Origin of the sequence: Bacillus sp. GbtcB14 (genome assembly GCF_019091205.1) — a bacterium.
Classification (GTDB): domain Bacteria; phylum Bacillota; class Bacilli; order Bacillales; family Bacillaceae_G; genus Bacillus_A; species Bacillus_A cereus_AG.
This window is the reverse complement of the sequence record NZ_JAGXJT010000007.1, coordinates 173015-230685: the sequence shown is the minus strand read 5'-3', so window position 1 is coordinate 230685 and position 57671 is coordinate 173015. Positions and strand designations below refer to the sequence as shown.

Sequence of the window (57671 nt, the reverse complement as noted above, 5' to 3'; positions counted from 1 at the left end):
AATGCAAGAAGCATCTCAGCAGGCACAAGTTTCAAACAAAAAGGACAGTACTCAATCTTTACATGTTGAAGATTTACCGCATTAAGACGTATATACTACAACGAACAAATAGTAAATTTCAAGGGGAAAATCTTAAGATCGAGTGAACTTAATTTTTTCTCCTTTTCTATTGAAAGTCACTTTAATAGGAAATCTGTACACATCTTTGACACATCCACCATCGCAATCTCCTGAAAATTCGTGATAATATTAATTTGTCGAATACGCCAAATTTCGACATTGTACGACATGTATTATCTCCCTTAGTGAATCCCTGTCCCTCAGGGATTTCTCCTTTTATTCAATACTCTTCGCTTCACTAAATTTTCATCCTTAACAAAATTTAATTACTCCAATGAATAAACATGCGACAGTATCGTGTTTTGATAAAAACTATAAACAAACTTAACACTAATAGTAGAATTTTTCTTCTTCTCTTTTTATAAACATAAAAAGGAGCTCTATTTATATAGAGCTCCTTTTTAATTTTATAATTTACTAGACTGTAACCCCTGAATAAACGGTACTACTTCAGGATTCACAAGTGACGACAAATCACCTAATTCTTTTCCTAAATAAGCTGCTTTAATAACACGGCGCATTACTTTAGAATTACGTGTTTTCGGTAAATCTTCTACAACGTGAATATCTTTTGGACATAATGCTTTTCCGATATGAGAGTTTACTAAACTCATTAATTCTTTCTTTAACTCTCCTGTGAATGTTACATTGTCCCTTAATACTACAAAACAATGACAAACTTCACCTTTTACATCATCTGGTACACCAATTGCAGCGGCTTCGATTACATCGTTATGTTTCACAAGAATAGATTCATATTCAGCAGGTCCAATACGTTTTCCAGCAATGTTTAACGTATCATCTGAGCGTCCTGTAATAATATATTGCTCACCATCATAAATAACCCAGTCCCCATGAACCCATTTATTTTCAAATCGTGACCAATATGTGTTCACATAACGCTCATCGTCTTCCCAGAAACTTTTCGTCATACCAACCCAAGGCTTCTCTAAACATAATTCTCCAACTTCATCACGAATCGGATTACCTTGATCATCGAGCACAACCGCTGCCATTCCTGGTAAAGACGCGTTAAAGCTAATCGGTGCAATTGGTTTAATAAGGACGTTTCCGAAAATCCCACCAGAAATTTCAGTTCCGCCTGAATAGTTACAAATTGGTACATTACTTTTTCCCACCGTTTCAAATAGCCACATCCAAGGGTCTGGATTCCAAGGCTCACCTGTTGATGCGAATACTTCTAAACTCTTAAGCGAATGTTTATTTACATACTCATCACCTTTTGCCATTAACGCACGAATTAATGTTGGTGATATACCAAGATGTGTAATCTCATATTTATCAACTGTCTCCCATAAACGATCTGCTTCTGGGAAGTCTGGAACACCTTCGTACATAACCATCGTTGCTCCATTTATGAGAGAGCCGAATAGTAAAAATGGTCCCATCATCCATCCCATATCAGTTACCCATAATACTCGGTCACCTTGTTTTATATTCATTCCGAACCCTGCATCAAAAGCTGCTTTTAAAGGAAAACCAGCATGAGTGTGTACTGTTCCTTTTGGCTTTCCAGTTGTACCTGATGTATAAATGAGCATTAATGGATCATCACTATGCATTTCTTCAGCGTGTGTAAATGGTTTTTCTTTTTCCAGTGCACTCCATGAGAAATCATAATTATGCGGTGTAAAATCATTTCCTGCATGACGAACGATAACAACTTTTTCAACAGTTGGACAATGCACACAAGCTTTATCTACTTCATCTTTTAATGAAACAATCTTACCTCGGCGTGAAAAACCATCTGCAGTAATGATCATTTTAGATCCTGCTGCTTGCACACGTGTCATGACTGCATCAGAAGCAAATCCTGAGAATATTGGTGAAATAATTGCTCCGATTTTCATAACAGCTAGCATCGCAACAACTGTTTCCGGAATCATCGGCATATAAATCGTTACACGGTCACCTTTTTCAATACCCGCATGTTTCAAACCGTTTGCAACGCGACTTACCCAGCCGTCAAGTTCTTCATATGTAAATGATTTTGAAGCTCCATTTTCCCCTTCGTACTGAAGTGCTGGCTGTATTCTTGTCTCTTCATCCGCCAACCAGCGTGATAAAACTGATTCTACAACGTTACAGGTTCCGCCATTATACCACTGTGCAAACGGCGTACCATTTTCTAAATCTAACACTTCCGTATAAGGTTTCATCCATTGATAGCCAACCGCTTTCTCAGCTTCTCCCCAAAACCAAGCTGTTTCTTCAATAGATTTATTATAAAACGTTTCATAATCTTCATAGCCCAATGATTTCATCCAACCATATAAACGTGTTTTTTCTTTATACTCTTCTGTTGGAAACCAAACTGCTTGTTTCAATGTTTTCCCCTCCTTGACTTTTTGAGCAAGAAAGCCCTAAATAGGGCTTTTAAACTGGATAAACAGGATGTTTACGATCCGTAAATACTTGATATTTACTCATATACATTTCGAATCGTCCCTTTAACTCTTCTCTTAAATTGTTTGGGTGAACAATACCATCAATGACCATCTCTGATGCCAAATGGTAAATATCAATATCTTTCTTATACTCTTCGCGTTTTTCAGCAATGAAGCTATCACGCTCTTCTTCTGGTAAAGCTGCAATCTTATTTGCATATACAGCATTGACTGCCGCTTCTGGACCCATTACTGCAATAGAAGCTGTCGGTAATGCTAGGCAGCAATCTGGTTCGAAGGCTGGACCTGCCATTGCATATAAACCAGCACCATATGCTTTACGAACAACGATAGAAATTTTCGGTACAGTTGCTTCACTCATTGCAGAAATCATTTTTGCACCGTGGCGAATAATACCAGCACGCTCTACTTTTGTACCAATCATAAATCCAGGTACATCTGCAAGGAATAATAATGGAATATGATATGCATCGCATAAATTAATAAATTTCGCTGCTTTATCAGCTGAATCGTGGAATAATACGCCGCCTTTCATACGCGGTTGATTTGCAATAATACCAATTGGCTTACCATCAATACGTGCTAAACCTGTAATTAGTTCTTGAGCAAATAGTTTTTTCACTTCATAGAAAGAACCTTCATCAATAATTCTGTTAATAAGGTCTTTCATATTGAAAGGAGCATTTTGATTTTCCGGAATGATTTGTTCTAACGTTTTTTCGAACTGTTTCGGTTCTTGAGGTGTAACCAATGGAGTCTTCTCTAAGTAGTTGTTTGGAAAATATGAAATGTATTGTCTTGCTTGTGTAATCGCATCTTCTTCTGTTTTACATAAAACATCTCCGCATCCTGATACAGAGCAATGCATACGAGCTCCGCCCATCTCTTCTAAAGTTACCTTTTCACCGATAACCATCTCAGCCATACGAGGAGACCCTAAATACATAGATGCATTTCCTTCTACCATCATTACAACGTCACAAAAGGCTGGAATATATGCGCCACCAGCTGCTGAAGGTCCAAATAATAAACATACTTGAGGAACTTTACCTGATAATTTCACTTGATTGTAGAAAATTCTTCCTGCACCGCGGCGCCCTGGAAACATTTCTACTTGATCTGTAATACGCGCTCCAGCAGAGTCAACTAAATAAAATAACGGAACACGTAATTTTTCTGCCGTTTCTTGAATACGTAAAATCTTTTCAACTGTACGCGCGCCCCATGATCCAGCCTTTACCGTTGAATCATTTGCCATTACGCATGCAGTACGACCATGTATTTTACCCGTTGCTGTTATAACACCATCAGCAGGTAATCCTGTTTGTTCACAATTTGCAAATAATGCATCTTCTACATATTCACCATTATCAAATAAAAGAGCTAAGCGATCTCGAACGAATAGTTTTCCTTTTGCTTTGTTTTGTTCATGATACTTTGGTGCGCCGCCTTGTTTAATCGTTTCAACTCGTTCTTCAAATGTATTCGATTGTTGTTTTTGGTCTAACATATTTACTCCCCCTTATACATTGGTGTGCGTTTTTCCTTGAATGCTTGTAATCCTTCTAATCTATCTTTCGTATGGATTACACCTTCATACGCTTGTTTTTCCATTTGTAATCCGGTATGTAAATCAACTTGAATACCGTTTGAAATTGCTTCTTTTGCTAATCGAACAGCAATAGGACCATTACTAGCAATTTTCTCTGCTATTTCAACCGCTTTCTCTTCAAGTAAATGAGCTGGTACAACAAATTCTACTAAACCATATTCTTTTGCTTCTTGCGCTGAAATGCGTCTGCCTGTATAAATTAATTCTTTCGCTCTACCAACACCAATTAATCTTGGTAAACGCTGCGTACCACCTGCTCCTGGTATAATTGCAAGTGTAGTTTCAGTAAGACCAAGACTTGCAGTATCAGAAGCAATTCTAAAATCACAAGCTAAACTTAATTCCGTGCCACCACCGAGTGCGATTCCATTTATAGCAGCAATAACTGGCTGTGGTAATTGTTCAACCATTTCCATAGTAGTGCGAATCATACTAACAGCATGGCGAACTTGTTCTTCATTCATACCAGCGCGTTCTTTTAAATCAGCACCAGCACAAAATGCTTTTTCACCAGCACCTGTTAGAATAACTACACGAGTATTTGACTCTTCGCTTATTTGAGTTAATATGTTTTGTAACTCTTCTAATAACGCTAAAGATAATGAGTTTGCTTGTCTTTCACGATATAACGAAATCTTTACTACGTGAGGTGTTACATAATCAACTGAAATGTTTTGTAATTGTAGCATCTTCTCACCTACTTATCGTTTTATGTTGAAGCGCTCTATACACATGACTTGGTAATTGGATGTTTAATTTACTTTGAATAAATTGACTCGCTCTCAATAACTTCTCTTCATCAATATTCGTTTGGACTCCTAACTTATGAAGCATATGAACTAAGTCATCAGTTGCAACATTGCCCGATGCTCCCGGTGCATATGGACAGCCCCCAAGACCACCACAAGAACTATCAAATGTTGTAATACCATATTCTAACGACTTAACTACATTGGCCAGAGCCATTCCGTACGTATTATGGAAGTGCATTGCAAACTGCGAAGCATCATATTTCTTTAATAAATGTTCTAATACTCGCTCTACTTGTAACGGATTCGCTACACCAATCGTGTCACCAAGAGAGATTTCATAAATGCCATATGAGAATAGTTGATTACATAATTCGTCAACTGCTTCGACACTTATGTCCCCTTCATAAGGGCAACCAAATACAGTAGAAACATAGCCCCTTACCTTTTTACCTTCGAACGTTGCCTGCTTTGTTATATCTTCAATGACAACTAATGCTTCTTTAATTGATTTATTAATATTACTTTTATTATGAGATTCACTTGCTGATAAAAAAACATTCACCTCATCTACATTTTGCAAAAAAGCTCGTTCCAAACCATTTTGATTTGGAACAAGCGCTGCATATGTAACATTTGGATCCCTTTTCAGCTCAGAAAACACATCATTTGCATCTGCTAATGCAGGGACCCATTTAGGGTGAACGAATGAGGAAACTTCAACGTACGATAATCCCGCCTCTGTAAGTAGTTGAATCCATTTTACTTTATCTTTTGTGCCAACAATCTTTTTTTCATTTTGTAAGCCATCGCGTGGCCCGACTTCTTTAATGACAGCAAAATTAGGTAGTTTCAATTCGCTTCCCCCTATATCTCCCTATTCAATTTCTAGTAATACATCTCCTTCATTTACAAAATCGCCTTCTTGCACATTAATTTTCATAACTGTGCCAGCTTCTTCTGAAATGATTGGAATTTCCATTTTCATAGATTCCAAAATGACGACATCCTGCTCTTCCTCTACTGTATCTCCTACTCCTACAACAATCTTCCATACATTTCCTGCCATCGATGCATATACTTTCGTCATCATTTTTTCCCCCTTAATATTGTTAAGTCTTATTTTTTAACAAGTTGTTTCGTTACAAAACCCGTTGTATAAATACCATTTTTGAACACATCATCTTCCAAAACTTGAAGTAGCATTGGCGTGTTCGTTTTAATACCTTCTACTTTTAATTCTTCCAAAGCATCATGTAATTTCGAAATTGCTTCTTCACGCGTTTCACCATGAGCAATGACTTTCGCAATCATTGGATCATAGAAAGGTGTAATCGTTACTTGATTCTCTAAAAAGTGATCAATACGTACATTTGTTGGAAGCGTTAAATCTGTAATTTTCCCAGGTGATGGGAAGAAAGTTTTCGGATCTTCTGCATAAATACGTGCCTCAATGGCATGACCACTACGTTTTACATCATCTTGTGTAAACGATAATTTCTCACCATATGCAACTAGAAGTTGTTGTTCTACAAGATCTAAACCAGTAATTTCTTCTGTAACTGGATGCTCTACTTGTAATCTCGTATTCATCTCTAAGAAATAGAAGTTCTTCTGATCATCTACTAGAAACTCAACTGTACCAGCATTTGTATATCCTAGAGCTTTTGCAGCTTGTACAGCAACTTCACCCATCGCTTTTCTTGTACCTTCATCTAAAAATGGTGAAGGGGCTTCTTCAATTACTTTCTGATTTCGACGCTGTACTGAACATTCACGCTCCCATAAATACACTGTGTTACCATGTGTATCTGCTAAAAGCTGAATTTCAATATGATGTGCATCTGCAATATAGCGCTCTAAATACATTTCCCCGTTACCGAAGAAGTTTTGTGCTCTTGTTTTATTACTTTCAAATGCTTTGGTGAGCGTTTGCTCAGTTTCCATCAACTGCATTCCAATGCCTCCGCCGCCTGCGGATGCCTTCAGCATTAATGGATAACCAATTTGTTTTGCAATTTCAATTGCTTCTTCAGCAGTTTCAATATTTGTAGTAATACCTGGAACTACTGGAACATCTGCAGCTTGCATTGCAATACGAGATTCGATTTTACTTCCCATCTTCGTAATGATTTCTTCTGATGGACCGATAAATACCATCCCTTCTTCTCTACAGCGAACCGGAAAAGACGGATTCTCTGATAATAATCCATATCCTGGATGGATTGCTTCAGCGTTTGTCTTCTTAGCTATTTCAATAATTTTTTCAAGGTTTAAATAGCTTTCTTGGACACGCGGCCCACCTACTAAGTAAGCTTCATTTGCCATTTTTACATGAAGGGCGTTTTCATCAGCCTCAGAATAAATAGCAACAGTGCGAATGCCAAGTTTTTGACAAGTTTTCATAATACGAACTGCGATTTCTCCGCGATTAGCAATTAATATTTTTTGAAACATAGTGATTCCTCCTTTTTATCTACATCCTAAATGTCTTGCAATTACGAGACGTTGAATTTCAGAAGTTCCTTCACCAATTTCTAATAGTTTTGCATCACGAATATGTCGTTCCACTTCATATTCACGCATATAGCCGTATCCACCGTGAATTTGTACTGCTTGATTTGCAATACGACTAGCAGCCTCAGATGCGAAAAGTTTTGCCATAGCTGCTTCTTTACCGAAAGGTTTATCGTTATCTTTTAACCAAGCTGCTTTATGTACTAAATTACGTGCTAGCTCTACTTCAGTCGCCATATCAGCTAATTTAAATTGAATCGCCTGGAAATTAGAGATTGACTTTCCAAATTGTTGACGTTCTTTCGCATATTGCAGTGCACGTTCAAATGCAGATTGCGCAATACCAACAGCTAATGCTGCGATTGAAATACGTCCTCCATCAAGTGTATATAAGAATTGTTTAAATCCTTTATTTACATCACCAAGAATATTTTCTTTCGGTACACGTACACCATCAAGTACGATTTCACATGTATTAGAAGCACGAACACCCATTTTATCGTAAGGGCTTGAGATCGTTAATCCTTCACTTGTAGTCGGTACGATAAATGCCGAAATACGTTTTCTTCCATTATCTTCAACACCATTGATAGCGGTTACAATAATTGTATTTGCATACTCTGCATTTGTAATCCAACACTTTTCGCCACTAATAACATACTCGTCTCCATCTAATACAGCTTTCGTTTGTGTGCCACCTGCATCAGATCCAGCGTTTGGCTCAGTTAATCCGAAAGCACCTAAAGTTTTACCTGATGCCATTGGAACTAAATATTTCTGTTTTTGTTCTTCTGTACCGAAATAATAAATTGGAGAAGCACCTAATGAAATTGTTGCAGCGTAACTTAATCCTGTTCCACCACAAGCACGACCAATTTCTTCAACTGCTAACGCGTACGATACAGTATCGCCACCTGAACCCCCATACTCTTCAGGGAATGGGATTCCTAATAATCCTAGTTCGCCCATTTTTTGAAATGTTTCATATGGAAATTCCGCAGTTTTGTCATAATATACAGCTTTCGGTGCGATTTCCTTTTCAGCAAAATCACGTACCATTTCTTTAATCATTTGTTTTTCGCGAGTTAGAGTAAATTCCATTCCGCTACACACCCCTTATCGAATATTGAGTTTCGACAGCGTGCGAGTTTCTACTACAAACATTACTACTTAAAGACAAGAATATTAGTTAGATAATTGTTATAATTCTGTCATAATTTAATTTTAAAACAGATTCTGTACTAATGCACAAAAAAATTCCTACATTGTTCTACAACAACACAGGAGTTTTCTTGTCGAATTATGTAATTTATTGTTTAATAATCTCTGCCTTTTCCCGAATCTGAAATCTCTACTAAAGCTTCAGGGTATGGTTCGAAATATGTTTGTCTTAATAAATACTTTTCATCAAATCGAAGAGCCCATGATTTTAAAATTGCAAGTAAACTACTAAGCGGAATTTTCTTTTCCATATACTTTTGTATTAAATTTAAAAAATGATCTTTTTCTTGTTTTTTCAGCTTTGTTTTAAAGTATCCAAAAATATGCTCACATACATTTACATTCGATGTATAGCGGGGTGTACGCATAAATAATTCATATAAAGTCTTCTCATAGTTTTCAAATACAACTTCAATCGTTTCATTTTTGTGATTTGCAATAATACGCCCTAATTCCTTTTGTTTCACCTGATTATATGCCATAAATAAATATTTATTGTCCGACTGAAACAATACGAGGTCTTTCATATTTTTATTATGTTTAATCACTTTGTAATATGCGATTGTAAATAACCTTGTAAAGAAATGTTCTCTAATAATAAAATTCGACAATCTTCCTTCTTCTTCAATTGGAAGATGCGAAAATTTTTTTATTATTGCTCCGCCAAATAAGCCAGCTCCCTTTCCTTTTGCTGGCGCTTTTTCAAAACCAGAATAAATTTTCACATCACGTGTACCACAACTTGGCGAACGATTCTTTAAAATAAAACCATCCACATCGGGTATCGTTTGTAAAAAGTCATTTGAAAACTGCTCCATTTTTTTAGTTACATCTTCACGCGTCGACGATTGCACAAGTCTATTTACGCCATTTTCTTCTACTATTCGTATCGTTTCGCGAGGAATGCCTAAACCAATTTCTACTTCTGGACAAACTGGGATAAATGTAACAAATGGCTGTAAATTTCGTATTGTTATATCTGGAATCATCTCTGCATTATAACGACAAGCATCAAATTCTAAACATTTACTTACAACAATTTTCGGTTTAGCAAATTTGCGCATCACATTACCTCCGTGGCGTTAATCCGTACAATATAAATTGAATCGTATTTTCAATTTCCACTTCATCATCCCATTTTTCTTCAGGCAATAATAAAAACCGTGTTAATAGTAATCCTAATACAGCTGATAAAGTAAGTCGTAATACAGAAGATGGGGGTATTTCAATAATCTCCCCTTCCTCTTGAAACTTTACAATTAACTTTTTAAAATGTGAAAGCAACTCTGTTTCTACTAAATGTTGTATTTCATTTTTCAGTTCTGGCTGAAATGGCACTTCTTGAATTAATATTTTTATCATTGGAAAATGCTTTTTTGCAAATTCAAAACGATTACGAATAACAACTCTTAGAAGCCCTTCATATGATTTATATTCCGATTTAAATATTTCCTTTGCGAAGGCTTGTACGAAAAATGGTGCAGCAAACTTTGTTAATGTCGGCATTACGACTGCTAACAATAAATCTTTTTTCGTTTTATAGTAGCGGAAGATTGTTCCTTCCGCTACACCAGCCCGCTTTGCAATTTCACTTGTTGAAGTTGAAGCGTAGCCTTTTTCGCCAAACATATCAACAGCCGCCTCTAATATACGCATTTGACGTTCATTTCGTTTATCCGTATTCGTTGCGGCAATTAATTCTTCCAGCCAATCCTTCTTCATCTACAATGCCCCTTTGTATCATCATTATATTTTTCGATGTTTCTTTAATGCAAATACATTCCCTACTGCAAATAATAGAGAAAAAAGTAGTAATACAGTTAAATCTAATGCAATCTCAGTAAACCCTTGATTTCGAATCATCACTTGTCTCATTGCGTCAGCGCCATATGTGAGCGGAAATAATTTTCCTAACATTTGGAGCCACTTATTCATAGATTCAATTGGAAATAACCCAGAAAAGAAAATTTGTGGCACAATGACAAGCGGTATAAACTGGATCATTTGAAATTCATTATTTGCGTATGCAGACAAAAACGTCCCTAAAGTTAAAGCAGTTAAAGAAAGCATACATGTAATAAGTAGCGTTAGCCATATGGAGCCAGCTACATATAGGTCTAAAATATAAACTGAAAAACTTACGATAATAATGGATTGTATAAATGCAAAGATCCCAAAACCAACAATATATCCTACAACTATTTCCCATCTTCTTATCGGAGTTGATAATAACCTTTCTAAAGTACCACTTAAACGTTCTCTTACAAAAGACACCCCAGATAAAATGAATACAAAGAAAAATGTAAAGAAACCGATTAATACAGGACCAAGCCCATCAAACATTGTAAAGTCTTTAGAGCCATGTAAATAATTCACTTCAGGTTTCATTATCGATACATCGTTCTTCTCTGTACTTTTTTGTAATATTTGGAGCACAGCACGATTTTTTGACGAATCACTACCTTCTAATACAATATTCATTTTTCCATTTTCTAAACGAATTACTGCATCTACCTTTTGATTTTCTAGCTCAGACATTGCCTTTTCTTTACTATATTCATAAATTGACGCTTCCTGATTTTTCATCACTTTTACTACCTGAGCTGGCATATCAACAACCGCGATATGCGGTACATAGTCTTTTTGTGTAAACACTAACGATAATAACCAAAGTAATAACATAGGTGCTCCAAACATCATGGCTAACGAACGCTTATCTCGAAAAAATTGGCGAATAATACGAATGATTACACCAGTAACTCTCATGATAGAGCCACCTCTTCCAACAAAAAGACATCTTCAATCCGTCCTGATGATACCCGCTGTTTCAATTCTTCAGGCGTTCCAGTCGCAACTAACTTTCCCTCTCTAATCAACCCTAGACGCTCACAAAATTCAGCTTCATCCATAATGTGCGTTGTTACAATAATGGTATTGCCTTTCTTTTTAAGATCATAAAATTTTTCCCAGATCGTTTTTCTAAGAAGCGGATCTATCCCCACTGTTGGCTCATCTAAAATTAATATTTCAGGTTCATGAATGAGTGCTATCGCTAATGATAAACGCTTCTTCATACCACCTGAAAAATGCTGTACTTGCTTTCTCATATGTTGTGATAATTGTACAAGGTCAAAAACCTCTTCAATTCTTTCTTTTTTATGCTTTCCCTTTAATCCATACATCGTTGCAATAAAATCTGCATTTTCATATGCTGATAGCTCTTCGTATAATGCATCAGCCTGAGCCATATAACCAATTCTTTTCATTTCATTTAAATTAGGCATGTTCGTATTGTAAACAAGTACTTCACCTTCTGTTGCCTCATTAATACCTGCAATCAATTTAATAAGAGTCGTTTTCCCTGAACCTGAAGGCCCAACTAAACCAAATATCTCTGCAGGTTCAACTTGCAACGAAAGATTGTGTAAAACTTCTTTTTTCCCAAAGCTTTTCGATACAGTGCGTAAAGTAATTGAAGGTTGCTGCACGTATTCTTCCCCCTTTTTTTAAATGAGTGAGTACTCACTTTTATTTTACTCTTGCGTAATTATATGTCAAACTTCATTGATTAGTATGTATTTTCCGTCAACAATATTAAACAATGAAACAGAGTCGACATTAGAATATCATTTCTTAAAGTCGACTCTGTTTCATTTAAATTATATATTTTACTTTACGTTTTTAAATTCATATATTTCCTAATTCTAGCAACATCTAAAGAATATTCGATAACTAATTGCTGTAACGGTAAAATCACTGTATCGGGATATAAATGTGCATATTGTAATGTTTCTGCATATTTTTCTAACCTTTTTTCTAAATACTTTATAATTTGATCAGGATGACTTACTAATAAACATTTACAATAATAATGTATTTGTTCCTCAATCGCCGTATACTCTTCAATTTCATATTCTTTATGCATGTGTACACCCCTTTAAGTTTTTATACAGATTCCTTATCACAATTTTCACTCGACAAATTTTAAGTTTTTTGATTATTTACACTATAACAAACTCTGCGGGTCAAATTTTGTTACTTTATGTAACGTAGAAAATTTTTAACAAAATTGTAATGTTAACTTGTATACATTACATATGGCCTATTTATTTTTCTATACAAAAAATCGTGCAGTTCAATTTAACTGCACGACTACAAGTTCGGGCCTATTGAAAATTCTTTGCGGAATGATACTATTGCCTAATCCTCTACTCACTACCATAGAAGTATTTTGTTTTTCATATAAACCGGCTGTATATTTAGGAAATATACCTTGATTCGGAGCAACTATCCCTCCGATAAATGGCAATCTAACTTGACCTCCATGAGCATGCCCCGATAACACTAAATCTATTTGCTCATCAGCATATTCTGTCAAAAATTCAGGCCTATGGGATAGTAATACATTATATGTAGGCTGCATTTCACTTTTCGCTTTTATAATTTCATCTTTTACAATATTTCTTTCATCACGTTTTCCAGTAACAAACTCTGGATCATCAATACCAAGCAAGTTTATTTGGTGTACACCCTTTTGGATGCTTACATGTTCATTTCTTAAAACATTGACATTGTTTTTCTTCAGTTCTTTTTCTAAACTGTTATATTCCCCTGACAATTTTTCATGATTTCCTGTTACAAAATATACCTGATACTTCTGTACAAGTTTTCGTATTACTTTCATACTAACTTCTGCATCGTATGAACTACTGTCAATTAGATCACCCGTAATAGCAATAATATCTGGTTCTATGCTTTTAACTTTTTGAACTAAAATTTCTTGATTATCGCCAAATTGTTTATTGTGCAAATCTGAAATTTGAAGTATTTTATATCCTTTAAAAGAGGTGGGAATTTTACTAGAGGTTATTTTAACTTCAGTTATACTTATTAAATTGTTCTGTAAATATAAAAAGATACTAAAACCTACTAATGTAGCAATAAGTAATATAATTCTTTTAGTCTTCTTCCTCATATATCCTCCTAAAACCTTGATTAGCACTACAATTTTCCGAATTAAGGGATTTAAGAACTTATATAATTCTGTCGAAGTAAACATGACCTGTTCTGATCTAATAGCAACTCTATCATATAACATCAAAGCCGAAATTCCTAAGTTAAGGAATTTCGGCTTTTTGAGTTCGTACGAATACATTAGCTTTCGTTCTATGTACCTTGCAGTCGTATATCTTATTACATACCAGCTGTCTATCTATATGTGGTGAAGTTTTTATCTTTTCCAATAATCAACCATGTATAAAATATTTAACTTAATTAACACCCTTAATGGATATCATGCTTTTTAAAGTTTCCGCCTTGTACTTCCGCAACATCATATACAGTGACAAAGGCATTTTCATCAATTTCATGAATAAGCTCCTTCATTTTATTCTCTTCTAAACGACTGATAACACAGCTAACTTCTTTATAGGCTTCTTTCGAAAATCCACCATACATTTCGTTATAGATTGCATTTCTCCCAAGACGTTCCCAGATTGTATCTATCATTAATTTAGGTTCTTTTGTAACAATTTTAAATGTTTTAGATCCACTTAATCCTACCTCAATAATATGAATTACTTTAGAAGCAATAAAATAAGCAATCGCTGATAAAATTCCACCCTGAAGACCGAATACTGTTGAAACAAAAATAAATACGAACATATTTAAAAACAAGATAAGATCACTTGTGCCAAACGGTAATCTCCTAGACAACAATACCGCTAGCATATCAATTCCATCTAACGCTCCGCCATTACGAAGTGCTAATCCCATACCGAAGCCGATAATCACACCACCGACAACAGTAACTAACAATGTATCTCCTTCAATAATTGTAGGCACATTATGCATAACCATAGTGCCTATTGCAAGTGATACAATACCAATAACTGAATAAATTGCAAATCCTCTACCGATTTGTTTATAACCTAGCCAAACAAATGGAATATTAATAATTCCAATTAAAAGACCTAATGGTAACCCAAATAGCTGAGAACTAACGATACTTATACCTGTTACACCACCATCTGAGACATTATTCGGAATAAGTACAGCCTCTAATCCATATGCGGTTATAAATGCTCCAATAACAATCAAAATTGCTTGTGAAATTCTTTTCAATTTATTAACATTTTTATTCCTTATACTTCCCATCTCAATTCCTCATTTCTCACATTTTTCTCTTTTTGTCATTTCATGATTACATTAGCTTCTTTAATCTTAGTGTCACACCTACTATGTAACTTCTCTCAAACTATAACTTCCTATACTTCATCCGAGGGGTATACGGTATATGTATGGATTCTTATAACTACTAATCATGCGTTACCCTATTAAATACGTTATCCACTTTCCCATTTAAACACCATGAAATTATTGTTAATAGACCGCACACAGAAACTACTGGCTGTTCCTCCTCCCAAGAGTTTAAATTATTTTCGTTCACTTACCTATCACACAATATCAAAACCATAGTTTATGAAATCAATTCCATAAACATAATGAGCGCTACTTTACAAGTTTCAAAATAACACTAACTGACCGATATACTCATTCAGTCAATTATAATATACCTAAAACTAAAGTGAAATTCCATTAGTTAATATTATTTCTTTCTATTAAAACAAAATACATAATGTAGGATTATTTAAGTTTTTTATAAAATAAGTAAGTTTTACAAACACCCTAGTTTTCATGATGTGAAACTATTTAAAATACGCTTAATCGAGGGTAATTTATTCGATATATTCCCTCTTTTCACTCTTGTATTTTATCTTCATTCGTGTATTATATAATGCACGAATCTTCACATTGAAGAAAATTTTTTTAGCAAGGTGTATCATATGGAGACAAAAATAACGTTACAATTGGTTCCTACGTACAATTTCCCTATCGTAATAACTCCACCTTAAAATTAACAGGTTGTGTAGTTAATATCTTACAAAATACGATTGTAGTTGATATTGCCGAAATTGCTGAAACACATGCTATTGAAGAAACTAGGCAAGTTGTAAAACATGGTTATTATAAAGTGAAACTGTAATCAGTGGGGGTTTTGTTCATCCCCCACTGATTATTAGCCCTCACCAATCGGGCTTTTACTTGCAGCCCGCCCCCCACCTAACTTCTTTGCTTTCGCTGAATTTTGAGGCGGGGGTCTTACTGCCTGTTAATGCGGAATCAAAAGATGAAATAAATCGATAACATATAAAAAAGACCCTAGTACACACTAGGATCTTTTTTTATAACGTTATTTTTATAGTATTTTAATTTACAACCATCATACTTTGTTTCTAAATTTTATAATTACGTAGGGTCCTTCCATTCAGAATTCAATATTGAATATTGATATTCATCAATCCACTCGCCTTTTAGCATGTAATTCTGCAATAAATGACCTTCTCTCCTCATCCCCACTCGTTCTAGTACTGAAATAGACTTATTATTTCGAACGTCCGAAAATGCAATCACTTTATGTTTCCGTAATGAATGAAATATGTAACTCAATAAGGCATAAACAGCTTCAGTTGCATAGCCTTTTCCCTGATATTCTGGAGAAAGAGTAAATCCGATTTCTACGATGCGAGGTTCATTTACAAGTGTGTGAAGTGCGCAATCTCCAATTATTTTGTTATTTTCAGCCAAAGCAATTGCGAACTGGAACCAAGTACCTGGTAGATTAGGATTATTTTTAACTTGTTCATTTACAAACGTTTTAGCCTCATGATATTGATAATTAACCCATGACTGAAATTTAGCCACTTCTGGATTAGAACGATAAAAATGAAAGTAGTTAGTGTCATCAATACTAAACCTTCTCAAAATAAGACAATCTGTTCTCCAAAAGACTTGATTGCCATTCTCCATAACTATTCACCCTCTTTTCTACATTAATTATATCTTTATATTACATATGTATAAATAGTTTACATGCTTATAAAAAAGCGATTCTTTTCACATTAAAAAGAATCGCTTTCCAAGTTCTTATTTTTCATTATTTTACATAAAGAATTGAGAGATTATTATCTAAGAGCCTTAACTATAACTTCAGTTGCCTCTGCAATGAGTTGATTATCATAGGTAGCCTCTTTCTCATCTTTACTAGATAAAATTGCGATGATAATTGGTGATCTATTTGGCGGCCAAACGATAGCAATATCATTTCTTGTCCCGTAACTGCCAGCACCCGATTTATCTCCAACTACCCAGTCAGTTGGTACGCCTGCACGAATAAGTTTGTCTCCTGTAGCATTTCCTTTCATCCACTCTGTAAGAATGTTACGTTTTTGAGCTGGAAGTGCATCTCCGACCATAAAAGCTTTAAGATTCGTAGCAATTGCTTTCGCTGTACTAGTGTCACGAATATCTCCTGGAATAGCTTCGTTTAATTCTGTTTCAAAGCGATCAGACATAGTAACCCGATCCCCCATCTTTCTAAGCGCGTTTTCATATCCTTTAGGTCCGCCTATTTTATGAAATAAAATGTTCCCTGCAGTATTATCACTTGAACGAACAGCAGCCTCAGCAATTTCTCCTAGTGTCATTCCCGTATCTACATGTTTCTCTGTAACAGGTGAATATTCCACTAAGTCTTCTTTCGTAAATTTGATAACTTCATTTAATGTATCAATTGAGTTTTGCTGTAGTAATACTCCTGCCGCTAAAGCCTTGTATGTTGATGCGAAGGCAAATCTTTCGTTTGGTCGATAAGAGATTGTTTGATTTGTACCAGTATCAATTGCATATACACCTAATCGAGCATCAAATTTTTTCTCAAGTTGAGAAAACTCTTTATGTGTCGCCTGATTTTTATGTTTCACTTGTCCAGTCTTTTCTTTCGCTTCAACTTGCAGTGACCCTCCTGTAAAAGCTTCTAGGCTTGTAAGACTTAAACCTAATATACCAACACATATTCCTATTTTTAGTATCCTCTTATTTTTCAAAATCATCATTCCTTCCAAATTTTCAGTACCTATTTATACGTACACATAATAGACAATCACCGAAACAAATTTGTTCCATAAACTTAAAAAATTTATAACTAGTATGAGAGTGATTAACAAAATAAGAGATAGTAGCTATGATCGCATTTATCTCTTATTTCACATATCATTTTTTTACTTATAGATGGTTTTCTTTATATAAACAGGGTCTCTTCCCTGAAAAAAATACTCTAATTTTGCTTAGAATTACCTGTATTAGTAGCTTCACCATGTATACGTTGCTGTTTTAAATCAAAGTATACATCTAAAACTTCCTTTCCAATTATAGAATTAATTCCATTTTTATCATCATGAAGCCACGGAACTACTACTGAGAATGCTACTTCTGGATTATCATATGGAGCATATCCAACTAACGTTAAGTTGTAACATTCCATACGTTCTCCTTTTGCATTTCTACCAATTGGATCATCTCCACCATATACAGTTTGAGCTGTCCCTGTCTTTCCTGCTGGTTTATATGGCGCATTTTTAAAATGCTTCACGCCAGTTCCATCACCTTCTTGGAATACCCATCTAAACCCTTCTTTTATTCGATCAATATGTTCTGTCTTCATATCAATACGATTTAATACGACCGGCTCTATGGAGCGTATAACTTTGCCAACCTCTTCTTTTATTGATTGCTCTCGTATTTCTTGTACAATTTGAGGTTGCATTCTATAGCCACCATTAGCAATTGTTGAAATATATTGTGCTAATTGCAACGGCGTATACGTATCATACTGACCGATAGAAAAGTCTAGTAAAAAGCCAGGTTGACTATCGACTTTTCTCGTTTGTCCAATTATTTCATTCGGTAAATCAATTCCTGTTGGCACACCTAAGCCAAATTGCTTGAAATAATAGCGCATCGTATCAAATGCTCCTTGTTTAATATCCAATGAGCCATTTGGTACGTAATTAACTCCTGCAATTTTTAAAGCTGTCTGGAACATGTATACATTCGAAGATACTTGTAAAGCTCGTAAATCATTAATATTACCAAATCCGGATACATTCCATGATTTCTTGGCTTGTGTACCTTTAAATTTCATCGGTGCATCATAAAATTGATCTCCTGGCTGTATTGCTCCTGTCTCGTAGCCAGTTAATAAAGTAGCACCTTTTACAGCTGATCCTAACTCATACGAAGTTGTCATGTTACCTAATGCTAAATCCTCAATCTCTGTTTTCCCTTCTTTTTCTACAATCTTTTTTCCTGCCATAGATAGAATCTGTCCGTTATTTGGATTCGTCATGACGACAAAAGCTCGATCGAGCAGCGGCTCTGAACTCTTAAAAGCTCTCAAATTTTTCTCTATACTTTCTTCCACTTTCTTTTGTAATTCCATATCAATCGTTAATGTTAAACTATTCCCACTTTTCCCTTTAGAAATTACTTCTGTGTTTATAATGTTTCCTGCTTTATCAGTAATGTTTTTCACTTCTTCTTTTGTACCGTGTAATACGTCTTCATATCGTTGTTCAATATAACTTTTTCCTACACGATCATTACGGTTATATCCACGTACCAAATAAGAATCTAAGTTTTCTTTAGGCAGACCTTCTTCACTACTCGTAATATTTCCTAATACAGAACGAAATAAATTACCATTTACATAATTACGTTCCCAATCAACCGTCGCATCTACTCCTGGAAAATTCGCAAGGTTTTCACTTATACGCGCATACTCTTCATCTGTTACATCTTTTTTAATAATTTGTGGTGTTAGTTGATAACCTGAACTCATTTTACTTTTAATAGCTAACACCTTTAAATCTTGTGCTGTTAATTCTGCTAATTCTACTTCTGTAACGCGACTTCGTCTTAAATCTTCTATTTTTTTATCTAACTCTTTTCCCTCTACTCCCTTTTCTTTAAACTTTTCTATATCCTTTTTCGTAATCATTGTCTCCGCACGTTTCGTATTCAACTGCATCCAAAAATCTTTTTTATCGATATCTGTTAATTTATTTATATCTTCTTCAGGCATTTCAAGTACTTTTGCCAAGTCTTTTGCTATTTTTAAAATATCTTCACTCGTAATCCCCTTCACCCTTGTATACGTGATCGTACGAAGAGATTTATTATTAACAACTGTTTTCCCTTCTCGATCTAGTATTTGTCCACGTGGGACTGGAATGCTAGTTGTTGCATTTTGACTACTTTCTACTTGATTCTTATAAGCCTCTCCCTCTACGATTTGCACTTTTCCTAGCTGCATAATAATAGCTGAGAATAGTAAAAATATGCAAAGAAACATTATATTTAATCGAATAGATATATTTGTCTTGTTGTTTCTTTTTTGTTTTTCCATAAATCCTCCATTTTCCCCCTTATATGTTACATATCGATGACCGGTTATAAATATCGGTTCGACTTTTTTGCTAAATCCTTGTTAGCATCCATTTCTTTTCGTTGAGCTACGTAATTCATAACTCTCCTTTCCTGTTTTCTCTCTATTTTTTGTCGCTAGCATTAGAAATGCTAAACTGTATACTGGCCCATATAAAACTTACACATAGATTTGCTAAAAACTTTTCATACTGATTATTCCTTTCTTCATGCTGTAATACTTAATAGACAACCGAAATAATAAAGTTGTTCCACATTTACAAAAAAAATTATTAACTATAAGATGGAATAGGCTAAAAAGGGAGGGTTTTATGTTACATACAAAAATAAAAAGATGGAGATTTATAGCGGTTCTTTCTATTGTAGGTGTGATTTTAATAATTTTGTTAAAAAGCAATTTCGTTTCAATTACTACCGAGACTTCTTCAGCTGCAAGAGGAGAAATTCTTGATCAAAATGGTGTCATACTAGCTACAAATAAGAAAGTTAAATCTTTATATTGCACTTATAATGATGAAAAGCTATCGAATCATGATACATCAAGCACATTGGCTTTTTTCGATCAATTTTCAAGCGAATTTCAACATGACATTTCTACAGAGGACATAAAATCTCAATTACAACAATCTTGTAAAAAGAAGTCTATGAATGATATACCGTTATACTCTGACATAACTGAGAATGAACTTGCATTCATAAACAAAAACAAACCCAATAATGTAATAATAAAAGATGAAGTGATTCGATATTATCCTAAACGTGAAATTGGTTCACAGGTAATTGGGTATGTAGAAAATGACTTTCATTCAAAGCATATATCAGCTGGAAAAAGTGGGATTGAGCTGCAATATGAAAATGATTTAAAAGGAAAACCAGGTAAAACTCTTATTTTTAAAATGAATAATAAGAAGTTCTTTTGGAACTTTCGAAAAGTACAAAACGGAAAAGATGTCCGGCTAACTTTAGATTCTAAGTTGCAACAAAAAACAGAGGAAGCATTAAGATCTCAAATTAAGAAAACACCTGATACTAAAGCTGGTTATGCTGTAGTGAGCGATGCAAAAACTGGCGCAATTTTAACTATGGCCAACTCAGCAGTTTTTGATCCAAATATATTACATACACATGTATCAACTAAAATAGATAACATAAAATCACTTTCGCAAAATAAAGCAATTCAAAAATTAAAGTATGGTGAATCTTATGTAAATATGGCTTCTACTATAAAGCCACTTACTATTTTAATTGGATTAAACGAAAAGCTTTTTCAACCTGAAGATACTTATTTAGATAAAGGTACTTTTCAGTATGATAATCAAAATAACATTACAAATGCACCTGGAACGCCCACAGGTGAGATTACACCGAGGCAAGCTATCATTAATTCATCTAACACATTTATGACAGCAAAAGTAGCTCTACCATTATTTAACCAAAATAATGGCAATGTAGAGAAAGTCGCACATATATGGACAGATTATTTAATGCAATTCGGCCTACGTTCTAAAACCGGGATTGATTTACCCTTTGAAGAAGACGGACAATATGAATTCCATCCTTCTAATAAGTTTGAAAATGGAATCTCCGCTTTATTAAATGCCTCGTGGGGCGGAAATGAAGTGCATACTCCTCTTCAACTCGCTCAATATGCAGCAACTTTGGCAAGTAAAGGTGATAAATATAAACCTCAAATGGCAAGTTCTATTATTGGTCAAGATGGTAAGGAAACAAAAAAGTTTAAACCTATTTTAGAAAGTTCAAATCGTTACCCGATGAACTTTTGGAGTGTCGTGCAAGGTGGAATGAGTCAAAATATAGAGGAGATTAAAAAATTGCCCTTTGACGTCGCAGGTAAAACTGGTATTACAGGTTTTCCGAATGAGCAAGCAAGAATGATAAATCATTCTTTATTCATTGCATATGCTCCTACCGAAGATCCACAGATTGCCGTTTCTGTCGTTATTCCTGATAGTAATTCAGAAAAAAACATTGCTGCTCTCGTTGCATCAGAAATTTTAGACTCCTGGAATACTCTTCAAAAAGAGAATAAAAACAAAGAGGAAGGTTCATTAAAGTGAACCTTCCTCTTTTACCATATAGAATCTATATTTATTATTTTCCATTTGCCTTCTTTATTCTTTTCGAACATAAATGAATATTTAATATCAGTTAAAACATACTCTTTTTGTACATATCCAGTATTACCGTTAATTGTCGATATTTTTATATATCCATCATGCTGCACTTTTTCTGGAATCCAAGCTTTTACCATCTCATTAGATACTTCATATAAAACTCGCGATTCTCGCTTTGGTTCAGCTAAAATTTCCGTTTTATTTCCAGTAACAGTTGCATATATAAAATGTGCTTGCTTTGATTGGTTACTTTCTGTCAATCCACTTGGTACTTTGTATACTTGTTTTGTATCATTTGCAAATTCCCCCCCCATTGTTAGAGCGACTTGCAACTCATGAAAAATATCTTCATCAAACTTCAATTCATCCTTCTTATAACTTTTCCCTTTAAATAGAACTTCATCATTTAACGCTTTATACAAGTCATTTTCATTTTTTGCATTTGTACTTTGATATAAATCATTCATAAATTGTTTTAATGTTGGATCTTGAGCAGACTCATCTTTTGTTTTAGGCTTAATTTGTGTACTACTTTGTACCGGTGATTTATTATCATCAAGCCAAGGTTGTTGAACAATAAAAAATAAAAATGTACAAGCTAAAACCACTACAATTGGAAATGCTTTTTTACGAAATGGTCTTGTATGTTTTGGGGAATCTACCTCATTACTTTGGTATATAGATTGCTTTATTTTATAAATATATTCTTCTTCATCTTTACGGTGTTCCATTGGGCCTTTTTTTAATTTTCTATACCAGTCAGGATTTTGTTTATTGTTCATCACTACCACCCTCCCCTATTAATTTTGAAACCTTACTTCTTGCTCTACTTAATCTAGATTTTACAGTTCCAATGGATACTCCTAGTGTTTCAGCCATTTCTTCATAAGATAATTCATATTTTGCGTCTAAAATAATTATTTCACGGTGTTTTTTAGGTAGTTTTAAGACAACATCCCACACTTCATTCATTTCCTCTTGCTTAAAAAATTCTCGCTCTGCCGATGGAGATTGCTTATCATCACTAAAAAATCCTATTAGAGATATTCTTTTAAAATAAGATGATTTCAAATAGTTTATTGCCGTATTTCTTGTAATTTTTAATATCCACGTTTTAATAGATGACTCCTTTCGAAATGAATTCCAATTTTTAAATACCTTTATAAATACATCTTGCGTGATATCATCTGATAAGTGTGGATCTTTCGTAATAATAAATGAATAATTCCATACATCTTGCCAATAGTCTCTTATAACATAGTCCAGCTCATCATGATTACACTTTTCAATAAACGTCTGTTCCATTTCCACACCTCAAACTTATTTAAATAACCATTAAACTGCCCTCACTTTTATTATGGTTTCAATATATAGACAAGATACAAGTTTCATTTGTTCCATTGATTATCTTTTTTATATTACAGTTATACATACACCAACGGACAGTAGAAAGTACACACTATGAATGAATATAGAGGCTTGAATAATACGAAACCTACGACTGACACATTACGATTTTTTTTAGTTCTCTTCCCGACTCACATGTTTGGGATGAACGGTTTATCATTTCCTATAAATGTAAAAAGACGTTACAATCACATAAGCGTCTCTTTTACATTGTTGATATCTCCTCTCCCTGTTTTACCTATAAACTACTTCGTTGTCTAATATACTTTGAATGCTAAAAACAGAATTACTATAAAAAGGCCAAAAATAGAAGCACAGAGATGTCTTCTCTCTGTGCTTCTTACATTTACAAAATAATAAAGAGCATAACGTAGAGGTATGTCCTAATTTGCCACCCTATCCAAACTACTGGAATTTAAAACGCATTCTGAAACCCTCTTACTAATTGCTCACTATTTCTTTATAGGCATAACTTTTTTATACGTAATCATGCGCCAAATCCACTCAAGTGGTCCCAATTTAAAGAACTTCATCCAAATGAAACTGAAAATAATTTGAAACACATAAATTGAAATACATACATATAAACTTTGCATATATGTCATAGTTTCTCTTAAGTGAAGCACACTACTTGCCAGTAAAATCATTGCAGTTTGTCCTACATAATTTGTTAATGCCATGCGACCATAATATTTTAATGGAGCAAGTAATGCTCTCAACACCTTTGTTTGTAGTAATAGGATTAATAGTCCTACATAAAACGCAGAAAGTATTGGCCCTATTGCAATTCCAATTTCTAAAAACTTACCATTTTGTCCGATCGCTGAACCATCTTCACCATAAACAAGCATAGTGTCAAATGGTAAAAGTGGAACATGTTTATATTGATAATATACACCTACCACACTTAACATAAACATTATGCATGTAAAAATAGCAACCTGCTTCATCTTACCTGAGAGGTTTTCAAATAATCGATATTGTCCAGCTGAAAGTCCTAATAAAATTAACGCAATTGGTAAGGCTGATTTAGCACCAGTGCTAGCAAAATAGATTGTTAAAATAACGCCCAAAACTAAGTTAATTTCTTTTTTCACTTTATAAAATGGTAATATAAGTAGTCCACAAACTGCATAAATTTTTAACGCTTCTCCTGACTGATATAACGTATGTATGATTCCAAAAACAAGTAAAGCAGCAAGTCTACGTAAAAACAAAATATACCCATTTTGCCCTTTTGCAATCGCTCTTGTAAGAAAGATATAGAATCCTATTCCAAATAAGAAGGAAAAAATAGTGAAGAAGCGGCCTTCTACAAATAAATATAAAAACCTTTGATAACTTGCATCCATTGTATTCTGCTTTGGTATATCCAAAGAAAGTATTGCTAGAATATTCACCAAGATAATCCCTAATAATGCGAACCCCCGAATATAGTCAAGTTCGTCAATTCTATTGTTTGTAACGCTTTTTATCATATTACAACTCCTTTGTCATATTAAACCCTATTCATAATACGACATCTATACAACTATACCTATCGTTTAACCTTACATTTTTATTACATTGTTGTAAGGTTATTTACAACTGAATATACAATCTGAATAGTTAACACATCAACATGTACGTAGTATTCTTCTTTCCATTTTACAGATTTGAAAATGCCCGCCCCCATATAGATAATAATTTCAAAATGAATATTCATCATATTATTTTTGGAACAATGTGCGTTTAAATATAAATTAACCGATTCCTAATATAATCAGGAATCGGTTAGATTTGTATATTTACTAGAGAAGGAATGTCATCTTTTAATGAAGTGTTATTTCTGGAAAATATGTTTTATTTTTTCACCTGGAACGTTACTTCCTCCTCTTCCTTTTACATCTTCAATCATCATTGTAACAATCATGTTTGGCGCATTTGCATCGAAAGCTGCAAACCATCCCAGTTCTTTTCCGTCTGCTTCTTTCGACTCTTTCAGTTCTGCTGTACCAGTTTTACCAGCAAGAGTTACACCATCAACTTTAGCAATTCTCCCCGCGCCATCAGGGTCATTAATGACTTTTATTAATGCACTCTGTAATATCTCTTGATTCTTTTTAGAAACGACTTTTTCTTTCCAATTCCCTGTTACTTTTGTTTCTTTTAAAAGATGAGGCGACGGGATATTTCCCTCATTCACAATCGGTGCATATGTTAGTGCTAAATGAAGTGGTGTCATTAATACTTGTCCTTGTCCATATCCCGTATCTGCAAGTTGAATATCATTTTTTATTCCATCTCTTGCAATGATTGAAATAGGAAATTCGTATTCGATTGGTAATTTTTCATGAAATCCGTATTTCTTAAATTCATTTACATACTGATCTTTTCCCATTTTCAAAGCTTGTTGAGCAAAATAAATATTATCAGAATACTTCATTGCCTTATCAAAATTAATTGGACTAGCTTCCTTCACACGCGTTACATAGTAATTTCCCCAAGATGAATCCTTTGTCCACTTCAATCCTTGAATTTTAAATTCTTCCTTAGGGTTTATTGTGTTTGTTTCCAAACCAATTGCACCTGTAATCGTTTTAAATACGGAACCTGGTACAAATGCTTGTGTGAAACGATTCATCATTGGTAGTTTCGAGTCGTTATTCCATGCTTCTCGTTGGGCTTTTGATGCGCCTCTAACTATTGTATTTGGATTATAAGCAGGGCTACTTACAAGTGCGATAGTTTCACCCGTTTTAGGATTGACCGCTGCACTTGATCCTGCTTCATTTTTCATCTCATTAAAGATTTTTTCTTGAATTGCAGCATCAATTGTTAACGTAACATTTTCTCCTTCTTTTGCTTCTTTTTTTGCTACGTTTTTGATCTCTTTCCCGTTCTCGTCTTCCATAAATACGCGTCCACCCTTTTCACCACGCAATTTATTCTCTAATACCTTCTCTAAACCAGTCTTACCCACTAAATCATCTGCTTGATAACCCTTTTTTTGAAGCGATTTTAACTCCTCCGCATTCACCTTTCCTATATATCCAGTTAAGTGTGCCGCCGCTTCTCCTAATGGATACGTACGAATATTTACTGGACGAGAGGAAACTCCTTCTAATTCAATATAATCATTCTGTCTAGTTCCCTCTTTTAAAATACCAATGGGTACAAAGGAATCTGGTTTTATCCATTTTGCTGCGAGCTTCTGATCGACCTCTTCTATAGACATATCAAGTAATTGTGCTACTATTTCTTTCGTTTGCGCTGCCATTTCACCTAGTTTCTCTGGAATAATTCCAACCTCAGACGCTTTACCATTCGTTGCAAGCCCTTTTCCATTTCGATCATATATTTCTCCGCGTTTTCCTTGTTCTATTTGCATACGTACTTTGTAATCTTTTTTCATACCTGGAAAAATGAAATCTGGTGTCCAATCTATTTTCCAAGATTCTTTTTCTTTCACAAGTTTTGCTTCATGGATAAATGAAGCTGGTCCTCCATCCGTATCCATCTTAACTTCAAAAAGAAAAAGTTCTTTATCTTTAGCATTCTCTCCTTTCGTTTTAACTTTTAAATTCTTAACGCCAATACCTTCATAGATTTTTTGATATTTTTCTGTAAATTCTTTTTTAGAAATCGATTTTTTAGCATGATCTGATAAATGATCATACATATTTGCAAATTTTTTATCGTTCCATAAATTGATATATTCTTCAAATGCTTGTTTTGGCGGTTCGTTTTTATTACATCCTACCAACATAACTGCGAAACAAACGAAAAGCAGCATCCATAATTTTTTCAATTCAATCTTCTCCCTTAGTTAAAAATGATGATTCCTTTCTTAATTTATTTAATAAAAAATGTTTTAACGCTTAATAGACAGTGTAAGTAATGACATTGTTCCATATTTACACTAAAAATTTAATTTATGATTAAGCTGGATTAGAAGAGAGAAGTTTTTAAGCTCATACAAACAGAAGAAGCGGATATAATTAATGAACTTTATTATTAGTATTGTTTTAATAATTTCATTTAAAATATCTCTTAGTTTAGATTCTGCAATTCTATCTTTTTTGTATATACTTGATACAAAAAAGAACCCTTAAACAAAGGGTTCTGCAACAGAAAATATCAAAAATAAAAAGTTATTTAAACTATAATTTATAGGCACCCTATATCCTTCTTTTTCGTATTAAAAACCCCTGTGTAATATGTGCGACAGGAGTTTTAGTCATTCTACAACTTATTTAGAAGAGTCATGCACAGGTAAACTACTATGAATTAATTCAGCAACTTTTACATACCCTTTTGAATTTGGATGAATTAAATCCGCAGACCAAAGCGTATTGTCATTAACTAAAGGATGACTCCAAAAGTCAACATGATGAATCTTATACTCTCTACTCAGTGAACGTATAACATCATTTGCCTCTAATAATTGTTCCTTTATTACTTGTTTTTTTTCAGAAGCGAAAGGAAGCCTTACTGTAAAATCTGGAAGGTTTGCTATAATAATATCAGCTTCTGTTTTACTTAATTTATCTATCATACATTCCATATCATTCTTATATGCTTGATGATTCCAACGTCCTTTTAATACATCGTTTGCACCCGCAATTAGACTAACCAGATCTGGTTTAAAAGTTAATGCCTTTTCCAATTGCTGCGAGCGAATTTCTTTAGTTACTAACCCACGTTTTGCAAAATTGGCATATTCTATATCGTTTACAGACAGTTGAACAAAATGATCTACCCAGCTTTTTAATGCAATTCCCTCAACTTCATCCCCTATCCCCTCTGTAAAACTATCACCAATCGCTACAAATCGCTTCCACATATGTATTCCCCCTTTAGTATTAACCATATCTATACTATACAATAGGTCACAACGTAATTGTTATTTCTAAGTGGTTTTCGATTTCAATTATATTCCACTTTACTATATTTACATTTAGAATCCAAAATTGACCGATTCCCCATATGCTTAGGAATCGGTCATATTCGTATATTTATTAAAGAAATAAAACCTCTCTAGGCATTATACTTTTTTCAAAAAATTTGTTGTTCTTTGTTTTGCCCAATTGATACATTTCTTTTCGATTAAATGATACGAAACTATAGAAAAAAGTAGTGTCATTGTAATGCACAAAATAAGAAGGAATAAGATAGGTATCTTTGTATACAAAAGTTTAAATAGTACCATCATGATTGGAAAGTGGCACAAATAGATACTGTATGAAATTTCTCCTAAGTATACAAACACACTCTTATTTAAAAATGCTTTTACTTTAAGGTTACTCATGGCCATTATAATAAATATACTAACCCCCATTACGACACCCCAATCTTTTAATAAGAAAGTAGTATCATTACGGGAAATACCATAAATTAAAATGGAATATAAATATAAAATAATCCCTAGTGCAATAAGAAATCCTTTATTAAATTTTTTCATATTCCTATATGAGTAGATAAGTTTTTCCTGATGCTTAAAAAGTATCATCCCAACCATAAACATAGCTGTAAAATGCAGTGTATCAGCATAGCCATTATAAAACCCCTCAGCTTTCCCAATATGCAACATATTAAGAAAAACACTAATTAAAGAAAAGCTCAAAGCAAATAGTATCATTTTCTTCCAACTCAGTTTATAAAAAAGAAGGAATAAGAAAGGAAACACAATAGATATACGCATTTCTTGAGCCAATGACCAGATAACTGGATTATAATTTTCCGTAAAAAAGTTAGTAAGAAGCACAAAATGGTTTATAATATCTAATTTTGTTATAGATCCTTGCCACCTATCATAGAACCAATCACGTAGTCCTATCACTTCATACGGCGAAAATAAAATAAATAAAGCAAAGGTAACGATTATCCAAAAATAATAAGGAATATAGATTCTTACAAATCTCTTAATTAAATATCCCCAATAATTTGTTTTTGAATGATAAAGTGCCATAGATAACACAAAACCACTTAGTACATAAAAAACGATAACAGCTTCCCCACCCGCCCATAAAAACCTAAGCGGGGAAAATTTAATAGAATTAGGCAACGATGGTAGCATTAAACAAAAATGTCCAAATACCACAGTAAGTGCTGCTAATCCTCGTATGGAATCTAATTCTTTTATTCTCTTACTCATAAAATGTTCTCCTTGTAAATTGTAAATTTTGCTGTTCATAAAGGCCACTATACGAATGTAGCGGGATAATTGTACATATAGTTTCTTTAAATTCCTAATATAAGCAGTACAGAGTTAATTTGACCTCCATTTCTTTATATACATAATTTAAAACAAAATATTTAATACAAAGAAAAGATTTTATTAAATTTTTATAAAGTGAAACTTTAATCAGTGGGGGTTTTGTTCATCCCCCACTGATTATTAGTTGAACCAATCGGGCTTTTACGGGCAGTTGATCCCCCACCTAACTTCTTTGCTTCCGCTGAATTTTGAGGTGGGGGTCTTACTGCCCGTTAATGCGGGATAAAATCTAATTACAGAAATACGTATCGGATATTAATTTGTTATTGTCATTTGATGGAATAGTGGGTGGTTTTTCATCATGTAACTTTATGAAACTATCCTTGCACCAGAACCCTCTAAATCGAAAGATTCATAATAAACGCCATCCTTTCTGTATATTTCTACAAAAAGAATAGCGTTTTTTAATTTATGGACACAAATTTATGTTAGTTTTTTACTATATCAACCGCACTATCCCACATACCATTAAAGAAAGATCCGATTTTACGCATAAAACGTGTAAACCAATTTGCCTGTTCTACATCAGATTTTGTTACAAGGTCTATTTGTAATGATTTACCTAATAAGAACCCAGGATCTGTATTATCTTTAGGCGAGATAATCATTTTACTTACTGTTACACCTTTTTTAATAGGCGCTTCTTGTTCTTTATTCGATACTTTAAATTCTTTTTTATAAACATCTTTATTGCCCTGTGGCATTGGAAGTGAAACAGCTTGCTTCGTTTGAACTACTACATCTTTGTCTTTCGCATTTGCAACTCGCAAAGTTTCATACCCTTTTACTACTGCATCTTTTCCGTAGATATTCTTCACTTCAAAATTCGCAAATCCATAATCATATAATTTCTTTGTTTCATCAAAACGTGCTGTATGAGAGTTTGCTTTTATTACTACAGAGATTAGACGCATACCGTTTCTTTCTACTGTACCAGTGAAGCAATCACCGGCTTCTGGAGTAGTTCCTGTTTTCAACCCATCTACACCTTCGTATTGCTTAATTAAACCTTTTAACATCATGTTAAAATTCACCATATCAATTGGATACTTGCCACCCTTTTGAAATGTTTTTTTGGGGATTTTTGCTGTATCTAACATTTTGGGGAAATCTTGAACGAGACGTTGTGCTAAAATCGCACAATCTCTTGCAGACATTTTATTTTTCTCATCTGGAGTTGTCCCTTCTGGATGATGTCCTTTTAAATCATAGTTTGTTAAGCCTGTAGAGTTTACAAATTTATAATTTTTCATTCCAAACTCTTTTGACTTATCATTCATCATTTTTACGAAATCGGCTTCTTTTCCAGCAATTTCTTCAACTAAAGCAATTGTTGCACCATTTGCAGAGTAAATTGCCATTGCCTCATATAACTCTTTTACTGTATAAGAGCCACCATTTTCTAATGGAACGTTTGATAATGAGCGATCTTGTGAAATCTTATATGCATATTCAGAGATTTTAACTTTTTGATCCCATTTAAGTTTTCCTTTATCCACCGCTTCATGAACTAAGTATTCACTCATCATTTTTGTCATACTAGCAATTGCTAGTGATTCATCCGCATTTTTTTCATATAAAATTTTTCCGGAATTTGCTTCTACTAAAATTGCTGATCCTGCTTCTACGTCTAAAACAGGAACTGTTTCCGCTGATGCGCTCTCAAATGTAACAATTATGCTACAAAATAGTGTAAGCACTGTTACTATTACAATGAATTTTTTGTAAAACATACCTTTCAATTCTCTTACCTCCAATATCTTTGTACTCAAAAAAACGTTATTCTAGCATAATCCCTATAAAAATAGATAGTTTTATCAAATTCTATATACATATAAGACGTTAGGATCGCTTTCATATAGACCATCTCATCCAACACTTTTAGGCGCACCGATATTTTGTATTCCTACACGCATCCCTATTTTTCATACCTTTGTATTTTTCAAAATGATTGGTACTTTCATATTTTTTAGGATTACAATGAATAGACAATCTAAATAATGCGTTTGTTCCACATTTACAAAAAATAAAACCAGTGTATCCCGATTAAATATCGAGACACACTGGGTGCTAAACTTACTATCGTTTCTTCCATTATTCATATCAATGAACTCTCCCTCATTCTATTAATTATTTTATAAAAATAAAATAATTAACTTATCAGTATCATACCTACTACGAATGACCTATTTGAATTATTAAATTAAAAAGTTTCTTAAGTTTTAAAAAAAGCTTATGGAACCTTTCATTCCATAAGCCATTCTACATGATCGGATGTTCAACAATAAAGGATATCCAACCTTCTTTATATTCTGCATGTATATTACCATTATGAAGTTCAACAATTCTTTTTGAGATAGCGAGTCCCAGTCCATTTCCTTGATTATCTTTTCTTGCCCTATCACCTCTGAAAAATCTCTCAAATAATTTATTTGGATCGCTAACAGGTGGTTTCTCAGCTTTATTTGATACTTTCAAAATTGCCTTATTATCAATTACGTCAAGACATATTGATAATTCGGATGGCTTCATGCTGTAATTTATCACATTCATAAACAGATTTTCATAAACACGTACCATTTTTTCTACATCCATGAAAATAGGTATTGATTCTTCCGTTATTGATTTTTGAACAATTAAACTTTCCTTTTCAAATATAGGAGTGTATTCCCCAACTATTTGCTCCAATAAACCAGATAAATCAACTTCATTAAAGTTTAACTTGGCATCGTTGTCTGATAAACGGGTATACTCAAATAATTCATCAATTAGATATTTCAATCTCTGTGATTTTAAATAAGTGGTTTCGAGATATTCCTGTAATTGTGCTTTACTGTCGTATTGCCCTCTTTTTAATAAATCTACATAACCGATAATAGATGTCAATGGTGTGCGTAAGTCATGAGATACGTTGGTTATGAGTTCATTTTTTGTACGTTCCAATCGTCTTTCCTGTTCAAATGTATTCTCCAATTCCTTGGACATGTAATTAATATTTTGAGCAAGTTGAGTCAATTCGTCTTTTCCCTCGATCTCAATTGTCAAACCCAGTTTTCCATTAGCAATATCATTCACATTATCAGAAATGAGCTTCAAATATACTATTTTCTTTCGAACCAATATTAAAAAAATGATTATAAAAGTAAAGATCGCTAACGCGAATATAAGAAATGTAAGCATATTATTTTCAAATGCACTAAGATTATCAAAATAGTGATTTAGAGTTAATGGAATTATGATATATATAAAAGTGAGGATTGTTAAACCAAACGAAACAAAAAAACTAACTGCAACAGCACCAAGAAGTTTTATAATTATCTTATTTCTAAACCTAACCTTCTTCATATTTTGTACCCAATCCCCCAAATAGTTTTAATATAAATTGGATGTTTAGAATCTTCTTCAATTTTGTCTCTTATTTTTGTAATATGTACCATGACGGTATTATCCGATTTATAAAAAACCTCTTTCCAAACTGCTTCATATATTTTTGCAACACTCAGAACAATCCCTTTGTTACGAGCAAGTAGTTCGAGTATATCAAACTCTTTTGGAGTTAACCTTACTTCCGTGCCCCTTATCCATACTTGACGTGTATCTGTATTTACAGTCAAATCACCAATTTCTAGTATTCTTTTATCATTATCTGCATTTGTATTATATTTTTTAAACCTTCTTAATTGGGATTTTACTCTAGCGATTAACTCCAACGGATTAAACGGTTTTGATAAATAATCATCAGCACCAGTGGCTAAACCCTGAATTTTGTCTATATCCTCTGATTTTGCAGAAAGCATAATAATAGGCATATTTCTTTCTTCCCTAATCTTCATACACGCTTCAATGCCATCCATATTTGGCATCATAACATCCAAAATAATAAGATCGAATCGCTTTTCTTCTAACAGTTCTAACGCTTCAATAGCATCTTCTGCCTTTTGAGTTTTCAGACCTTCATTTTCCAAATATACAGAGATAAGATTTCTAATCTCTTTATCATCATCAACAATAAGAATTTTTGACTCCATATAATTCCTCCACAATTTTCTCGTATTGAACAACTAAAGGCATAAGCATGTGGTACATTTTTATACGCCTTTTTGTAAACCTGTAATTGAAAGAACAAAAATAATATAATCAGTATAAAAGATAACGTCTTACAATTTTCTTTAGATCCATTTACAATTTATATTTTTTTCTTCATAAAATTTAACTTTTAATAAAAAATAATTGCTTTATGACTCCTTATTTTAATTAATTTTTTTATTACATCATTATTTTATATAACTTATAAAAAGAAAAAATATCCTCTTCAATACGATCTTAAAGGATATTCTTTTTCAAATCTCATTTTTTACTTGTTACTTATTTTCACCAGTTTTTCTCCTTGTTCTAAAAGTGTTTCATAGTCATTATTCTCTTTAATTTCTTTAATTTTATTTTCAATTGTGGGTGTATTATTTATATTAAAGTACGTATTTAATACTTCATATGGTGTCTTTCCTTGTTTGATTGTACTATCTTCAATAGCTTCTTTCCATCGTATATTTGCTTTATCCATGCTTAATTCAAGCGCTGAACCAGTCTCATATTTCATATTCCGTTCTAAAAACTTTGGAGATTCTGCCTGTCCATTAGCAATAAAGTTGAACGCCTCCATAAAAGTAACATGATATGGCTTCTGTTTCTTTGCAAGTACCATAAGATTTCCACCAGTTAACTTACTATATCGATACTCTAAGTATCGTGCTGAACCTTCTATCGCTTCCGTTTTTGTTTCTCCAATTAATTGAGGCCATTTTTTCAAGCGATAGTTACGTACAATTGTCCAATCATATAATACCTTATTAATACTTTCTGGGTTCGTATCAATCATCGCTTTATCTAATAACTTAAATTCTAATCCCATTAGCGCGTAATTTTCTTTATTAATCGGATATTCGTAAATAAACTCTCCACCATTTGCATCATATGTCCAATCTTTTTGTTTATAAGCATGAAAAGCTTCATGTAATAAGAAAGACGAAAAATCAAAATATAAATCCGGATTACTAAACATTTTAGGATAATATTTCAAATAAAATACATCCATATCGTTCATATTTATTGTCCCAAAGTTCCAAGGAATCCAGGTAGAAATTGTTCTAAAATCAAAACGAGTTAAGCGATAGACTTTAGGTAAATGCAGAGAATTGGGAACTTTTATTTCTTTTGCAAAAATACTATTTTCTAATCCCGTTACATTAACTGCATAAGCTTCTTGTCTAAAGAATCCCCCATCTTTATTACTACGTATCAGAACCAATGGCATTTTTTCGAAGCGATAATCTTCATCCCAAAGTTTATCACTCGATTCTTCGAAGCTCTTATAAATAGTAGATAATTCTTTTAACATGTTTTGATCTGTGTTATCTAAAGACTTAAACTCAGTATGATATGTTTTATTTAAAATTCTGCTTCCCAACATACTTCCTATAAATATTACTAATAAGATGAATATTACCTTTAAAAATTTTTTCAACATACACTCCTTTTCTAAAACGATAATCCTTATGATGAATAAGGTTTACAAGTTTTATTTTAATTAACACTTTTTTGGTGCAGGCCTAATTTAAAATAATAACTACAATAGATACCATGAATACAAGGTAGTTATTGTAGTTAACAATTTATATTGGATGATAATTCAATTTTATTGTAAGGGATAGGGCAATCGTTCCTACAAATGAGGATAAATTAGTACTCAATGTAGGAACGATGCTATCTGGCCCCTTCATTATTAAGATATAGAAAGAATAGTATTTTTCTCTTTTAATTGCTTATATATATCTTCTTGTAAGTTATAGATGAAATGCCCCCCTACTTGTATTTACTTTTCTTCTAACACTTTCTGCCGCTCATTGCTGCATATTTGTATCTCAAATTCATTTTCTATTTTGCTTACATAGTATTTTTTCATTTCAGCATAACGGAGGGCAATTATGTCAATATTTAGTATACATAATATTATTACATTAACCTTCTTTCGGAAGTACAATTCTTTTGTACAATTGAACTGTAATCAAATAGTAAATCGAGTAAATCACTACGAAAATAATAATTGGTAGCCAAATACGAAAGTACGGATCAGCCAAAAGAACGCTGAACATGTTCATACCAACTAATATGTGAACAATACCCACAATTGCTGGGACTAAAAATACGAAGAATAACTCCTTATAAATCGATTGTATTAATAACTCCCGGCGAACACCGATTTTACGAAGCATTTGGTAACGTGTACTATCTTTGGATGCACCAGATAGAATTTTAAACATTAAGCAGCTTGCCATCATTGCTAAAAATGCAACACCAACGAAAAAACCCATAAACATTAATCCGCTGGCAAAATCATGACTCACAATATACGCTTGATACTTACTATCCAATTCTTCCGCTTTTACATTTTTATATTTTGCTATCTGTAATTCATCAAGTTTTTTCCATTCTTTTATGTATGATCCAAAATCATTTGTTTTCCCCATAAACACAGTACTTTCTTTACCCTTCAACTCATCGTAGATGTTTTGATCTACAATTTTTATTTCATAATCAGGATACACATAATTTGACTGGATCGTTCTGAAAGCCTGGATCCATTGTTTTGTATATGTCTCTCCTTTAGCCCGTTTTATTGAAAATGCACCAATGGGTAATTCCTCTGAAACTTTCTCTATGTTCATACCTTGTATGAAAGGGCGATTTTTCTCTACATCTTCTTTAAGATAATAAACATACTTATCATCCACTTTGTAATGATATTCTAGTTTTTCTTGAAATAAGATACCACCCAAAATTATCTTTTCTTCCGCTGTTGGATTATGAATGACTGAATCGTAAATTTCTCTTTGATCTGTCATGTTTAGGATGTTGTTTTTAAATGCCATACCACAAGCAATTCCACCAGCACCAAGAGCCACTAAGATTGCTACTGTTGCAAGCACATTTGTTAGACCATTAATGCGGAAATTTAATTGTGCAAAAGTAAAAGCATTGAGGCCTTTTTCACTACGTTTTTTATTACTCTTTAGCTTGTTAATCATAACTGGGAGAAGTGATCCGAATATTAAGTAAGTACCAACAGTTGCTGAAATTAATCCAACGGCCATTAACCCCAAAACAATTAGAGAATTTGCATATGACATATAAATCAATGATGCATAACCAATACCTAATAAAAGAATACCAAGGAATGCAATTACAACGGTCATTTTTCCTTTTATGGCAACACGTTCTGTTTGTTCATCTGCATGTACAAGTTGAAGTACAGAAATACGCGATAATTTAATACTATTCATAATTGCTGATAATACAAATAGTGCAAAGAAGAAAACGCAAGTAATAGCTATAGATGGCAGATAAAATGCTTTATAACCTTCGCCAGCAAACTCGAGTTGTTTCATTAATAGGTGACCAATACCTTCTGCAAGTCCTACACCAATTGTAATTCCTATCAAAAGAGATGTGCCACCTAATATGATTGTTTCGATAAACATAAGTAAGGTAACTTTATGTTTTTTTGCTCCTAACATCATATACATACCAAATTCTTTTTGACGAAGAGCTGATAAGAAAGAGTTTGCATATAAAATATAGAAAAATGTGATAACCGCTAACAAAAAGGAACCAATTTTAAATACAGACACAATATCCCTAATAGAAGAGTTAGATTCAAGGAAAGCTTTATTGGATGCTAGCGTTTGAAACATATAAAAAGTTGAAATAGAGACAATAAGACCAACAAGTAAAACAATGTAATCTTGCAACTTACTTTTTAGGCCTGACATAGAAAGTTTAAATAACATGATTGAACTTCCTTCCTTACGCTTTTTGTGTGCCTAAGTTTGCAAGCACGTCTAAAATTTCTTTATAGAATTCTTCACGGGTACCACCGCGATGAATTTCTTTATATAACTCACCATCTTGAATGAATAAAATACGCTGACAGTAACTTGCGCTGTAAGGATCATGCGTAACCATCATAATGGATACACCTTGCTCTTTATTTAAACTTGTCATGGCATTAAGTAAACTTGTTGCATTTTTAGAATCAAGAGCTCCTGTTGGCTCGTCCCCTAAAATAATTGCAGGCTCATGCACTAAAGCACGCGCTGCTGCTGAACGCTGTTTCTGCCCACCAGATACTTCAGATGGATACTTTTGAAGTATTGCTGAGATTCCTAACATATCAGCTACCTTCTCTACTTTCGGCCCAATTTTGCGTGATGGGACACCTTGAAGAGATAATGGAAGTGCAATGTTTTCGTAAATAGATAAATTCTCTAATAAATTAAAGTCTTGGAAAATGAATCCTAACTTTTGCGAACGGAAATCAGAAAGCTCACCTTGCTTCATTTTCGTAATATCCGTTCCTGCAATTTCAATAACGCCATCTGTCGCTTTATCAAGAGTCGAAATTACATTTAATAATGTTGTTTTGCCAGAACCAGATGGCCCCATAATTCCTACAAACTCCCCCTCTTGAATCGAAAATGAAACACCTTTTAATGCGTATGATTCATTCTCACCTTTTTTACCGTACACTTTTTGAATGTTTTTTATGTCTACGACTGGTTTTATCATATATATCCTCCTACGTTTCTATGATTGATAAGCTACTGTTTGGGTTGTTTCTTTTTCGTTTCCACTTGCAATGCCCCATCTGTAAAAGTATTAAACTTGCACCCCACTAATATATATCTTTTTACTTTTTAAAATAATAAGTCCTTTCATATTTTTGCAATACATAAAAATAGATATCAAGCCGGATAAATAGTATTTAATTTGGACATCCATTTTTAGGAATACACGTAATAGACAATCTAAGTAATAAATTTGTTCCTATTTAGATAAGAAAGCATTAGGTATTTTGTTAAGAAAACAAAATGAATTGCATAAAAAAAACCTTTTCGCTATCTCAAAAATAGAATCATTGCTGCAGATTTTATAAACTATATAATGCCCAGCTTATACATAAGTGCAAATGTTGCTGTCCACCAAATACTTCAGGTGAATACTTTTGGAATATCGCTGAAATTTCTAATATATGTGCTAGCTTTTTTCTACTTCCTAGCAAATACTTCGTGATGGAAAACCTTGAAGGGAAAATGAAGAAACAATTTTGTTCAATCATTTGAATTATAAATAAAACATATTAAGAACCACTGGTTATATTTCTTAATTTTTCTTAAGATAATTTATAAAAACTAGACCATAACAGAGTGATTATTTCTAGTACAAATAATAAAAAACTACACCCTATTTAGGATGTAGTTTTTCTAACTGATTTATTTATTTTTCACTTCATTGTTATAAAAAGCAAATAATGGTTCAATGGATGAACTAGATAAAAGCGGCATTGCCTTCTCAACTAATTCTCTATCCCAATCAAACCAACGCATTTCCATTAGCATATTCATTTCTGTATCAGTGAATCGTTTCTTTATTTCCTTAGCAGGATTTCCACCAACTATTGTATACGGCGGAACATCTTTACTTACGACAGATCCTGCTGCAACGATTGCACCTTCACCGATTGTAACGCCAGGCATTATTATAGCATTCATTCCAATCCAAGCATCACTTTTAATGACTGTATCACCCTTCGGTTCATATGAATATTCAATTTGCTCAGCGAATGGATATACTGTAATCCATTCTGAGTGATGATTATGATTACCACCCATTAAAATGATTACTCCACTCGCAATACAAACATAGTTCCCAATAATGAGTTTATCAAGATGCCATCCCATCTGTTCAATTGGATTGAACAGCGCTCGGGACTTAGCATCCCCCCACAAATACCTTACACAGCCATCTTCAAAATTTTGATGACCATAATAACCCGAATAATAGGAGTACTCTCCTACCTCAATAAGTGGATTTGTTACTATATCTTTTATATACTTTGTTTCTGACCAATGATTAAATAATGGATGCTTCATAACTTTATTCCTCGCTTCTAAGTATTATATATTTTGCTATTTACTTAGAAGCTTACTACGACTGCTACATTTTTTAGCTTTCTCAAACGACGAATCATTATATTCAAGCCTTTCTTTTATAATAAAAAAATCATAACGTGATAAATTACATAAGTCAAATTGTAAAATTATGTACTGAAACTTAAAGAATGAATTAAAATTTCAGCATTAAAACAATCGAGTTTTCAAATAACAAATCCCAATTACATATAATACAGATTTCTTAGCTATACATCTCGCTTCTTTCTTATATTAGCTTTAACTCCCCCGATATAGTTTTATTATTTATTAATTTGTCTGATAAATCAATAAATGTTAATATGATTATAGAAGATATTATCATCCATTAGATTTCACAGCTAGTTTTTCACAAAAACGATTTCTGAATCCTTAAGTAAATAGGAGGTTTAGAACATGAAACTTTTAAGGCAATCAACAATTATTGGTGCATTGACTGTTGGAGGATTTTTATTTTCGAATACAATTGGTACGCTCCCACCTGTGTCTGCTGAATCGCAACTTACACAAAAAGAATCACGATTTTTAGATAATTGGCGGTGGCAAAGCTATTTTTTATTACATCATAATGCAGATTTTATAGAAGAGTTAGCAGTTGGTGACTTAAAACATGGAGATACATTCGATGTTACTATATATACTGGTGGTAAAGATACTGGTATTGTAAAAATATATCAATTGAGTGGAAATGAAGATGATGAAATAAACTTGCATAGATATAAAACCATTTATGACTCAGGTTTAAAACATAATTATGGTAGATTTGTAACACCTATTACTAAGGCTTATAATCCAGGAACATATGTAGCTGTTATGAAACTTGGAGAAAATTATTATTATGGGGGCAGCTTTAAAATCTCAAAATAATTTACGTTTATCTCACCAGTAAATAAATATTGGATACTATTTTTTTAAACAAAAACCATTTTCAAAGCTCCTCTACCTTATATAAGATAGAGGAGCTTTTTGATTGTTTGCCCTTTTTAAGGTTTAAAAAATTCTTACTTTCTTTATAAATTAGCATTTTTATTCAATAACTGTTTCCACTTCTATAAGTTTTACCATTCAATATGCAATATTGCATATTTTATATGTTTACTCTTTAAAAATGCGATAATTTATTTATACTAATTTATAAAATTAATATTGAAAGGAGAATATTACATGTCTTTCTTTTCTTGGTCTCCTCTTATTTTCTTAATAGTTGTTGCAATTATCATTTCTATTCAAAAGGCTAAGAAACAATAATGTATTATTTGGAGGTGTAATAATGTCATTTGCAGCATGGAGTGCAATTTTTATGACTTTAATCGGAGCAATATCAGGAGCAATCTTTGGTACAATCTCCTCTAGAAATAAGAACAAAACTATCAACAAAAAACTCATAATAAAGATCAATACAAAAAAGTAGCCTATAAAGTTTTATAGGCTACTTTTCATTTCATCAATATTATTTAGCTAATTCTTTCGTCCCCTTCATTACATCAATAAAGAATCCCCAGTTATTCACAACAGAAGAAATACTAATATGTTCATCTGGAGTATGAACGTTGAAAATATCTGGACCGAATGCAATTGCATCTAAGTCAGGCATCTTTTGAACGAATGCACTACATTCAATACCTGCGTGTACAGCGAAGATTTCAGCATCTTTATTGTATTTTTCTTGATGCACTTTTTCAAATAAATTACGAATTTGTGAATTCGGATTGTATGGCCATTCTGGATACTCTGACTCTATTTCAAATGTTGCACCAACTAATTCGGCAATACATTTAATTTCATCTGCAACATGTTGTTTTAAACTACTTACAGAACTTCTCACTTCGTTACGTAATTTAATTTCATCTTGTAACGTTTCAATAACGCCTAAATTTGTTGAACTTTCTACTAATCCTTTAATATCCATGCTCATACTTTGAATGCCGTTTGGAATTAAAAATAATGATGAAATAAGTTGCTTTTGTATCTCTTTAGCAAATACTTTTTCTACTTTCTCATCCAATTTTGTAAGTGTAACGTGGACATCTGGATCAACAGCACGCATTTCTTCTTGTAATACTCTTGTCCAAGATTCTAGTTTTTCTTCTACCTTCTCTACATCTTCTGTACGTAATACAATTGTAGCTACACTTTCACGTGGAATTGCATTTGTTTTTAATCCGCCGTGAACTTCACTTATATCAAAGTGAATATTTACTGATAAATCATGTAATACTCGTCCTAATACTTTGTTCGCATTACCGCGTTGTTTATCAATTTCCATACCAGAATGTCCGCCTTTTAGACCACCAACATATAGACGGTATGCATCCATATTCGCTGGCGCTTCATCCCAAATCACTGAAATTGTTTCAACAGCTTTCGCACCACCTGCGCTACTTACAAGTAATTTATGATCTTCTTCAGAATCAATATTAATAAAGATTTTTCCTTCAAAATGATTTGGGTCAACAGCGAAAGCCCCACCCATTGTCGTTTCTTCTTCAGTAGTAATAACTACTTCAAGTGCTGGATGCGGAATATCTTTTGAATCTAATAATGACATTGCATACGCAACAGCAATACCGTTATCAGCACCTAACGTTGTTTGATTTGCATATAACATATCCCCAATAATTCGTAATTCAATTGGATCTTTTTCAAAATCATGTACGGTTGCTTGGTTTTTTTCACATACCATATCCATATGACCTTGAATGATAATAGCTGGTACATTTTCATAGCCAGCAGTTGCGTCTTTTTTAATAATGACATTCATTGCTTCATCTTGAATCACTTCTAAGTTACGCTCTTTTGCAAAGCCAACTAAATAATCACTAATTTCCTTTTCATTACCCGATCCTCTAGGAATCTTTGAAATTTCTGCAAAATGATAAAATACAGGGTGCTTTGTTAATTGTTCTAAAGTAGAATACATTTTTAAGCTCCTCTCAAAATGACAAAATAATATGTAAGTCTTTTATCATTATACCATGATTCGTTACTTTCCCTTTCTATTTCATACCTTAAAACCTATTCGTTAAATATTTAATCGTATAAAAAAAGAGAAAGAAAATGCACTATGCATTTTCTTTCTCTTTTTTTGCTTTCATATATTTTGAAGTACTATGATTCATTAATTTCTCTAACCGATTTATATTTTCCGTTAATGCACCTTTCACAAGAGAGAAATCTGTATTTGGTTCTTCTTTTTTTTCTTTAAAAAATGAAGACTTTTGTACATTGACTTCAGCCATCCCTTCTCCCCCTTTTCAAAAAGATACAATCTTCTATTTATATTATATAGCAAATGTAGAAAGAGTGTACACTTATGATTTTCTTTTTAATTCTTCTTCTAATTCTTCTACTTGCTGCAAAGTATCTCCTTTTATTAAAGAGAAATCTGTTGTATCTTCATTGTCTTCTTTAAAAAAATCATTGTCATAATCTTTTACCACTACGATCACCTCTACATGCTAGTGTAGGAATGATTGTCCAATTTTATTCAACTTTGTTGGATTTTGTTTTTAATTTATGTATAGAAGAAAAGGACAGAAAAAGATTCTGTCCTTATTTACTAAAATAACTATGATGTATTGTTAAATTATATACATTTTCAAAATCCCGATCTTGCAGGTTATTTTTCTTCCCATCAATAATAATGAAAACGTCACTTACTATTTTTGCTGGTATAATCCCGACATTTTCTACTTGCACCGCTTTCTGCTCATTCAATTGCTCGATATGTTCTAACGGAACGATAATACTAAATTGCGAGCGAATACCACGAAAGTTTGTATTTAATTCCTTCGCGGCTTCAAAAACAACAATTTTCGCACCAATCTTTTCCCCATATGAATCTAAAAATGCATTTAAGCTCTTTGTATATTCCTCTTCCGTATGCCATTCCATCGTACCGAATACTGATGGATTAACATTTTGAATAATTGTCGTGTATATTTCTCCTCTCGCTTTAGATGCAATTAATGATCGTTTTATTGATTGAACTGTCTTGCCAATATCGCTAAATTTCGCACCCCATATTTCTGAAATGTTAGGTGTTAAAATGAACGCAATATCCACAAAAATAACCATTGCAGTAAACATCAAAAGATTTTTCCAGAGGGTTAAATCGATTCCTTTTATCATGAAATACACAGTGACAGATATGATAAACAAACCATACCAAGTCTTTCTAATACGCTGCTTTTTCTCCTCGTACAACTCCTCATTTTTCCAATAAAAGAAAACAAGGACTACAAAGACAATCACTAAAACAAATAAGCCAATTCGAATGTTAGAGATCATTAATCACATCACCCTCCATTCAAAAACTACTCACGATATCATTACATGCGCAAGCTGCTCTCTTTATGACAAAAGACGTGGACAAGCTTCTAAATTTAGCTACATCGCATATATATTAGAAGGTGCCACGTCTTTTATCATGAATCTACATTGTATATGTAGACAAGCATGCGTTTCAAATTTTCATGTTAAAAAGAAATATGTTTTGGAATTTCCCCTTCAGGTACTTCTCCATCCATACTTAAGTAATAATGACGAATCGGATGTAAATCATCGTCTAATTCATAAACAAGTGGTATGCTCGTTGGAATATTTAATGAAACAACACCATCGCTTGAAAGGTTATCTAAGTATTTCACTAGCGAACGAATCGTATTACCATGCGATGAAATAATTACCTTTTCACCATTTTTTAATGATGGCGCAATTTCTGAATGCCAATAATCAAGTACTCTTTTCTCCGTATCCACTAAACATTCTGTCAATGGAAACTCACCTTTTTTAAGTGCTTTATATCTAGGGTCATTCATTTCATATCTAGGATCATCCTCAGTAAGAGCAGGTGGTCTTACATCAATACTTCTTCTCCAAATATGAACTTGCTCCTCACCATATTTTTTCGCAGTTTCATCTTTATTCAATCCTTGTAGTGCTCCGTAATGTCTTTCGTTTAATTTCCACGATTTATGTATAGGCACCCAAGTAAGATCCATTTCATGTAGGACTATCCATAAAGTCCGAATTGCTCGTTTTAATACAGATGTATAAGCAACATCAAAAGTATATCCGTTTTCCTTTAATATTGCTCCTGCTTCTCTCGCTTCACTTAGTCCATTCTCTGATAAATCTACATCTGTCCAACCAGTAAAGCGATTTTCAAGATTCCATAAACTTTGTCCGTGACGAATAAGTACAAGTTTTATCATAATAATTCCCCTCTCGGAAATGTGAATTTTATTGTTCCATTGCGTACACGTATAAAGTATCTAGTAATGTATCTTTTTATCCATTCACTCTACGATCAATCCATAGTTGCCATATGTACGGATAAAATTTTATCTTTTTCAAACTATAAAGAAAGGCCTATTTCTCATTATTTTGGATCAACTGGAATTTCTCTTTTCGATATCCATGCATCATGACCTGAACGGCTATTTGCCATTTCATTCATAACTTGATGCCAATTTTCTTCGCACGATTCACCAAATTTTGAAAAAATGGTACCCATTTGTTGTCTTTGTACATCGCTCAGTTTTTTCTCTAAATCGGCACCTTTTTCTGTTAATGATAACTGTTTCACACGACGGTCATGTGTAGCTTCATTACTCTCAATTAAACCCTTTTCCACAAGTTGTCGTAGTGGTCCGTGTAGAGCTTGTTTACTTATTTCTAGCAGTGATAATAACTCATTTACACTTATCCCTGGAAAACGTGCGATAAAAAATAAAATTCGGTGATGTACTCGTTGTATGCCATATTCTTTTATAATTTCATCTGGCTTTTCAGTAAATGTTTTATATGCAAAGTAAAATAATGCTAATGCTTCATTCATCTGTTCTTCTTTATGTTGTGTCATCTACTTTCCCCCTGTATGTAAATTATACCACAATCCAGTAATCAATATTTTAATGAACGCATTGGAACTTCTTTAGTCTATTGAAACATTCATTGCATAATTAGGAGATGATTCATTTGAAAAAACAATATACTGTAAGTACATATTTATTGGATAGACTACACGAATTAGGAATTGAACATATATTTGGGGTTCCTGGTGATTATAATCTGGCCTTTTTAGATGATGTCGTAGCACATGAAAATTTAAAGTGGATTGGCAATTGTAATGAATTAAATGCTGCATATGCTGCAGATGGGTACGCTCGCATAAAAGGAATCGCTGCTCTTATTACTACTTTCGGTGTCGGAGAATTAAGCGCCATTAACGGTGTTGCTGGGTCATACGCAGAAAACGTATCAGTTATAAAAATCACGGGGACACCACCAACAACAGTAATGGAAAATGGAGCACTCGTTCATCATACGTTAGGTGATGGAAAGTTCGATCACTTTTCCAATATGTATCGAGAAATTACAGTAGCACAAACAAATTTAACTCCTGAGCATGCCGCTGAGGAAATTGACCGTGTACTCCGTGCATGTTGGAATGAAAAACGTCCAGTTCATATTAATTTACCGATCGATGTATATAATAAACCAATTAATAAACCTACGGAACCAATCTTAAATCATCCAATAGTAAGTAATAAAGACGCATTAGATAAAATGCTTCTACATGCAACTTCAAAAATTAATAGTGCCAAAAAACCTGTTATTTTAGCTGATTTTGAGGTGGATCGTTTTCATATGGAAGAATATTTGTATCAATTCGTAGAAAAAACAGGGTTTCCTATCGCAACGTTAAGTATGGGAAAAGGAATATTCTCTGAAAAACACCCTCAATTTATAGGCGTTTATACTGGTGATGTAAGTTCTCCGTACTTGCGAAAAAGAATTGATGCATCTGATTGTATTATTAGTATTGGTGTGAAGTTAACTGATACTATTACAGGCGGCTTCACACAAGGTTTTACGAAAGAGCAAGTTATAGAAATCCATCCCTATACTGTGAAAATTATAGATAAAACATATGGACCAGTTGTAATGAAAAATGTTTTAGAACAATTAAGTGATTTAATCGAACATCGCATAGAGGACACACTTGAAATTAAGCCCTTTATTTCAGAATCACTATCTATGACAGAAGAGTTCAATCCAAAAGCTCAAATGGTTACACAAAAACGTTTTTGGCAACAAATATACCATTTCTTACAAGAAAACGATGTTTTAATTGCAGAGCAAGGAACACCTTTCTTTGGTAGTTCCGCTATCCCTTTACCTAACAACACTACATATGTAGCGCAACCATTATGGGGATCGATCGGCTATACATTACCTGCTCTACTCGGTACACAGCTTGCTGATTTATCGAGGCGGAACATTTTAATTATTGGTGATGGTTCTTTCCAATTCACTGTTCAAGAGTTATCGACTATACTACGTCAAAATTTAAAACCGATTATATTTTTAATCAATAACAATGGATATACTGTTGAACGTGCAATTCACGGCCAAAACGAACCGTATAATGACATACAAATGTGGGATTACACGAAACTAGCGAACGTATTCGGATCGAAAGAAAAAAGTCTAACATGTAAAGTGGAAAATGAAACAGAGTTAGCAGAAGTCTTAACGAAAGTAACTTTTAATAAGGATCAGCTTATCTTTGTTGAAGTTGTAATGAGCCAAGGGGATCAGCCCGAATTGTTAGCTAAACTGGGCAAAAGATTCGGCCAGCAAAATTCTTAATATAAAAAGCATAACCTAATTATACAATTGATAGTGTAACACTTGTTTTGAGAATAGTTTTGACACTCAAAATACATAAGGAATAGGATGGAAAGCGCCATCCTTTTCCTTATGTATACTATTTTAAGAACCTTCTTCGACTAATACCCCTTGTGACAAGTCAAAATTCTTAATCCATCTTTAACTTTATAGCTTTTGTAGCAATAAAGGTTTTAATATGCTTATCTAATATCCTTGTTCCACCAAAATCATCCTCATAAAAGCCTGTTATAACAAAACCAGCTTCAATTTGGCCTTGAATTTGGTCTTCTAGAGTATGCGCATATTCTATTGTTTGATTCGAATTGATGTAATCTTGAACTTCATCCTTTGGTAAATAATCCAATGTTGATGAAGGAATTGAATGTTTAACATCAAGAATACCTTTTTGTTCTTGGTTATCATCAAAAATCCATAGTAACGGATTTGTAAATCCAGAAATAAGAATGCCTTTATTCTTTAAAACCCTGGAAACTTCATTCCATACAAGATGAATATCTTTTACAAACAAATTAGAAACAGGATTTACAACAATATCAAAATATTCCTCCTCAAAATCACTCAGGTCTGACATATCTCTTTGTACTGTTTTTAAAGTTAAACCATCCCGCTGTGCTACCTTTTCATCTTGTTCCAATTGCTTCTTAGATATATCAGTAACTGTTACATCTGCTCCAGCAGCAGCTAGAACCGGTGCTTGTTGTCCTCCACCTGATGTTAAGCAAAGTATCTTTAATCCATCTAATGACTTTGGAAACCAATCTCTAGGAACTACTTTTTCCGTAGTCACTGTAATCTCCCATTCGCCTGATTTACTTTTTTCAATAACCTCACTACTTACAGGCTTCGTGTATCTAGACCCTTCTTCAACCTTCTTATCCCATGCATTACTGTTTTGTTGTGTCGTATCCATTATGATTATTCCTCCTAAAGATATAGTTGCAATTTAATTGTAAGATTATTAGCTATGTATACATTCCCTTTTTCTATTAACCTACCAGATAGTAAATACATAGTTGTCTATATTTATTTTAACAAATAAACAAGTGAAACTGTTTAAAAATTCTAAACAAACGAGAAATTCGATAACTATTCAATTCATTTAGAATAAACGATATTAATTAACAATCTCCAAAATGACATGCCAATAAAAAAGGCGTCCAAACCTGTTGAAAGTTGGAACGCCTTCTTTATTAGTATTTAATTTTTCAAGCTCTTAACTGCATCCATTAAGCAAATAAGCTACACTTTTTCTTTTTTATTCAGCAAGCGTTAACTGCCAAGACACACCATACTTATCATTTAACCAGCCAAATTTTTTACTAAATGGATAGGCACCTAGAGGCATAAGAATTGCTCCATCCTGCGCTAGTTTATGAAAGACCGTTTCAATTTCTTCTTCCGTCTCGCAGGTTACATAAAGAGACATAGCTGGAGTAAATGTAAAATCATGCTTTACATAACTATCGATACACATAAACTCTTGGCCATTTAACGTAAAAGTCGCATGAATGACAGAGCCCTCTTTACCAGGTCCATTTTCATCATAGCGAGAAATACTTACAATTTCCGATTGATCAAATAGCGACGTATAAAAATTCATCGCTTCCTCAGCTTTGCCTTCAAACATTAAAAACGTAGTAATTTTTTGATTTGTGTTACTCATATGAAGACAGCCCCTTGTTATATATTTATGTAAAACATAAGTCGGCAAAAAACCGAACGTACATTCCTACAAGTGTATTGTCTATAAAAACGATGAGTTTGTCAATTATCTACTTTCTTATTTCTTCTTAAATAATGCTGTCCAAAGAAATGATTCTCCAAACATTTCATTCGGTTGTTTTATTTGTTTCATCCTTCTAATCTCAATTACCTCAAATTCTTTAAATATCTCTCTTAACTTTTCTTCCGAGTATGCAAGACCACCTTGTAGACTCCATCCTCTATATACGTCCCAATCTGTTATTTCTGATCCATTTCGCTCATCTAAATCGCCTGCTGCAAAACATGTTAATCCGAAATAACCACCCGATTTTAATGAGTTTTTAATTAAATCCACATAATTTATTCTTCTATGCGGTGGAATGTGATGCAAACAGCCCGAATCGTATACAAAATCAAATTCGTTTTGAACCTCTAAATTAAAAATCGAATCACAAATAAAATCAATTTCTATTCCTTTTGCTAAAGCCCTCTCTTTCGCCCAATTAATGCCCTCTATAGATAAATCCACTGCGGTTACATCAAACCCTTCAGTCGCTAAATAAATACCATTTCTTCCTGGACCACATCCAAGCTCCAGCACTTTCCCTTTGGAAACCCATCCTGTTTCTATATATGAAACTAGATTTTCATCTGGAACATTTTCAAAAAACGGAACATCTTTTTCTCTATTCGCATAAAATTCATTCCAAAATGGTTCTGCAGATCTTAATAATGAATCAAGCATTTTAATAATATCTTCTTGCGTGTGCAACGTTTCATTTTTCATTTGTAGCCCTCCAAATTCTAATAGTCAGAAAATTATTATATATCTTTTTGAACTTTCAAACAAACAAAGAAAGAACTCCTACATTCAATAGGAGTTCTTTCTTTAAAATCCAAGTATAGCTAACCAGTTTAACAACTTCTCTTCTCGCGCCTTTAAATCATCGTTCCTAAGCTTACCTAACTGTATTTCACTAACAATTTCTCCGTCCGCCATAAAAAGAACTCTTTCTGTTTTCGCTGCTACTTTTACATCATGAGTCACTAACATAATAGTCGTTCCATCACGATTAATATTTAATAATATTTGCATTACCTCTACTGTTGATTTTAAATTTAGAGCACCAGTTGGCTCATCAGCAAAAATAACATTTGGATTATTGATGAGTGCTCTACAAATAGAAACTCTTTGTAATTGCCCTCCAGATGCTTCGGTTATATAATGGGATGCTATATCACTTATCCCCATTTTCCCCATGAGCTCCAGAGCACGTTTATTTACTATTTTCTTACTCTCACATTTCGCTAAATATGCTGACAAGATGATATTATCAAATAGATTCAAGTTTCTAAGAAGGTTGCTCTGTTGAAAAATAAATCCTATTTCAGTAAGGCGCAATTTGGCTAACACTTCTTCTTTCATGCATGATATTTCTTTATTATCAACTTTCACACTTCCTGATGACATTTGATCCATTCCACTAATATTATATAGTAACGTTGATTTCCCAGAACCAGAAGGGCCCATGACCGATACAAATTCTCCTTCATAAATCTCTAAATCTATATTTTTTAGCACGTGATAATTTGCGTTTCCATCTATTGAATATGTTTTGTTTAACTGCTTTACTTCTAAAATTTTTTTCACGTTACAACCCCTACTCTCCATTTCGTTTTAATTCGTTTGTTTGTTTCATAGTAAAACTACTGAAAAGTGTTGTTGCAGTCACAGATATAAATAAAATAGCTGGACATATTATATAAGAAATGATAGGGTTTACGACAAACTTTATATGAGCCGCTCCCATAAATGAGCCTAACCGACTTACTAACATTTCACCAAACGTAGCAGCTAGTAATGTCCCTGTTACAATGCCTATTAATACAATGACAATAGAACGAGTTATATACTGTATACGAATATCTTTGTAAGAAAAGCCTATACTTTTCATAATTAATATTTGCGAAGAGTCTTTTGCCAATAACATTTTAAAAAACATTGCAGTAATTAAAACTGATATCAATATTGCAATTAAAATTGCCACTTGAGTCACGAATCTTAATTGTTTAATTGTCTCTCCTAAAGTTTGCGTTAAATAATCATCTGTATCTGTTATTTTTGCAGAACTAAAATTATGTTTATACTCCTTCACTTTTTCTTGTAAATTCACAGTAGGCTTTATATCTACATTTACTACATACCATAATATATTTTCGCTATTATAAGGGAAGCTGGCTTTAGCTGTTTTCCCGCCATTTGTTACATCTTGATATATCCCACTAATCGTTAGTACCCTTTCTTTTCCTTCTACAAATAAAACGATTTCATCCCCTACATTCTTTTTTAATTCATTTGCGTTCATATAAGAAAAGGCAATTTCATTTTCATTTTTTGGTGCCATACCTTGCATATAGTCTACTGGAAATTGAGTGAAGTCTCCCACTTCCACATTTAAGTTTTCATGTGTACCATCAGCGTTCACCATTTTAAATGTACTCGTTACAAATGCTGCATATTTTTCTACTTCATCATCATTTCGTAAATATGAAATTACATCCTTAAATCGTTTCTCTATATTTTCAGTTTGCTGTAAATCTATTCGAATATCACTTTTCCCCGTTCCCATATAATTAACAAACTTCGGCGACTGAATCGTATACAAAAAGTTAACAGGTACAACAATCATGAACACTGCTATGATTAAAACGATACTTAATACGCGATATAACTTAAATCGTTTTACTACATCTTGTATACCAATAAATATATTTACATTTGTAATCTTAGTTTGAGAGAGAGAAAAAGAACTTTTTACCTTCCTCTTTCCTAGATTATCTCTTGATCGTAAAGCATCTATTGCTGTAATTCTCCTGAAATTCCGCAAAATAATACGACAGAAAAGGATAACGGCTAGAAATAACAAAGTTGTGACTATTAATGGCACAGAAAAATGTAAAATACTTGTTTCTGCTATCCCCATATAAAGTGAGATATTAGAGGTAAATATTTTTGTAACAAATAATGAAAGTATATATCCACATATACATCCGCTAGCAGCAATAACAACATATTTTGTTACATATAATTTTTGAATCTCTTTACTTGTAATACCGATAGCTTTCATAACACCTATCTCCCGATAATCTTCTTCCATTGAAGTCATAATCGTAAATCTAATACATAAAATTGCGATTAACATTAATAATGCACTTATTATAATGAGCACAGCAGCTATTATTCCATCTGTTAATGAATTGAGTGTTTTAAAGAGTGAATACGTAATAGAGGGGCCTTTTTGAGGTAAGTTCGATGATTCGTATAGATGTTCAAATTCATTTATTTTATTTACATCTGTTAGCTGAAATTCAATAAGATATTCACTTTCTCCAAAATTCCCCTTTATTCTTTCGAAGTCTTCATCACTTATTACAAATCGTTTTGAACTAACGATTGATGGGTTCATTTGAACATCACGAACAAATGACGAAATAGTCAATTCTAGTTCATTATTATTTTTAACAACCCATATTTTATCTCCAATACGCAAATTATATTTTTGCATATAATAAATGGGTACACCTATTTCCCCTTTCCTGACATCGACCACTTCATTATTTAGATTTAATAAAAGATCAAACTTACTATTTTGTTTAACGAAGCTAATGTCCATTACACTATTATGTTCCGCTTCACTTTTCTTCTTTATAAAAATGTTAGACCCGCCAATTTGAATCATCTCAGCCGTTTGCTGTTTTTTTACAAAAGGGGTTTTCGCTACAAATAAATCGATTGATTGTTGATTTATTTCTCCGGCATGCATTTGTACGAAGTGCGGCGCGTTTGATACTTTAAACAATCGATCCATCGAGTTCAATAGATTTATAACATTACTTGAAGCACTAGCCATTAAAAGACTTGATAACATGATAAACATAAATAAAATGGTAATTATCATTTTATTTTGAGAGAAATCTCTTTTTAACATTCTTCTAATCATATGAAGCTAGTTCCCTTCATTCCATAGTATCTTCTTCGTCACTATCGCTATTATTATCATTATGAAACTAATAGCTAATATAGGTAAATAAATGTTCATATTGAATTTTTCAAACATAAAACCATAAATAACTTGCCCAATCGGTGCCATACATTGAGATACCGCTGTTATAATTGCCATTACTTTTCCTAGATTTTCATTTGGTGTTTTCTTTTGGACTACAGTAATTACATAGATGGATACAATTGTCATGATCATTGCAATTAGAATAGAAGAAAGTATAAAGAGGATAAATGGTGGGTAGTGTCCTAAATTAAGAATAAATGGTGTGACTGATAACGCTACTGGTATTACTAATAGAGCTATAATAAACATCCAATAATATAATGTTTTCATCTGTAAATTTTTAGCAAAGAAACCGATTGACAATGCACCTAGTATGGTTGCAAAATCAATTAACCCCATTCCAATTCCATACATCGTATTGCTACTCTGCATAGTTACTCGTAAAATAATAGGTCCTCCAACAACAAATAACGGTGTCAAAATCAAGTTTAGTAAAGCTGCAAGTAACATAGCCTTCAAAATAAATGGCTGTTTTAAAACATATATAAACCCTTCTTTCATATCCTTTACAATTGTCGGTATGATATGGCTTTCTTGCGCTCTTTTTATAAAAGGTATTGTAATAAACATTTCTAAAATCGCAGATAAAAAGAAAGCGAAGCAACTTATTATTACGAGCATTTTCAAACCAATTATGCCGTACAATATTCCACCTAATACAGGCGCAACTATATTAGATAGTGCTTGCACACCATTTACGATACCGTTCGATTGTTCTAACTTTTTCTCTGGAACTAATTGAGGAATACTCGCCATTACAACTGGTGAGTACATTGCACTAATAACTGCTAGTAAAAACATAATTGTTCCAATCAATAGAATAGATACCGATCCAGTAAATAATAAAACTATAAAGCTTAATACAATCGTAGCGTTGATAAAATCAAAAATGACCATTAAGTTACGGCGATTGAAACGATCTGCTATCGCTCCGCCAAGAGGAGCTAGCAAAAACGGAATACTCGTTACCGCATATAATCCTGCGAATATATCGGCACGGCCTGTTATATCTAGCACATATAATGACAGAGCAAAACGTAAAAGTGTTGAACCCAAAATAGTAATAATTTGCCCACTCACCATTAAGTGAAAATCTTTCATAGAAGATTTTATACTTGCTGGCATCCTTATCACACCCTTCATTCAAATTCAGACCGACTGTCGGTCTATAATAAACAAACAGAAAACCATTATTTCTGTTTCAGTAAAACCTCAATCATATAATCAAAGGACCCTTCTTTCGCTCCAACAGATGCTTCCATCATTTTAATATAAGCTTTCGCTCTCCTCATCATTTTTTCCGGTTTCCACTGAAATAGCCCCTCATCAAATATAACTTGCGCGGAGGAAATTAATAGTTCAATTGTTTCCTGTGGGTATAGAGTAGAGAATATCCCTTCCTCAATTCCTTGCTCTAAAATTTCAGCTAATACTGGAGATAAATGTATAATGGATTGTACTAAACTTTTTTGATGCATTTCTGCATTATTTGGTTGATGAAATTGCTCAATCATTTTATCTTTTACATTCCCTGATTTTGGCGATTGCTCCATCAAAACTCGAAATAACTTTTCTAATACTGGTATATTGGGGTTAGAAACGATTACTTTCGCTTTAGCAACATCTTCTTTAATAATCCTCATAATAATTTCATCCATTACTTCCTCTTTCGACTTAAAATAATGATAAAATGTCCCCTTTGCTATCCCTATCTCTTTTAAAATGTCATTTACTGTTGTTTTCGTATAACCTTTCGTAATAAATAAGCGTTCAGCAGTTTCTAAAATTTCCTTTCGTCTCTCCTCATACTCCTTTACAATTCGCATTCAAGTTCTCCTTCCCATCAGACCGACTGTCGGTCTATTTAAATTATATGTTTCGTTCGTAAAAAGTTTCCTATTATCGTATATATACAACACCCTACTTTCTATTTCCTTTATGAATTTTTAAAATTATTATTAATACGGTGAATGAAATTTTAAGAATTACTATATAGCATGCCCCTTGTACTTGTATCGACTTCGTTGTATAAAAAAAGAGCCGCAGTACTTTGCGACTCTTTTAGAATAATAACTATTTAACGGCCACGTCTTTGCTGACCTTGCTTTGTACTACCTTGTTTATTACTTGGCTTATTGAATGATCGATTGTTATCATTTCTTGAACTATTTCTTGAACTATTTCTTGAACTATTTCTTGAACTATTTCTTGAATCACTTCTTGAGCTATTTCTCGAATCACGTCTTGATTCACTTCTTGAACCTTCACGGCTATCTCTTTGACGATATTGATCTGATTTTTTCGGAGCAGGCTTTGGTACCGGTTTTCCATTTTCATCTACACGTTTTATCTTCGGTTGTTCGATTATTTGTCTTTGGATTGGTGCACCAAGCGTTTTTTCAATTTCTTCTAGATGTTTTTCATCTTTCGCTGCAACGAATGTAATTGCAAGACCTGATCCACCTGCACGTCCTGTTCGGCCAATGCGGTGAATATAACTTTCTACATCTTCAGGGATATCAAAGTTAAATACGTGCGTTACACCATCTACATCAAGTCCACGAGCTGCTACATCAGTCGCAATTAAGTACTGAATTTTAGCTTCGCGGAAACTCTTCATAACTCTTTCACGTTTCGCTTGAGGTATATCACCATGAAGTTCAGCACAATTATAACCTCGTCCTTTTAAATCATCATACAGCTTACTTGCTCTAACCTTTGTACGACAGAAAATAACTGCTAAAAATGGCTGATCACGATCCATAACAAAACGAAGTGCATCTGGCTTTGCACGATCTGTCGTCTCAATGACACGCTGCTCAATTGTATCTACCGTTACTTCTTCACTTTGTACTTGAACCATTTGCGGCTCATCCATATAACGCTTCGCCAATTTTTTAATATCTTTTGGCATCGTTGCTGAGAATAACATCGTTTGTTTACTACCAGGTGTCTCATCTAAAATATCTTCAATATCATATAAGAAACCGAAATAAAGCATTTGATCCGCTTCATCTAGTACAATCGTTGAAAGATTACTTAAATCAATTGTTTCACGTCGTATGTGATCTAATAATCGTCCTGGTGTTGCTACAACAATATGTGTATTACCTTTTAACTTTCTCAATTGTTGTGCTACATCTTGCCCGCCATAAATCGCTAGTACATTAATATCTTCTCTTTGAACAAGCATTTTTTTAATTTCAGTTGTAATTTGCAGTGCTAGTTCCCTTGTTGGTGCAACAATTAAAGCCTGAACATCACTACACTCTGGATCGATTTTTTCTAAAATCGGTAACACGAATGCTAACGTTTTACCCGTTCCTGTTTTCGCCTGCCCAATAATATCTTTACCTGACATAATAACAGGAATTGCCTTCTCTTGAATTGGTGTTGCTTCTGTAATTCCATTTTCACGTAATGTATGATTAAAAGTTTCACTAATTCCTAATTCTAAAAAGTTTTTCAAATAGACCACTTCTTTTCCTTATTTTTCACATTAGCTTTCATTGTACCATTTGTTTCGCCAAATATGAAAAATAAAAAAATTCTTATCTTCTTTTTTTATATTCATCGTGTACTAGATGAACAAATTCTTTTTGTTTTTCCTCAGATTTTATTAATTCTTCCATATTAATAGAAGACAAAATGAATTTCTTAATTTTTCTATTACTCCAAATTAAACTTGTATACTTTGTATCTTCATGTAAATTTCGAAACCACTCAAATTCACTTAATTTTGCGATATGATGTTTTAATTTCATGTCATTTCGAGGATAAAAGGTAATTATGGCCATTATTACATCAAACAATAAACTCATCTTCTCCCCTCCTATACATATATATTTCAATGTTACGGAAATATAGTTACAGGGTGATAAAATTGACTACTACATTCATAAAGACTTTTTGCATATTTTTCTTACTATATTTTCAATCCACCACAATTATAATGGCGAAATCTCAAACAGATGTAATCAGTGAATTCAAACATGCTTTACTCAAAAATGATAAAAAATTAATGCAGTCATATGTAACAGAAGGAGTTGAACTACCTGCTTTCCAAAAGGAAAAACCTATTCATGAAATTAAAATCATACCATCTCCTAAAGAAGATACTACAATTCTTCTTTCTTATTTCAAAGGCACTAATGATGAATTTATTATCGGTTTCATTTTAGAAATAGTAACAAAAAACAATAAAATATCTCGCATTAATCAAATTTATAATGGAACCAATCCACTTATGAAAGAAGCTACTATCGTAAAAGAATATGAAATGAAGTGTAAGGAACATATACTTA

52 protein-coding genes and 1 pseudogene (2 of these 53 running past the window's edge) are annotated in these 57671 nt (G+C 33.2%); 8 read left to right on the top strand and 45 right to left on the bottom strand.

The features are described 5' to 3' along the window. A protein-coding gene (locus tag KVT31_RS21470; RefSeq protein ID WP_170930138.1) for a hypothetical protein crosses the window boundary here: on the top strand, window positions 1-85 show its 3' portion. The gene continues 83 nt to the left of window position 1, outside the view; 85 of the gene's 168 nt are visible here — the last part of the coding sequence; the start codon falls outside the window, past its left edge; its stop codon occupies window positions 83-85. 442 nt (window positions 86-527) lie between these two features. On the opposite strand, the gene KVT31_RS21465 is transcribed toward KVT31_RS21470, so the two are convergent. The 14 genes from KVT31_RS21465 to KVT31_RS21400 form a co-directional block, all read right to left on the bottom strand. Continuing rightward, entirely contained in the window at window positions 528-2468 is a 1941-nt protein-coding gene (locus KVT31_RS21465; protein ID WP_217613642.1) for an AMP-binding protein, read from the bottom strand. A 49-nt stretch (window positions 2469-2517) separates the two neighbouring features. Beyond that, a complete protein-coding gene (locus KVT31_RS21460) occupies window positions 2518-4059 on the bottom strand; it encodes an acyl-CoA carboxylase subunit beta (RefSeq protein ID WP_088096408.1) in 1542 nt (513 codons plus the stop codon). A 2-nt stretch (window positions 4060-4061) separates the two neighbouring features. After that, a complete protein-coding gene (locus KVT31_RS21455) occupies window positions 4062-4850 on the bottom strand; it encodes an enoyl-CoA hydratase (RefSeq protein WP_088096407.1) in 789 nt (262 codons plus the stop codon). Window positions 4851-4854: 4 nt separating this feature from the next. Beyond that, window positions 4855-5766: a hydroxymethylglutaryl-CoA lyase gene (gene mvaB, locus KVT31_RS21450; RefSeq protein ID WP_088096406.1), complete on the bottom strand. Its 912-nt coding sequence runs from the start codon at window positions 5764-5766 to the stop codon at window positions 4855-4857. Between the two features lie 21 nt (window positions 5767-5787). Then, the gene (locus KVT31_RS21445) at window positions 5788-6003 is read right to left on the bottom strand and encodes an acetyl-CoA carboxylase biotin carboxyl carrier protein subunit (RefSeq protein WP_001987345.1); all 216 of its coding nucleotides are present in this window, start codon (window positions 6001-6003) and stop codon (window positions 5788-5790) included. 26 nt (window positions 6004-6029) lie between these two features. Further along, window positions 6030-7367: an acetyl-CoA carboxylase biotin carboxylase subunit gene (locus KVT31_RS21440; protein WP_088096405.1), complete on the bottom strand. Its 1338-nt coding sequence runs from the start codon at window positions 7365-7367 to the stop codon at window positions 6030-6032. A gap of 15 nt (window positions 7368-7382) precedes the next feature. Beyond that, window positions 7383-8528: an acyl-CoA dehydrogenase gene (locus KVT31_RS21435; RefSeq protein ID WP_000397276.1), complete on the bottom strand. Its 1146-nt coding sequence runs from the start codon at window positions 8526-8528 to the stop codon at window positions 7383-7385. A 215-nt stretch (window positions 8529-8743) separates the two neighbouring features. Continuing rightward, the gene (locus KVT31_RS21430; RefSeq protein ID WP_088096404.1) at window positions 8744-9712 is read right to left on the bottom strand and encodes a YbgA family protein; all 969 of its coding nucleotides are present in this window, start codon (window positions 9710-9712) and stop codon (window positions 8744-8746) included. A gap of 4 nt (window positions 9713-9716) precedes the next feature. Beyond that, window positions 9717-10370, bottom strand: a complete 654-nt coding sequence (locus tag KVT31_RS21425) for a TetR/AcrR family transcriptional regulator (protein ID WP_088096403.1) — start codon at window positions 10368-10370, stop codon at window positions 9717-9719. Window positions 10371-10394: 24 nt separating this feature from the next. Further along, entirely contained in the window at window positions 10395-11414 is a 1020-nt protein-coding gene (locus tag KVT31_RS21420; RefSeq protein ID WP_088096402.1) for an ABC transporter permease, read from the bottom strand. Continuing rightward, window positions 11411-12136 carry an ABC transporter ATP-binding protein gene (locus KVT31_RS21415; RefSeq protein WP_088096401.1) on the bottom strand — a complete coding sequence of 242 codons (726 nt, stop codon included), beginning with the start codon at window positions 12134-12136 and terminating at the stop codon, window positions 11411-11413. The genes KVT31_RS21420 and KVT31_RS21415 overlap by 4 nt, the downstream gene beginning before the upstream one ends. 185 nt (window positions 12137-12321) lie before the next feature. Then, window positions 12322-12573: a hypothetical protein gene (locus KVT31_RS21410; RefSeq protein WP_000548621.1), complete on the bottom strand. Its 252-nt coding sequence runs from the start codon at window positions 12571-12573 to the stop codon at window positions 12322-12324. A gap of 210 nt (window positions 12574-12783) precedes the next feature. Then, on the bottom strand, window positions 12784-13623 hold the full coding sequence (locus KVT31_RS21405; RefSeq protein WP_088096400.1) for a metallophosphoesterase: 840 nt from the start codon (window positions 13621-13623) through the stop codon (window positions 12784-12786). Window positions 13624-13931: 308 nt separating this feature from the next. Then, window positions 13932-14804 (bottom strand): YitT family protein, encoded by an 873-nt coding sequence (locus KVT31_RS21400; RefSeq protein WP_029442760.1) that lies wholly within the window; start codon window positions 14802-14804, stop codon window positions 13932-13934. Between the two features lie 712 nt (window positions 14805-15516). Here KVT31_RS21400 and KVT31_RS21395 point away from each other — a divergent pair. After that, the gene (locus KVT31_RS21395; protein ID WP_088096410.1) at window positions 15517-15693 is read left to right on the top strand and encodes a DUF2187 family protein; all 177 of its coding nucleotides are present in this window, start codon (window positions 15517-15519) and stop codon (window positions 15691-15693) included. Between the two features lie 263 nt (window positions 15694-15956). Here the strand turns inward: KVT31_RS21395 and KVT31_RS21390 are convergent, their stop codons facing one another. Further along, complete coding sequence (locus KVT31_RS21390) at window positions 15957-16517, bottom strand: GNAT family N-acetyltransferase (protein WP_098342450.1); 561 nt, start codon at window positions 16515-16517, stop codon at window positions 15957-15959. Between the two features lie 73 nt (window positions 16518-16590). Between KVT31_RS21390 and KVT31_RS30400 the strand changes: the two are divergent. Then, a pseudogene (locus KVT31_RS30400) lies at window positions 16591-16665 on the top strand (undecaprenyl-diphosphatase); the annotation flags it as partial. 7 nt (window positions 16666-16672) lie between these two features. Here KVT31_RS30400 and bla read toward each other — a convergent pair. After that, complete coding sequence (gene bla, locus KVT31_RS21385; RefSeq protein ID WP_140392457.1) at window positions 16673-17599, bottom strand: class A beta-lactamase Bla1; 927 nt, start codon at window positions 17597-17599, stop codon at window positions 16673-16675. Window positions 17600-17823: 224 nt separating this feature from the next. Then, window positions 17824-19953, bottom strand: a complete 2130-nt coding sequence (locus KVT31_RS21380) for a peptidoglycan D,D-transpeptidase FtsI family protein (RefSeq protein ID WP_088096397.1) — start codon at window positions 19951-19953, stop codon at window positions 17824-17826. Window positions 19954-20302: 349 nt separating this feature from the next. Here KVT31_RS21380 and KVT31_RS21375 point away from each other — a divergent pair, with 349 nt between their 5' ends. Continuing rightward, window positions 20303-22069: a peptidoglycan D,D-transpeptidase FtsI family protein gene (locus KVT31_RS21375; protein WP_088096396.1), complete on the top strand. Its 1767-nt coding sequence runs from the start codon at window positions 20303-20305 to the stop codon at window positions 22067-22069. 11 nt (window positions 22070-22080) lie between these two features. Here the strand turns inward: KVT31_RS21375 and KVT31_RS21370 are convergent, their stop codons facing one another. From KVT31_RS21370 to KVT31_RS21310, 13 genes are all read right to left on the bottom strand, one after another. Then, a complete protein-coding gene (locus tag KVT31_RS21370; RefSeq protein WP_088096395.1) occupies window positions 22081-22908 on the bottom strand; it encodes an anti-sigma factor in 828 nt (275 codons plus the stop codon). Further along, window positions 22898-23431, bottom strand: coding sequence for an RNA polymerase sigma factor (locus tag KVT31_RS21365; RefSeq protein ID WP_140392456.1), 534 nt, complete (start codon window positions 23429-23431; stop codon window positions 22898-22900). The genes KVT31_RS21370 and KVT31_RS21365 overlap by 11 nt, the downstream gene beginning before the upstream one ends. Window positions 23432-23985: 554 nt before the next feature. Beyond that, a complete protein-coding gene (locus tag KVT31_RS21360; protein ID WP_088096393.1) occupies window positions 23986-25011 on the bottom strand; it encodes a DUF418 domain-containing protein in 1026 nt (341 codons plus the stop codon). Window positions 25012-25355: 344 nt separating this feature from the next. Then, on the bottom strand, window positions 25356-27323 hold the full coding sequence (locus tag KVT31_RS21355; protein WP_217613641.1) for a penicillin-binding transpeptidase domain-containing protein: 1968 nt from the start codon (window positions 27321-27323) through the stop codon (window positions 25356-25358). Window positions 27324-27764: 441 nt separating this feature from the next. Then, entirely contained in the window at window positions 27765-28385 is a 621-nt protein-coding gene (locus KVT31_RS21350) for an SGNH/GDSL hydrolase family protein (RefSeq protein ID WP_141532581.1), read from the bottom strand. Window positions 28386-28559: 174 nt separating this feature from the next. After that, on the bottom strand, window positions 28560-29708 hold the full coding sequence (locus KVT31_RS21345) for an acyltransferase family protein (protein ID WP_098342455.1): 1149 nt from the start codon (window positions 29706-29708) through the stop codon (window positions 28560-28562). Window positions 29709-30220: 512 nt separating this feature from the next. After that, window positions 30221-31534, bottom strand: a complete 1314-nt coding sequence (locus KVT31_RS21340) for a D-alanyl-D-alanine carboxypeptidase family protein (protein WP_301291528.1) — start codon at window positions 31532-31534, stop codon at window positions 30221-30223. Between the two features lie 520 nt (window positions 31535-32054). Then, the gene (locus KVT31_RS21335; RefSeq protein WP_217613640.1) at window positions 32055-33137 is read right to left on the bottom strand and encodes a HAMP domain-containing sensor histidine kinase; all 1083 of its coding nucleotides are present in this window, start codon (window positions 33135-33137) and stop codon (window positions 32055-32057) included. Next, a complete protein-coding gene (locus tag KVT31_RS21330; protein ID WP_217613639.1) occupies window positions 33134-33820 on the bottom strand; it encodes a response regulator transcription factor in 687 nt (228 codons plus the stop codon). Before KVT31_RS21330 ends, KVT31_RS21335 begins: the two co-directional genes overlap by 4 nt. A 326-nt stretch (window positions 33821-34146) precedes the next feature. Next, the gene (locus tag KVT31_RS21325; protein WP_098342459.1) at window positions 34147-35313 is read right to left on the bottom strand and encodes a hypothetical protein; all 1167 of its coding nucleotides are present in this window, start codon (window positions 35311-35313) and stop codon (window positions 34147-34149) included. Between the two features lie 493 nt (window positions 35314-35806). After that, window positions 35807-37636, bottom strand: coding sequence for an FtsX-like permease family protein (locus tag KVT31_RS21320; RefSeq protein WP_217613638.1), 1830 nt, complete (start codon window positions 37634-37636; stop codon window positions 35807-35809). Window positions 37637-37652: 16 nt separating this feature from the next. After that, entirely contained in the window at window positions 37653-38414 is a 762-nt protein-coding gene (locus KVT31_RS21315; protein ID WP_217613637.1) for an ABC transporter ATP-binding protein, read from the bottom strand. 704 nt (window positions 38415-39118) lie between these two features. Then, window positions 39119-39778 (bottom strand): CatB-related O-acetyltransferase, encoded by a 660-nt coding sequence (locus tag KVT31_RS21310; protein ID WP_098342462.1) that lies wholly within the window; start codon window positions 39776-39778, stop codon window positions 39119-39121. 453 nt (window positions 39779-40231) lie between these two features. On the opposite strand from KVT31_RS21310, the gene KVT31_RS21305 reads away from it, so the two are divergent. Together KVT31_RS21305 and KVT31_RS21300 are read left to right on the top strand one after the other, a co-directional pair. Beyond that, window positions 40232-40702, top strand: a complete 471-nt coding sequence (locus KVT31_RS21305; RefSeq protein WP_098342463.1) for a DUF5065 family protein — start codon at window positions 40232-40234, stop codon at window positions 40700-40702. A gap of 337 nt (window positions 40703-41039) precedes the next feature. Next, window positions 41040-41246, top strand: coding sequence for a hypothetical protein (locus KVT31_RS21300; protein ID WP_098342464.1), 207 nt, complete (start codon window positions 41040-41042; stop codon window positions 41244-41246). Window positions 41247-41285: 39 nt separating this feature from the next. On the opposite strand, the gene pepD is transcribed toward KVT31_RS21300, so the two are convergent. The 6 genes from pepD to KVT31_RS21270 form a co-directional block, all read right to left on the bottom strand. Continuing rightward, entirely contained in the window at window positions 41286-42755 is a 1470-nt protein-coding gene (gene pepD / locus KVT31_RS21295; protein WP_098342465.1) for a beta-Ala-His dipeptidase, read from the bottom strand. 142 nt (window positions 42756-42897) lie between these two features. Next, window positions 42898-43074, bottom strand: a complete 177-nt coding sequence (gene spoIISB / locus KVT31_RS21290) for a stage II sporulation protein SB (RefSeq protein WP_217613636.1) — start codon at window positions 43072-43074, stop codon at window positions 42898-42900. A 72-nt stretch (window positions 43075-43146) separates the two neighbouring features. Next, window positions 43147-43275, bottom strand: a complete 129-nt coding sequence (locus KVT31_RS21285) for a hypothetical protein (protein ID WP_000237818.1) — start codon at window positions 43273-43275, stop codon at window positions 43147-43149. A gap of 112 nt (window positions 43276-43387) precedes the next feature. Continuing rightward, the gene (locus tag KVT31_RS21280) at window positions 43388-44125 is read right to left on the bottom strand and encodes a type II toxin-antitoxin system SpoIISA family toxin (RefSeq protein WP_098342467.1); all 738 of its coding nucleotides are present in this window, start codon (window positions 44123-44125) and stop codon (window positions 43388-43390) included. Window positions 44126-44313: 188 nt separating this feature from the next. Next, complete coding sequence (gene gpmA, locus KVT31_RS21275; protein WP_098342468.1) at window positions 44314-45051, bottom strand: 2,3-diphosphoglycerate-dependent phosphoglycerate mutase; 738 nt, start codon at window positions 45049-45051, stop codon at window positions 44314-44316. A gap of 167 nt (window positions 45052-45218) precedes the next feature. Continuing rightward, entirely contained in the window at window positions 45219-45701 is a 483-nt protein-coding gene (locus KVT31_RS21270; RefSeq protein WP_098342469.1) for a MarR family winged helix-turn-helix transcriptional regulator, read from the bottom strand. A 107-nt stretch (window positions 45702-45808) separates the two neighbouring features. Here KVT31_RS21270 and KVT31_RS21265 point away from each other — a divergent pair, with 107 nt between their 5' ends. Further along, on the top strand, window positions 45809-47494 hold the full coding sequence (locus tag KVT31_RS21265; protein ID WP_217613635.1) for an alpha-keto acid decarboxylase family protein: 1686 nt from the start codon (window positions 45809-45811) through the stop codon (window positions 47492-47494). Between the two features lie 169 nt (window positions 47495-47663). Here the strand turns inward: KVT31_RS21265 and KVT31_RS21260 are convergent, their stop codons facing one another. The 9 genes from KVT31_RS21260 to KVT31_RS21220 form a co-directional block, all read right to left on the bottom strand. Continuing rightward, on the bottom strand, window positions 47664-48446 hold the full coding sequence (locus KVT31_RS21260; RefSeq protein WP_217613634.1) for a class I SAM-dependent methyltransferase: 783 nt from the start codon (window positions 48444-48446) through the stop codon (window positions 47664-47666). Window positions 48447-48791: 345 nt separating this feature from the next. After that, window positions 48792-49199, bottom strand: coding sequence for a VOC family protein (locus KVT31_RS21255; protein ID WP_098342472.1), 408 nt, complete (start codon window positions 49197-49199; stop codon window positions 48792-48794). A 117-nt stretch (window positions 49200-49316) separates the two neighbouring features. Continuing rightward, entirely contained in the window at window positions 49317-50027 is a 711-nt protein-coding gene (locus tag KVT31_RS21250; protein ID WP_217613633.1) for a class I SAM-dependent methyltransferase, read from the bottom strand. 102 nt (window positions 50028-50129) lie between these two features. Beyond that, window positions 50130-50891 (bottom strand): ABC transporter ATP-binding protein, encoded by a 762-nt coding sequence (locus KVT31_RS21245; RefSeq protein ID WP_141532582.1) that lies wholly within the window; start codon window positions 50889-50891, stop codon window positions 50130-50132. 10 nt (window positions 50892-50901) lie between these two features. Beyond that, entirely contained in the window at window positions 50902-53241 is a 2340-nt protein-coding gene (locus KVT31_RS21240; RefSeq protein ID WP_098342475.1) for an ABC transporter permease, read from the bottom strand. Window positions 53242-53247: 6 nt separating this feature from the next. Next, window positions 53248-54492 carry an MFS transporter gene (locus tag KVT31_RS21235; RefSeq protein WP_253601427.1) on the bottom strand — a complete coding sequence of 415 codons (1245 nt, stop codon included), beginning with the start codon at window positions 54490-54492 and terminating at the stop codon, window positions 53248-53250. Between the two features lie 65 nt (window positions 54493-54557). After that, on the bottom strand, window positions 54558-55193 hold the full coding sequence (locus KVT31_RS21230; protein ID WP_098342477.1) for a TetR/AcrR family transcriptional regulator: 636 nt from the start codon (window positions 55191-55193) through the stop codon (window positions 54558-54560). 251 nt (window positions 55194-55444) lie between these two features. Next, window positions 55445-56845 (bottom strand): DEAD/DEAH box helicase, encoded by a 1401-nt coding sequence (locus KVT31_RS21225; protein WP_217613632.1) that lies wholly within the window; start codon window positions 56843-56845, stop codon window positions 55445-55447. Window positions 56846-56918: 73 nt separating this feature from the next. After that, complete coding sequence (locus KVT31_RS21220) at window positions 56919-57188, bottom strand: hypothetical protein (RefSeq protein WP_098342479.1); 270 nt, start codon at window positions 57186-57188, stop codon at window positions 56919-56921. 29 nt (window positions 57189-57217) lie between these two features. On the opposite strand from KVT31_RS21220, the gene KVT31_RS21215 reads away from it, so the two are divergent. Continuing rightward, a protein-coding gene (locus KVT31_RS21215; RefSeq protein WP_098342480.1) for a hypothetical protein crosses the window boundary here: on the top strand, window positions 57218-57671 show its 5' portion. The gene runs 338 nt beyond the window's last position; 454 of the gene's 792 nt are visible here — the first part of the coding sequence; its start codon is at window positions 57218-57220; its stop codon lies beyond the right edge, outside the window.

Excerpts from the sequence above, each read along its gene's own strand:
- KVT31_RS21235 (WP_253601427.1), bottom strand. The coding sequence starts at position 54,492 with ATGCCAGCAAGTATAAAATCTTCTATGAAAGATTTTCACTTAATGGTG.
- KVT31_RS21265 (WP_217613635.1), top strand. The coding sequence starts at position 45,809 with ATGATTCATTTGAAAAAACAATATACTGTAAGTACATATTTATTGGAT.
- KVT31_RS21455 (WP_088096407.1), bottom strand. The coding sequence starts at position 4,850 with ATGCTACAATTACAAAACATTTCAGTTGATTATGTAACACCTCACGTA.
- KVT31_RS21305 (WP_098342463.1), top strand. The coding sequence starts at position 40,232 with ATGAAACTTTTAAGGCAATCAACAATTATTGGTGCATTGACTGTTGGA.
- KVT31_RS21270 (WP_098342469.1), bottom strand. The coding sequence starts at position 45,701 with ATGACACAACATAAAGAAGAACAGATGAATGAAGCATTAGCATTATTT.
- KVT31_RS21280 (WP_098342467.1), bottom strand. The coding sequence starts at position 44,125 with ATGATCTCTAACATTCGAATTGGCTTATTTGTTTTAGTGATTGTCTTT.
- KVT31_RS21390 (WP_098342450.1), bottom strand. The coding sequence starts at position 16,517 with ATGGAGAATGGCAATCAAGTCTTTTGGAGAACAGATTGTCTTATTTTG.
- KVT31_RS21365 (WP_140392456.1), bottom strand. The coding sequence starts at position 23,431 with ATGGAACAGACGTTTATTGAAAAGTGTAATCATGATGAGCTGGACTAT.
- KVT31_RS21345 (WP_098342455.1), bottom strand. The coding sequence starts at position 29,708 with ATGAACAGCAAAATTTACAATTTACAAGGAGAACATTTTATGAGTAAG.
- KVT31_RS21360 (WP_088096393.1), bottom strand. The coding sequence starts at position 25,011 with ATGATAAAAAGCGTTACAAACAATAGAATTGACGAACTTGACTATATT.
- KVT31_RS21445 (WP_001987345.1), bottom strand. The coding sequence starts at position 6,003 with ATGATGACGAAAGTATATGCATCGATGGCAGGAAATGTATGGAAGATT.
- gpmA (WP_098342468.1), bottom strand. The coding sequence starts at position 45,051 with ATGATAAAACTTGTACTTATTCGTCACGGACAAAGTTTATGGAATCTT.
- KVT31_RS21405 (WP_088096400.1), bottom strand. The coding sequence starts at position 13,623 with ATGAGGAAGAAGACTAAAAGAATTATATTACTTATTGCTACATTAGTA.
- KVT31_RS21350 (WP_141532581.1), bottom strand. The coding sequence starts at position 28,385 with ATGGTTAATACTAAAGGGGGAATACATATGTGGAAGCGATTTGTAGCG.
- KVT31_RS21420 (WP_088096402.1), bottom strand. The coding sequence starts at position 11,414 with ATGAGAGTTACTGGTGTAATCATTCGTATTATTCGCCAATTTTTTCGA.
- KVT31_RS21335 (WP_217613640.1), bottom strand. The coding sequence starts at position 33,137 with ATGAAGAAGGTTAGGTTTAGAAATAAGATAATTATAAAACTTCTTGGT.
- pepD (WP_098342465.1), bottom strand. The coding sequence starts at position 42,755 with ATGTATTCTACTTTAGAACAATTAACAAAGCACCCTGTATTTTATCAT.
- KVT31_RS21250 (WP_217613633.1), bottom strand. The coding sequence starts at position 50,027 with ATGAAAAATGAAACGTTGCACACGCAAGAAGATATTATTAAAATGCTT.
- KVT31_RS21320 (WP_217613638.1), bottom strand. The coding sequence starts at position 37,636 with ATGTTATTTAAACTTTCTATGTCAGGCCTAAAAAGTAAGTTGCAAGAT.
- KVT31_RS21310 (WP_098342462.1), bottom strand. The coding sequence starts at position 39,778 with ATGAAGCATCCATTATTTAATCATTGGTCAGAAACAAAGTATATAAAA.
- KVT31_RS21375 (WP_088096396.1), top strand. The coding sequence starts at position 20,303 with ATGTTACATACAAAAATAAAAAGATGGAGATTTATAGCGGTTCTTTCT.
- KVT31_RS21240 (WP_098342475.1), bottom strand. The coding sequence starts at position 53,241 with ATGATTAGAAGAATGTTAAAAAGAGATTTCTCTCAAAATAAAATGATA.
- KVT31_RS21370 (WP_088096395.1), bottom strand. The coding sequence starts at position 22,908 with ATGAACAATAAACAAAATCCTGACTGGTATAGAAAATTAAAAAAAGGC.
- KVT31_RS21220 (WP_098342479.1), bottom strand. The coding sequence starts at position 57,188 with ATGAGTTTATTGTTTGATGTAATAATGGCCATAATTACCTTTTATCCT.
- KVT31_RS21255 (WP_098342472.1), bottom strand. The coding sequence starts at position 49,199 with ATGAGTAACACAAATCAAAAAATTACTACGTTTTTAATGTTTGAAGGC.
- KVT31_RS21440 (WP_088096405.1), bottom strand. The coding sequence starts at position 7,367 with ATGTTTCAAAAAATATTAATTGCTAATCGCGGAGAAATCGCAGTTCGT.
- KVT31_RS21330 (WP_217613639.1), bottom strand. The coding sequence starts at position 33,820 with ATGGAGTCAAAAATTCTTATTGTTGATGATGATAAAGAGATTAGAAAT.
- KVT31_RS21460 (WP_088096408.1), bottom strand. The coding sequence starts at position 4,059 with ATGTTAGACCAAAAACAACAATCGAATACATTTGAAGAACGAGTTGAA.
- KVT31_RS21425 (WP_088096403.1), bottom strand. The coding sequence starts at position 10,370 with ATGAAGAAGGATTGGCTGGAAGAATTAATTGCCGCAACGAATACGGAT.
- bla (WP_140392457.1), bottom strand. The coding sequence starts at position 17,599 with ATGATTTTGAAAAATAAGAGGATACTAAAAATAGGAATATGTGTTGGT.
- KVT31_RS21315 (WP_217613637.1), bottom strand. The coding sequence starts at position 38,414 with ATGATAAAACCAGTCGTAGACATAAAAAACATTCAAAAAGTGTACGGT.
- KVT31_RS21380 (WP_088096397.1), bottom strand. The coding sequence starts at position 19,953 with ATGGAAAAACAAAAAAGAAACAACAAGACAAATATATCTATTCGATTA.
- KVT31_RS21410 (WP_000548621.1), bottom strand. The coding sequence starts at position 12,573 with ATGCATAAAGAATATGAAATTGAAGAGTATACGGCGATTGAGGAACAA.
- KVT31_RS21230 (WP_098342477.1), bottom strand. The coding sequence starts at position 55,193 with ATGCGAATTGTAAAGGAGTATGAGGAGAGACGAAAGGAAATTTTAGAA.
- spoIISB (WP_217613636.1), bottom strand. The coding sequence starts at position 43,074 with ATGGCTGAAGTCAATGTACAAAAGTCTTCATTTTTTAAAGAAAAAAAA.
- KVT31_RS21430 (WP_088096404.1), bottom strand. The coding sequence starts at position 9,712 with ATGCGCAAATTTGCTAAACCGAAAATTGTTGTAAGTAAATGTTTAGAA.
- KVT31_RS21400 (WP_029442760.1), bottom strand. The coding sequence starts at position 14,804 with ATGGGAAGTATAAGGAATAAAAATGTTAATAAATTGAAAAGAATTTCA.
- KVT31_RS21435 (WP_000397276.1), bottom strand. The coding sequence starts at position 8,528 with ATGGAATTTACTCTAACTCGCGAAAAACAAATGATTAAAGAAATGGTA.
- KVT31_RS21260 (WP_217613634.1), bottom strand. The coding sequence starts at position 48,446 with ATGGATACGACACAACAAAACAGTAATGCATGGGATAAGAAGGTTGAA.